The organism is Stenotrophomonas cyclobalanopsidis (genome assembly GCF_008710035.1).
GTDB classification, from domain to species: Bacteria; Pseudomonadota; Gammaproteobacteria; order Xanthomonadales; family Xanthomonadaceae; genus Stenotrophomonas; species Stenotrophomonas cyclobalanopsidis.
On record NZ_VYKI01000007.1, the window covers coordinates 1 to 54,840 of the forward strand.

55 protein-coding genes, 3 tRNA genes, 1 other RNA gene and 1 pseudogene are annotated in these 54,840 nt (G+C 68.2%); 43 read left to right on the plus strand and 17 right to left on the minus strand.

The annotated features are described in order from the left end of the window. Positions 1–155 (plus strand): annotated as a pseudogene (locus FJU31_RS07300) (IS4 family transposase); the annotation flags it as partial. 148 nt (positions 156–303) lie between these two features. On the opposite strand, the gene FJU31_RS07305 reads toward FJU31_RS07300, so the two are convergent. Together FJU31_RS07305 and gloB are read right to left on the minus strand one after the other, a co-directional pair. Further along, complete coding sequence (locus FJU31_RS07305) at positions 304–1,509, minus strand: lytic transglycosylase domain-containing protein (protein ID WP_150454165.1); 1,206 nt, start codon at positions 1,507–1,509, stop codon at positions 304–306. Continuing rightward, a complete protein-coding gene (gene gloB / locus FJU31_RS07310; protein ID WP_150454166.1) occupies positions 1,506–2,270 on the minus strand; it encodes a hydroxyacylglutathione hydrolase in 765 nt (254 codons plus the stop codon). Before gloB ends, FJU31_RS07305 begins: the two co-directional genes overlap by 4 nt. Positions 2,271–2,281: 11 nt before the next feature. On the opposite strand from gloB, the gene FJU31_RS07315 reads away from it, so the two are divergent. From FJU31_RS07315 to dnaQ, 3 genes are read left to right on the plus strand one after another with little or no spacing between them, the layout of a single operon-like run. Beyond that, on the plus strand, positions 2,282–2,926 hold the full coding sequence (locus FJU31_RS07315) for a class I SAM-dependent methyltransferase (protein ID WP_150454167.1): 645 nt from the start codon (positions 2,282–2,284) through the stop codon (positions 2,924–2,926). A gap of 12 nt (positions 2,927–2,938) precedes the next feature. Then, positions 2,939–3,391 carry a ribonuclease HI gene (gene rnhA / locus FJU31_RS07320; protein WP_108767964.1) on the plus strand — a complete coding sequence of 151 codons (453 nt, stop codon included), beginning with the start codon at positions 2,939–2,941 and terminating at the stop codon, positions 3,389–3,391. A gap of 4 nt (positions 3,392–3,395) precedes the next feature. Next, on the plus strand, positions 3,396–4,124 hold the full coding sequence (gene dnaQ / locus FJU31_RS07325; RefSeq protein ID WP_150454168.1) for a DNA polymerase III subunit epsilon: 729 nt from the start codon (positions 3,396–3,398) through the stop codon (positions 4,122–4,124). A 71-nt stretch (positions 4,125–4,195) separates the two neighbouring features. Here the strand turns inward: dnaQ and FJU31_RS07330 are convergent, their stop codons facing one another. Next, positions 4,196–4,900 carry a PP2C family protein-serine/threonine phosphatase gene (locus FJU31_RS07330; protein ID WP_150454169.1) on the minus strand — a complete coding sequence of 235 codons (705 nt, stop codon included), beginning with the start codon at positions 4,898–4,900 and terminating at the stop codon, positions 4,196–4,198. A 166-nt stretch (positions 4,901–5,066) separates the two neighbouring features. On the opposite strand from FJU31_RS07330, the gene FJU31_RS07335 reads away from it, so the two are divergent. Both FJU31_RS07335 and FJU31_RS07340 read left to right on the plus strand, forming a co-directional pair. Continuing rightward, positions 5,067–5,157: transfer RNA gene (locus FJU31_RS07335), tRNA-Ser, on the plus strand. Between the two features lie 257 nt (positions 5,158–5,414). Continuing rightward, entirely contained in the window at positions 5,415–5,801 is a 387-nt protein-coding gene (locus FJU31_RS07340) for a DUF6165 family protein (RefSeq protein WP_108767967.1), read from the plus strand. Between the two features lie 51 nt (positions 5,802–5,852). On the opposite strand, the gene FJU31_RS07345 is transcribed toward FJU31_RS07340, so the two are convergent. After that, positions 5,853–6,899, minus strand: coding sequence for a glycosyltransferase family 9 protein (locus FJU31_RS07345; protein WP_150454170.1), 1,047 nt, complete (start codon positions 6,897–6,899; stop codon positions 5,853–5,855). 20 nt (positions 6,900–6,919) lie between these two features. On the opposite strand from FJU31_RS07345, the gene FJU31_RS07350 reads away from it, so the two are divergent. From FJU31_RS07350 to FJU31_RS07360, 3 genes are read left to right on the plus strand one after another with little or no spacing between them, the layout of a single operon-like run. Beyond that, a complete protein-coding gene (locus FJU31_RS07350) occupies positions 6,920–7,669 on the plus strand; it encodes a 3-deoxy-D-manno-octulosonic acid kinase (RefSeq protein WP_150454171.1) in 750 nt (249 codons plus the stop codon). Continuing rightward, a complete protein-coding gene (locus FJU31_RS07355) occupies positions 7,669–8,436 on the plus strand; it encodes an MBL fold metallo-hydrolase (protein WP_150454172.1) in 768 nt (255 codons plus the stop codon). The genes FJU31_RS07350 and FJU31_RS07355 overlap by 1 nt, the downstream gene beginning before the upstream one ends. Further along, entirely contained in the window at positions 8,433–8,822 is a 390-nt protein-coding gene (locus FJU31_RS07360; RefSeq protein ID WP_150454173.1) for a nuclear transport factor 2 family protein, read from the plus strand. The genes FJU31_RS07355 and FJU31_RS07360 overlap by 4 nt, the downstream gene beginning before the upstream one ends. A gap of 77 nt (positions 8,823–8,899) precedes the next feature. Here the strand turns inward: FJU31_RS07360 and ffs are convergent. Next, an RNA gene (gene ffs / locus FJU31_RS07365) (signal recognition particle sRNA small type) lies at positions 8,900–8,996 on the minus strand. Between the two features lie 300 nt (positions 8,997–9,296). Here ffs and FJU31_RS07370 point away from each other — a divergent pair. Beyond that, positions 9,297–9,614 (plus strand): DMT family transporter, encoded by a 318-nt coding sequence (locus tag FJU31_RS07370; RefSeq protein WP_150454174.1) that lies wholly within the window; start codon positions 9,297–9,299, stop codon positions 9,612–9,614. Between the two features lie 50 nt (positions 9,615–9,664). On the opposite strand, the gene FJU31_RS07375 is transcribed toward FJU31_RS07370, so the two are convergent. After that, complete coding sequence (locus FJU31_RS07375; RefSeq protein WP_150454175.1) at positions 9,665–10,111, minus strand: GNAT family N-acetyltransferase; 447 nt, start codon at positions 10,109–10,111, stop codon at positions 9,665–9,667. Positions 10,112–10,773: 662 nt separating this feature from the next. Further along, positions 10,774–10,866, minus strand: a tRNA-Ser gene (locus FJU31_RS07380). Positions 10,867–11,010: 144 nt separating this feature from the next. On the opposite strand from FJU31_RS07380, the gene dnaX reads away from it, so the two are divergent. The 4 genes from dnaX to FJU31_RS07400 all read left to right on the plus strand — a co-directional run bounded on the left by dnaX (position 11,011) and on the right by FJU31_RS07400 (position 14,586). Continuing rightward, positions 11,011–13,098 carry a DNA polymerase III subunit gamma/tau gene (gene dnaX, locus FJU31_RS07385; protein WP_150454307.1) on the plus strand — a complete coding sequence of 696 codons (2,088 nt, stop codon included), beginning with the start codon at positions 11,011–11,013 and terminating at the stop codon, positions 13,096–13,098. A gap of 6 nt (positions 13,099–13,104) precedes the next feature. Next, a complete protein-coding gene (locus tag FJU31_RS07390) occupies positions 13,105–13,425 on the plus strand; it encodes a YbaB/EbfC family nucleoid-associated protein (protein ID WP_004154630.1) in 321 nt (106 codons plus the stop codon). Between the two features lie 141 nt (positions 13,426–13,566). Next, positions 13,567–14,166: a recombination mediator RecR gene (recR, locus tag FJU31_RS07395; protein ID WP_108760009.1), complete on the plus strand. Its 600-nt coding sequence runs from the start codon at positions 13,567–13,569 to the stop codon at positions 14,164–14,166. A gap of 60 nt (positions 14,167–14,226) precedes the next feature. Beyond that, positions 14,227–14,586, plus strand: a complete 360-nt coding sequence (locus FJU31_RS07400; protein WP_150454176.1) for a histidine triad nucleotide-binding protein — start codon at positions 14,227–14,229, stop codon at positions 14,584–14,586. A gap of 171 nt (positions 14,587–14,757) precedes the next feature. Here FJU31_RS07400 and FJU31_RS07405 read toward each other — a convergent pair whose 3' ends face one another. From FJU31_RS07405 to FJU31_RS07420, 4 genes are read right to left on the minus strand one after another with little or no spacing between them, the layout of a single operon-like run. Continuing rightward, positions 14,758–15,285, minus strand: coding sequence for a Slp family lipoprotein (locus tag FJU31_RS07405; protein WP_150454177.1), 528 nt, complete (start codon positions 15,283–15,285; stop codon positions 14,758–14,760). Continuing rightward, on the minus strand, positions 15,282–17,231 hold the full coding sequence (locus FJU31_RS07410; protein WP_150454178.1) for a transglutaminase TgpA family protein: 1,950 nt from the start codon (positions 17,229–17,231) through the stop codon (positions 15,282–15,284). The genes FJU31_RS07405 and FJU31_RS07410 overlap by 4 nt, the downstream gene beginning before the upstream one ends. Next, positions 17,224–18,174, minus strand: a complete 951-nt coding sequence (locus FJU31_RS07415; RefSeq protein WP_425473649.1) for a DUF58 domain-containing protein — start codon at positions 18,172–18,174, stop codon at positions 17,224–17,226. The genes FJU31_RS07410 and FJU31_RS07415 overlap by 8 nt, the downstream gene beginning before the upstream one ends. Continuing rightward, complete coding sequence (locus tag FJU31_RS07420) at positions 18,171–19,124, minus strand: AAA family ATPase (protein ID WP_150454180.1); 954 nt, start codon at positions 19,122–19,124, stop codon at positions 18,171–18,173. Before FJU31_RS07420 ends, FJU31_RS07415 begins: the two co-directional genes overlap by 4 nt. A 44-nt stretch (positions 19,125–19,168) precedes the next feature. Here FJU31_RS07420 and FJU31_RS07425 point away from each other — a divergent pair, with 44 nt between their 5' ends. Beyond that, the gene (locus tag FJU31_RS07425; RefSeq protein ID WP_150454181.1) at positions 19,169–21,007 is read left to right on the plus strand and encodes a glycosyltransferase family 39 protein; all 1,839 of its coding nucleotides are present in this window, start codon (positions 19,169–19,171) and stop codon (positions 21,005–21,007) included. Positions 21,008–21,121: 114 nt separating this feature from the next. On the opposite strand, the gene FJU31_RS07430 is transcribed toward FJU31_RS07425, so the two are convergent. Then, positions 21,122–21,694, minus strand: coding sequence for a Maf family protein (locus tag FJU31_RS07430; protein WP_150454182.1), 573 nt, complete (start codon positions 21,692–21,694; stop codon positions 21,122–21,124). A 114-nt stretch (positions 21,695–21,808) separates the two neighbouring features. On the opposite strand from FJU31_RS07430, the gene FJU31_RS07435 reads away from it, so the two are divergent. The 14 genes from FJU31_RS07435 (at position 21,809) to FJU31_RS07500 (ending at position 33,426) form a co-directional block, all read left to right on the plus strand. Beyond that, a complete protein-coding gene (locus FJU31_RS07435) occupies positions 21,809–22,318 on the plus strand; it encodes a YceD family protein (RefSeq protein ID WP_108770625.1) in 510 nt (169 codons plus the stop codon). A gap of 116 nt (positions 22,319–22,434) precedes the next feature. Further along, entirely contained in the window at positions 22,435–22,629 is a 195-nt protein-coding gene (gene rpmF, locus FJU31_RS07440) for a 50S ribosomal protein L32 (RefSeq protein ID WP_004154640.1), read from the plus strand. 90 nt (positions 22,630–22,719) lie between these two features. After that, entirely contained in the window at positions 22,720–23,700 is a 981-nt protein-coding gene (locus FJU31_RS07445; protein WP_108767982.1) for a beta-ketoacyl-ACP synthase III, read from the plus strand. Between the two features lie 73 nt (positions 23,701–23,773). Then, the gene (locus FJU31_RS07450) at positions 23,774–24,556 is read left to right on the plus strand and encodes a BUD32 family EKC/KEOPS complex subunit (protein WP_150454183.1); all 783 of its coding nucleotides are present in this window, start codon (positions 23,774–23,776) and stop codon (positions 24,554–24,556) included. 388 nt (positions 24,557–24,944) lie between these two features. After that, positions 24,945–25,889, plus strand: a complete 945-nt coding sequence (fabD, locus tag FJU31_RS07455; RefSeq protein WP_150454184.1) for an ACP S-malonyltransferase — start codon at positions 24,945–24,947, stop codon at positions 25,887–25,889. A gap of 81 nt (positions 25,890–25,970) precedes the next feature. Continuing rightward, the gene (gene fabG, locus FJU31_RS07460) at positions 25,971–26,714 is read left to right on the plus strand and encodes a 3-oxoacyl-ACP reductase FabG (protein WP_150454185.1); all 744 of its coding nucleotides are present in this window, start codon (positions 25,971–25,973) and stop codon (positions 26,712–26,714) included. Between the two features lie 153 nt (positions 26,715–26,867). Continuing rightward, positions 26,868–27,107 carry an acyl carrier protein gene (gene acpP, locus FJU31_RS07465; protein ID WP_005415509.1) on the plus strand — a complete coding sequence of 80 codons (240 nt, stop codon included), beginning with the start codon at positions 26,868–26,870 and terminating at the stop codon, positions 27,105–27,107. 141 nt (positions 27,108–27,248) lie between these two features. Further along, positions 27,249–28,511, plus strand: coding sequence for a beta-ketoacyl-ACP synthase II (fabF, locus tag FJU31_RS07470; RefSeq protein ID WP_150454186.1), 1,263 nt, complete (start codon positions 27,249–27,251; stop codon positions 28,509–28,511). A gap of 154 nt (positions 28,512–28,665) precedes the next feature. Continuing rightward, positions 28,666–30,030, plus strand: a complete 1,365-nt coding sequence (locus tag FJU31_RS07475; protein ID WP_150454187.1) for an aminodeoxychorismate synthase component I — start codon at positions 28,666–28,668, stop codon at positions 30,028–30,030. Between the two features lie 185 nt (positions 30,031–30,215). Further along, positions 30,216–31,277: an endolytic transglycosylase MltG gene (gene mltG / locus FJU31_RS07480; RefSeq protein ID WP_150454188.1), complete on the plus strand. Its 1,062-nt coding sequence runs from the start codon at positions 30,216–30,218 to the stop codon at positions 31,275–31,277. After that, on the plus strand, positions 31,274–31,939 hold the full coding sequence (tmk, locus tag FJU31_RS07485; RefSeq protein WP_150454189.1) for a dTMP kinase: 666 nt from the start codon (positions 31,274–31,276) through the stop codon (positions 31,937–31,939). Before mltG ends, tmk begins: the two co-directional genes overlap by 4 nt. Continuing rightward, positions 31,936–32,889 (plus strand): DNA polymerase III subunit delta', encoded by a 954-nt coding sequence (locus FJU31_RS07490; protein ID WP_150454190.1) that lies wholly within the window; start codon positions 31,936–31,938, stop codon positions 32,887–32,889. The genes tmk and FJU31_RS07490 overlap by 4 nt, the downstream gene beginning before the upstream one ends. Continuing rightward, entirely contained in the window at positions 32,886–33,239 is a 354-nt protein-coding gene (locus FJU31_RS07495; RefSeq protein WP_150454191.1) for a PilZ domain-containing protein, read from the plus strand. The genes FJU31_RS07490 and FJU31_RS07495 overlap by 4 nt, the downstream gene beginning before the upstream one ends. Before the next feature lie 112 nt (positions 33,240–33,351). Next, positions 33,352–33,426, plus strand: a tRNA-Val gene (locus FJU31_RS07500). An 82-nt stretch (positions 33,427–33,508) separates the two neighbouring features. Here the strand turns inward: FJU31_RS07500 and FJU31_RS07505 are convergent. Next, complete coding sequence (locus tag FJU31_RS07505) at positions 33,509–33,913, minus strand: hypothetical protein (RefSeq protein WP_150454192.1); 405 nt, start codon at positions 33,911–33,913, stop codon at positions 33,509–33,511. 519 nt (positions 33,914–34,432) lie between these two features. Between FJU31_RS07505 and FJU31_RS07510 the strand changes: the two genes are divergently transcribed. From FJU31_RS07510 to smqnr, 10 genes are all read left to right on the plus strand, one after another. Further along, positions 34,433–34,813, plus strand: a complete 381-nt coding sequence (locus FJU31_RS07510; RefSeq protein WP_150454193.1) for a tautomerase family protein — start codon at positions 34,433–34,435, stop codon at positions 34,811–34,813. A 128-nt stretch (positions 34,814–34,941) separates the two neighbouring features. Then, positions 34,942–35,370 (plus strand): DUF2946 family protein, encoded by a 429-nt coding sequence (locus FJU31_RS07515; RefSeq protein ID WP_150454194.1) that lies wholly within the window; start codon positions 34,942–34,944, stop codon positions 35,368–35,370. A gap of 177 nt (positions 35,371–35,547) precedes the next feature. Further along, entirely contained in the window at positions 35,548–37,683 is a 2,136-nt protein-coding gene (locus tag FJU31_RS07520; RefSeq protein WP_150454195.1) for a TonB-dependent receptor, read from the plus strand. Positions 37,684–37,694: 11 nt separating this feature from the next. Further along, positions 37,695–39,209: a PepSY domain-containing protein gene (locus FJU31_RS07525; protein WP_150454196.1), complete on the plus strand. Its 1,515-nt coding sequence runs from the start codon at positions 37,695–37,697 to the stop codon at positions 39,207–39,209. A 104-nt stretch (positions 39,210–39,313) separates the two neighbouring features. Next, on the plus strand, positions 39,314–40,651 hold the full coding sequence (locus FJU31_RS07530) for an SWIM zinc finger family protein (protein ID WP_150454197.1): 1,338 nt from the start codon (positions 39,314–39,316) through the stop codon (positions 40,649–40,651). Continuing rightward, the gene (locus FJU31_RS07535; RefSeq protein ID WP_150454198.1) at positions 40,648–42,174 is read left to right on the plus strand and encodes a DUF5691 domain-containing protein; all 1,527 of its coding nucleotides are present in this window, start codon (positions 40,648–40,650) and stop codon (positions 42,172–42,174) included. Before FJU31_RS07530 ends, FJU31_RS07535 begins: the two co-directional genes overlap by 4 nt. Before the next feature lie 26 nt (positions 42,175–42,200). Continuing rightward, positions 42,201–43,283 (plus strand): ATP-binding protein, encoded by a 1,083-nt coding sequence (locus FJU31_RS07540; protein WP_150454199.1) that lies wholly within the window; start codon positions 42,201–42,203, stop codon positions 43,281–43,283. A 14-nt stretch (positions 43,284–43,297) separates the two neighbouring features. Then, positions 43,298–45,601, plus strand: a complete 2,304-nt coding sequence (locus FJU31_RS07545; protein ID WP_150454200.1) for a DUF5682 family protein — start codon at positions 43,298–43,300, stop codon at positions 45,599–45,601. Further along, positions 45,598–46,800 carry a vWA domain-containing protein gene (locus tag FJU31_RS07550; RefSeq protein WP_150454201.1) on the plus strand — a complete coding sequence of 401 codons (1,203 nt, stop codon included), beginning with the start codon at positions 45,598–45,600 and terminating at the stop codon, positions 46,798–46,800. The genes FJU31_RS07545 and FJU31_RS07550 overlap by 4 nt, the downstream gene beginning before the upstream one ends. Positions 46,801–46,837: 37 nt before the next feature. Beyond that, positions 46,838–47,485 (plus strand): SmQnr family pentapeptide repeat protein, encoded by a 648-nt coding sequence (smqnr, locus tag FJU31_RS07555; protein WP_150454202.1) that lies wholly within the window; start codon positions 46,838–46,840, stop codon positions 47,483–47,485. 749 nt (positions 47,486–48,234) lie between these two features. On the opposite strand, the gene FJU31_RS07560 is transcribed toward smqnr, so the two are convergent. Continuing rightward, a complete protein-coding gene (locus tag FJU31_RS07560) occupies positions 48,235–48,423 on the minus strand; it encodes a hypothetical protein (RefSeq protein ID WP_150454203.1) in 189 nt (62 codons plus the stop codon). An 87-nt stretch (positions 48,424–48,510) separates the two neighbouring features. Here FJU31_RS07560 and FJU31_RS19290 point away from each other — a divergent pair, with 87 nt between their 5' ends. Further along, entirely contained in the window at positions 48,511–48,684 is a 174-nt protein-coding gene (locus tag FJU31_RS19290) for a hypothetical protein (protein WP_164073627.1), read from the plus strand. On the opposite strand, the gene FJU31_RS07565 is transcribed toward FJU31_RS19290, so the two are convergent. Then, positions 48,681–49,085 carry a GFA family protein gene (locus FJU31_RS07565; RefSeq protein WP_150454204.1) on the minus strand — a complete coding sequence of 135 codons (405 nt, stop codon included), beginning with the start codon at positions 49,083–49,085 and terminating at the stop codon, positions 48,681–48,683. The genes FJU31_RS19290 and FJU31_RS07565 overlap by 4 nt on opposite strands. Positions 49,086–49,258: 173 nt before the next feature. Here FJU31_RS07565 and FJU31_RS07570 point away from each other — a divergent pair, with 173 nt between their 5' ends. Both FJU31_RS07570 and FJU31_RS07575 read left to right on the plus strand, forming a co-directional pair. Beyond that, on the plus strand, positions 49,259–50,236 hold the full coding sequence (locus FJU31_RS07570; RefSeq protein WP_150454308.1) for an Lnb N-terminal periplasmic domain-containing protein: 978 nt from the start codon (positions 49,259–49,261) through the stop codon (positions 50,234–50,236). Further along, a complete protein-coding gene (locus FJU31_RS07575) occupies positions 50,233–52,251 on the plus strand; it encodes an esterase/lipase family protein (RefSeq protein WP_150454205.1) in 2,019 nt (672 codons plus the stop codon). The genes FJU31_RS07570 and FJU31_RS07575 overlap by 4 nt, the downstream gene beginning before the upstream one ends. A 54-nt stretch (positions 52,252–52,305) precedes the next feature. On the opposite strand, the gene FJU31_RS07580 is transcribed toward FJU31_RS07575, so the two are convergent. Further along, complete coding sequence (locus FJU31_RS07580; RefSeq protein WP_150454206.1) at positions 52,306–53,727, minus strand: MFS transporter; 1,422 nt, start codon at positions 53,725–53,727, stop codon at positions 52,306–52,308. Positions 53,728–53,756: 29 nt separating this feature from the next. On the opposite strand from FJU31_RS07580, the gene soxR reads away from it, so the two are divergent. Further along, positions 53,757–54,191, plus strand: a complete 435-nt coding sequence (gene soxR, locus FJU31_RS07585; protein ID WP_150454207.1) for a redox-sensitive transcriptional activator SoxR — start codon at positions 53,757–53,759, stop codon at positions 54,189–54,191. A 46-nt stretch (positions 54,192–54,237) separates the two neighbouring features. Here the strand turns inward: soxR and FJU31_RS07590 are convergent, their stop codons facing one another. After that, positions 54,238–54,840 (minus strand): short chain dehydrogenase, encoded by a 603-nt coding sequence (locus FJU31_RS07590; RefSeq protein ID WP_150454208.1) that lies wholly within the window; start codon positions 54,838–54,840, stop codon positions 54,238–54,240.

The window sequence follows — 54,840 nt, forward strand, 5'->3', positions numbered from 1 at the left end:
AACCAGCATCGGCTACCGGAAGACGCCTGTCTCAACTGCGATCCGGGGTTGCCAGCCTTTTCCTGGAACACCGCCCCCGGCCGACAACGCCGAGGACGGTGAAGATTTCCAAGACCCGCTATCCGGTGGACCGTAAGGCTGCACCACTTAAGTGAACAGCATTACGGCGATGCCGGGCCTTTTTTGTTGGTGTGACCGCTGTATGTAGAGTCGAGCAAGCTCGACTCTACGAAGGCAGAAGCAGTCGAGCAAGCTCGACTCTACAAAGGGCGGAAGATCGGACGCAGCCGCCGGCTGCGGCTGTCAGTCTTCGATGCGCAGCACGGCGCCGGGCTTCAGCACGCTGCTGCCGCTCAGGCCGTTCAATGACAGCAGGGCCTTCACCGGCATGCCGTAGCGGCGGGCGATGGTCCAGGCCGATTCACCGTTGCGCACGGTGTGGCGGCGGTTGCGCGGGCGGTCGGCCGCGCTGGCCACGGTCCTGGCGACCTGCGGGGCCGGCTGCAGGCTTGCGCTGGGGGCCACGGCGGTCGCTGCGGTCGCAACCGTGGCGACATCGTCAACCGGCGCAGAGGCGGCGGTCACCGGGGCCAGCACGCGGGTGGTGCCTGTCGGGCGGCTGCTGCCGGCCAAGGCCGGGTTCAGGCGGGCAATGCGGTTCGGGTCCAGCGCACGCTGCGCCGCCCACTGCTGCACGCTGGTGCCCGCCGGCAGGGTGTGGCCCTTCAGTACCGGTACGGTGCGGTCCAGCGAGGCCATCACGCCGGGCTCGTCTTCGGCATCCTCCAGCACGCAGGCCAGGGCATGCAGCTTCTCGACGTAGGCGTGGGTCACCGGCGACAGGCCGGGCAGGGCGGCCGGTTTGGCGTTCTGCGCGTTCATGCCCGCCTTGCGCATCGACTGCAGCACGCGGTACTCGCCGGCGTTGTAGGCCATGGTTGCCAGGCGCCAATCGCCGCCAAACATGCCGTGCAGGGTCTTCAGGTAGCGCACCGCGGCCTGGGTGGAATCGACCGCCGACAGGCGGCCGTCGTAGCCGTTGGCCATCGGTACGCGGTGGTTGCGCGCGGTGGTGGCGATGAACTGCCACAGCCCGGTCGGGCCGCTGCCGTTGCGGGCGTTGGGGCGGTAGCCGCTCTCCACGAACGGGATGAGCGCGAATTCGGTAGGCAGGCTGGCCTTGCGCAGCTCTTCGACCACGTAGCCGAACAGCACCAGCGCGTCGTCATCCTGATTGGCCAGGCGAGAGGGGGCGTGGGCGAACTGCTTCTGCCAGCGCGGGCTGGTGGCCTCGGCATCGCAGGTCGGTTCAGCCAGGCCCTCGCGGAAGCTGGCGAAGATCTCCTGGCCGTTGCGGACCGAGGCGGCCGGCAGCAGGGTCGGATCCATCGGCACGGCCGACGCGGCGGTCAGGTTCTGGCTGATGCCGGCGCCCAGCGACTGCGCGCCCGCGTTTCCGGCCAGCCCCAGGACAAGGCCCAGGGCCAGCGGCAGACTTCGGCGCATCATGCGCGGAAGCCGTCTTTCCAGTGCCGGAGACCGGCCATGACATCGACGTCGTCCACGACATCGCGCCCCAGGTGCGCTGACACCGCCGCGCGGATCGGCGCGGTGTGCACACGCAGGAACGGATTGCAGTCCAGCTCGTTGGCCAGGGTTACCGGCAGGGTGGAACGATCATCGCGGCGCATGGCCAAAGCCTCCTCTTGGCGCTGCCACAGGGCAGCGTTGGCGGGGTCGACATGCCGCGCGAAGACGGCATTTGACACGGTGTACTCATGGGCGCAACAAAGCAGCAGTTGCACGGGCAAGGTACCCAGCTTGCGCATCGACGCCAGCAGCTGGGACGGCGTACCTTCGAACAGGCGCCCACAGCCCAGGCTGAACAACGAATCTCCGCTGAAAAGATGTTCAGCCGTGTGAAACGCGATGTGGGTGCGGGTATGCCCGGGCACGGATAGTACGTGGAACATCCGGCCCAGTGCCTGAACGCGTTCACCTTCGCCCACCCGTTCGGTGGCGGTCGGGATGCGCTCGTCGACCGGTGCTATCACCCGCGCGCGGGGAAAACGCGCCTGCAGCGCGGGCACGCCGCCGATGTGGTCGTCGTGGTGGTGGGTCAGCAGGATGGTGTCCACGCGCAGGCCCTCGTCGGCCAGCGCCAGCACCGGCGCGGCATCGCCCGGGTCGATGACCACCGCGGCGCCATCGTCGGCGATCAGCATCCAGATGTAGTTGTCCGCAAATGCGGTCAGGGCAGTCAGTCGCATAGAATTGGACCATGCCCCTGCTGCAGAGCCACCGTCAAGCGAGCCTGGTGCCGTGGTTCGACAGCGAGCCGGCGGCAGCGCTGCGCCTGCTTGAGCGCCAGCTGCTGCTGCCACGGCTGGCCGGCCTGCCGTCCCAGCCCTGGCTGTGGATCGCACCCACGGCCTCCTGGCTGGAGGATGCGCAGCTGGGCGGCCGCGGCCTGCGCCTGTACCGCGAGGGCGCCGGCTATGCCGGTGACACCCGCTGCGCGCTGCCTCTGCCGCTGGCCAATGAAAGCGTCAACGCCATCGTGCTGCAGCATGTCACCGCTGCCGATGCCGATTACCTGCTGGATGAGTGCTCGCGCGTGCTGATGCCCGGCGGCCAGTTGTGGCTGAGCAGCCTCAACCCGTTCAGCCCCTTCCGCACCCGATGGCGACACCATGGTCTGGTGGTGCGCACGCCGCAGCGGCTGCGCCAGCTGCTGGCCCGGCATGGGCTGGAATGCGACGACACCCGCTATCTGGGGCCGCTGTGGCAAGGCGCCGGCAGCAGCCGTGGGGCGGGCTGGGCGCCACTGCGCGCGGCCTGCCTGTTCCATGCCGAAAAACGTACGCTGGCCCTGCCTGGGCCGACCCCGCTGCCGGTGCGCTGGTTGGGCACCGTTGCTACCTGATCTGGAGTTGTATTGAAAACCATTGAAATCCACACCGACGGTTCCTGCCTCGGCAATCCCGGCCCGGGTGGCTGGGCCGCACTGCTGCGCTACAAGGGCCACGAGCGCGAACTGAGTGGCGGCGAAGCCCACACCACCAACAACCGGATGGAGCTGATGGCGGCCATTTCCGCGTTGGAAAGCCTCACCGAAGCCTGCGAGATCGTGCTCTACACCGATTCGCAGTATGTGCGGCAGGGCCTGACCCAGTGGATGGCCGGGTGGATCCGCAAGAACTGGAAGACCGCCGGCGGCGACCCGGTGAAGAACCGCGAGCTGTGGGAGCGCCTGCATGCGGCCACGCTGCGGCACCAGATCGACTGGCGCTGGGTGAAGGGCCACTCCGGTGACCCCGACAACGAGCGGGTCGACACCCTGGCGCGCAATGCCGCGATCCAGATCCGCGACGGCAGCCCGGTAAACTGAGCCCATGCGTCAGATCATCCTCGATACCGAAACCACCGGCCTGGAATGGAAGAAGGGCAACCGCATCGTTGAAATCGGCTGCGTGGAGCTGTTCAAGCGCCGCCCGACCGGCAACAACTATCACCAGTACATCAAGCCCGATGTCGACTTCGAGCAGGGTGCGCAGGAAGTCACCGGCCTGAGCCTGGATTTCCTCGCCGACAAGCCGGAGTTCGCGCAGATCGCCGAGGAGTTCCTGGCGTTCATCGATGGCGCCGAGCTGATCATCCACAACGCGGCGTTCGATCTGGGCTTCCTTGATTACGAGCTGTCCCTGCTGGGGCCGCAGTACGGGAAGATCACCGACCGCTGCACGGTGATCGATACCCTGGCGATGGCGCGCGAGCGCTTCCCCGGCCAGCGCAACTCGCTGGATGCCCTGTGCCGGCGCCTGGGCGTGGACAACTCGCACCGTGCGCTGCACGGCGGCCTGCTCGATGCGCAGATCCTGGGCGATGTCTACATCGCGCTGACCTCGGGGCAGGAAGAGATCGGCTTCGGCCTCGAAGACGACAGCGGGGCCGATGGCGCCGCGCTGCTGGCCTTCGACACCAGCAAGCTTTTGCCGCGCCCCCGCGTGGTGGCCACGGCGTCGGAGCTGGAGGCGCACGCCGCGCGGCTGGAGCGCCTGCGCAAGAAGGCCGGCCACGCGTTGTGGGATGGCCCGAAGGTGGAAGAGGTCGCGAGCGCGTAAGTGGTCGGGGGGATGCCGGGCATGGACCGGCATCCACGACGCGTCATCCACGCATGGCGTGGATCTACCGGTTAATGGCAGCGCACCAGGATCACGGTGATGTTGTCGGACCCACCGCCGTCCAATGCCGAGGCGACCAGGCTGTCCACGCATTCCTGGGCGCTGGCGTCGTCGTAGGCGAGGGTGCGGGCGATGTCACGGTCGTCGACTTCCTCGGTCAGGCCGTCACTGCACAGCAGCAGCTGCATGCCCGGGCGCAGTTCGCCACTGGTGGTGGCCACGTTCAGATGGTTCGGGTCGGTCACGCCCAGTGCCTGGGTCACCACGTTGCGGTGCGGGTGGGCACGCGCCTGTTCGGCGGTCAGGTTGCCCTGCGCCACCAGTTCCTGCACCACGCTGTGGTCCTGGCTGAGCTGGGCCAGCTGGCCGTCGCGCCACAGGTAGGCGCGGCTGTCGCCGACCCAGGCCACTTCATAGCGGTTGCCCTGCACGCGTGCGGCGACAACGGTGGTGCCCATCGGCAGGGTGTCATTGCGCCGCCGCGAGGCACGGATGATCTCCTCGTCGGCGGTGCGGATGGCGTGGGCCAGCGGGGCGCCACGGCGGATCTCGCGGACGATGGTCTCGCGTGCCAGGGCACTGGCCACCTCGCCGCAGGCGTGCCCGCCCATGCCGTCGGCCACCAGCCACAGGGCCAGCTCGCTGTCACCGTAGTAGGTGTCCTCGTTGAGCTCGCGGCGCAGGCCAGGGTGGGTGAGGTGTCCGAATTCGATCATGGTGGTTGCTGGGCGGGGTAATGCCGGGGAGAACGGCATCATCACGGCCAAGCGGACATCCGGCAAGGCGTTCAGTCAGAAATTTTTCACATGATGGGCCGCAATGGCTTGTGGTCTGCCGCGCTTCCTCGTATGATGCGCGTCCCCGGTTCGCCGGGGAACACCTGGAGAGGTGGCAGAGCGGTTGAATGTACCTGACTCGAAATCAGGCAGGCGTTTATAGCGCCTCGGGGGTTCGAATCCCCCCCTCTCCGCCAGATAACTAAAAAGGCTGCCCAAAGGGCAGCCTTTTTAGTTATCTGGCGCGGGATGCGAAGTGCGCTGCGCGCGCTTCGCCCCAAACGTTGCGTCGCAACGTTTGGGCCCCTCCCTTTGCCTGCCTCTCCCCGCCCCTGTCGGGGCAGCCCCTCAACAGAGGGGCTTGTTCCACCCGACGCGCCATCGGGTTGCTGTCACGCGCGAACAGCGTCTTCGCTGCGGTTACCATGTGCGCATCAATTGCTGGAGCGCTGCCATGACCGCTGAAATCCTTGTGCCTGTTTCTTTTGGCGAGCTGCTGGACAAGATCTCGATCCTGCAGATCAAGTCCGAGCGCATCAGCGATGAAGGCAAGCTGGCCAACGTGCGCCGCGAGCTGTCCGCGCTGGAGACCACCTGGATGGGCCATCCGGCGGCGGTGAAGGACATCGCCAAGCTGCGTGCCGAACTGAAGGCGGTCAATGAGCAGCTGTGGGACATCGAGGACGAGGTCCGCCTGAAGGAGAAGGCGCAGGCCTTCGACCAGGCCTTCGTTGACCTGGCCCGCAGCGTCTACCTGCGCAACGACGAGCGCGCGCGCATCAAGAAGGCGATCAACCTGGCGCTGGGCTCGGCGTACGTGGAAGAGAAGTCCTACAAATAATCCCACGTCCTGCGTGGAGGGTGCGGGCCACGGGCGGCCCGCACCGGTCGCTCAGCCGAGGTGATCGGCGACGTAGCGCTCGAAGGCGGCGATGCCGTCCTCGACGGTGATCAGTTCCATCACATCGTCGAACTCGATCTTGGTGCCCCACTTGAGGTCGGCCGCCTGCTTGCCCAGGTACTTGCGCGCGGCATCGTCGTAGCGGTCCACGCAGTAGCGCCGGTCGGAGTACGGACCGCTGCGGTGCGGGTTGCTGGCCGCATGCAGGCCCAGCACCTTGGTGCCCATCGCATTGGCGATGTGCATCGGGCCCGAATCCGGGGTCATCACCAGGTTGGCGCGGGCCAGCAGGGCCGGCAGCTGCTTCAGCGTGTCCCGGCCCACCAGGTCCAGCGCCGGTGTTGCCAGCTGGGCCTGGACGGCATCGGCCATGCTGCGCTCCAGCTCGCTGCGGCCACCGCACAGCACCACCTGCCAGCCGCGCCTGCTGGCATGGTTGGCCACTGCCGCATAGCGGTCGGCGTACCAGTTGCGCATGACATGGCTGGAGCACGGCGAGATCATCAGCACCGGGCGGCCATCGTCGGGCCACTGCGCAGCGGCCCACTCGCAGGCCGACGGCGGCACCGCGAGGTCCCAGCTCACTTCGGTCTGGCGCAGGCCCAGTGGCTCGCAGAAGCTGCCGATGGCATCGAGCACGTGGATGCCCGGTCGATCGGGGATGCGTTCGTTGATGAACAACCCATGCAGATCCTTGGAGCGGCTGCGGTCGTAGCCGATGCGGCGCTCGGCCGGGATGAAGGCCGACAGCAGGTTCGCGCGGAACGCTACCTGCATCTGCAGCAGCGCATCGAAGCGCCCCGGCGGCAGCTGCCTGCGCAGTTCCTTGACCCCGGCCATGCCGGTCTTCTTGTCGTACGCATGGAAGACCACGCCGGGCAGGCCATCAAGCAGCTTCTGGCCGACCTTGTCGATGATCCAGTGGATCGGCGTGTCCGGGCGCGCAGCCTGCAGGGTGCGCACCAGGGGCACAACGTGGGTGACATCCCCCAGGGCAGACAGGCGCAGGAGGCACAAGGATGAGGACGCTGATGCCATGTGTTGTTAGACTCAATGGAATGGTCGTATTTGACGCCAATGAAGCGCTGACGCCATGCCGCGAGGGTCGCGGCATCGGGGCCATTCTGTTCGACCGCGAGCGGCTGCGGCAAGCCGAGGTCGGCCTGTTCTCGCCCCAGCACTGGGGCAGCAGGGCCCGGCCGGTGGCGGAAGGCGGGCGCGGCAGTGCCTGGTTCGTCGATGCGCCTTTCGGCTCCGGCGTGCTGCGGCACTATCTGCGCGGTGGCCTGGCGGCCAAGCTCAGCCGGGACCAGTACATCTGGCGCGGCGCGGATCGCACCCGCAGTTTCGCCGAATTCCGGCTGATGCGTGCCCTGCGCGCGCAGAAGCTGCCGGTGCCCCGGCCGATCGCCGCCTTCTACATGCGTGAAGGCATGCGCTACCGCGCGGCCATCCTGATGGAGCGCATCGAGGGCGTACGTTCGCTGGCCGACCGCGCGCTGGTGGCCGGCCGTGGCGCGCCGTGGGAAGAGGCGGGCCGACTGATCGCGCGCTTCCATCGCGCCGGCCTGGACCACGCCGACCTCAACGCCCACAACATCCTGTTCGATGGCAACGGCCATGGTTGGCTGATCGACTTCGACCGCGGTGTGATCCGCATCCCGGCCACCGCCTGGCGCGAGCGCAACCTCAAGCGCCTGCTGCGCTCGCTGGTCAAGCTGCGTGGCGAGCGCAGCGTGGAAGACGTACAGAAGGACTACGCGCGGCTGCGTCGCGCCTACGACATGGCCTGGAACCGGGGCACCTGATGGACTGGTCATTGCGTTTCCTCGGCGTCGGCAATGCGTCGGCGGTCGAGCTGGGCTCGCCCATGTCGGTGATCGAGCGTGATGGCCGGCCGTGGCTGACCATCGACTGCGGCGGCGAAGGCCTGACCGCGTTCAAGGCGCACTACGGGCACCTGCCCCAGGCGGTGTTCGTCACCCATGTGCACCTGGACCATGTGGCCGGCTTCGAGCGGCTGTTCGTGGATACCTTCTTCAACACGCACCGGCGCGGCACGGTGCGCCTGTACGTGCCGGCCACCGTGGTGCCGCTGCTGCACAAGCGCGTGGCCGATTACCCCAACGTACTGGCCGAGGGTGGCGCCAACTTCTGGGATGCGTTCCAGCTGATCGTGGTGGGCGATGCGTTCTGGCACGAGGGTGTGCGGCTGGAAGTATTCCCGGCGCGCCACCACTGGCCGGAGACGGCCTACGGCCTGCGGCTGCAGGGCGCGTTGACCTGGAGCGGCGATACGCGGCCGATCCCGGAGATGCTGGCGCGCTTCGCCAATGACAACGAGCTGATCGCCCACGACTGCGGCCTGCATGGCAACCCGTCGCACACCGGCGTGGATGACCTGGAGCGCGAATACAGCGCCGATCTGCAGTCGCGGATGATGCTCTATCACTACGCTAGCGCGGCCGATGGCGAGGCGCTGGCCGCACGTGGGCACCGCGTCGCGCAGCGGGGGCAGTGCGTGCCGCTGGCGACGCCGACGGCGCCGCACGTGCTGGCGCAGGATCCGCCGTGAAAACCTCCGGCCAGCCTGCCGACGCGGCGCTGGCGGCCGAGCTGGAACATCTGGAGCGCGCGCTGCACACCCCGCAGGTGCGCGGTGATCGTGTGCGGCTGTCGGAACTGCTGGATGAGGATTTCAGCGAGATCGGCAGCTCCGGCCAGTGCTACGGCCGTACGGCAGCGCTGGCGGAGATCCCGCTGGAGCGGGCTCAGGTGCAGATCGAATCTGAACAGTACGCAGTCTCGCTGCTGACTCACGACCTGGCCCAGGTGCGTTACCGCAGCCGCTACCACGTGGATGGCCAGCCGCAGCGCTGGGTGCTGCGCAGTTCGCTATGGCGCCGGCATGCGCAGGAATGGCGGATGGTGTTCCATCAGGGAACGCCCGAAGCACGGTAGCGCCGGGCCATGCCCGGCGAAGGGCGCCAACCAAGACAGGCAGCTACCAGGGCGGGGCATCGCCCAAAAAGGCGGTGGCCCCGCCGGCTGACCTCGGCGCCCGCGTCGATCGATACCGTTGCTGCCTTCCGGCCCTGGCGGGATTTTCGACCTAGCGTCGCGAGGGGCCGACGGGGCCACCATAGAGACGTTGGCCGCCCAAGGGCGGCCGGTTCACGGATCAGGGGAAGCAGCGCGTCGCGCGCCGGAGACCACAGCCGGACCGCACATCGGCTGGCCGATGGCAGGCGCGCATTCTAGCGCAGGCGTGGGCTTGGACGCCAGCTTCATGCAATGAATCGGCTGTAACCCGTGCACAGGCGGCACGACCGGCGCGAGCCCCCGTTGCTAGAATGCGGCCGCAGGAGGAACGACCTCCCCCGCATCGGGAATGAATGACCAGGACGGCCTGGCCCTACCAAGAGGAGGGCCGCCATGGCCTGGATCTATCTGTTGTTCGCCGGCCTGCTGGAAATTGTCTGGGCCGTGTCCATGAAGCAGTCCGAAGGCTTCAGCAGGCTCACCCCCACCGTGGTCACCCTCCTCGGCATGATCGCCAGTTTCTGGCTGCTGGCCGTGGCCATGCGCACGCTGCCGCTGGGTACCGCCTACACGATCTGGACCGGCATCGGCGCCGTGGGTGCCTTCGTGGTCGGCATCGTGTTCCTCGGCGAGCAGGCCAGTGCGATGCGCATCGGCGCGGCCGTGCTGATCGTCTGTGGCCTGGTGCTGATGAAGCTCTCCAGCAGCTGAGGTTATGGCGATCAGGCGGAGATACCTGCCGTGCCAGGCGCGGCGGGCATTTACCGCAGGCGCGCTTCCATGTGCACCGCATGGATTCCCGGGCCGTGGCCGTCCGTCACCCGCTGGGTGACGTGGAAGCCCAGCGCGGCGTAGAAGCCCTCGGTGTGCTGGCTTGTGCTCAACGCAACGCGCTCCACGCGGGGATCGGTGGCGGCCTGCTGCAGTCGTACCTGTGCAAGATGGCGGCCAAGTCCTTGTCCGTGCCGGGATTTCTCGACCATCCCCCAGCAGAACCCGGCGGTGCCATTCGCGGGGGGCGACAAGCCTCCACAGGCGACGACGCTGCCGTCGAGTTCGATGACCTGGTAGGTGTGTTCTTCCGCCAGCTCACGCAGGAACGACGCGAAGTCCGGGCGTTCCTCCGGGGCGAAATAGATCGGCAGATTGCTGTCGAAGATCGCCAGGCAGGCGGCCAGATCGTTGCGGTGGTAGGGCCGGGTCCTCATGGGGTGACCATAGCGCATGGGGCCGGCTGGGGAGCGGGATCGGGCGGCACGTCATTCACGCGTGGCGTGGATCTACTGATCTGTCTGGAGTAACAAGCCCCTCTGTTGAGGGGCTGCCCCGACAGGGGCGGGGAGAGGCAGGCAAAGGGAGGGGCCCATTCGTTGCGCAGCAACGCATGGGGCGAAGCGCGCGCAGCGCACTTCGCGTCCCGCGCCAGATAAATAGAAAAGGCCACCCGAAGGGCGGCACGTCATTCACGCGTGGCGTGGATCTACTGATCTGTCTGGAGTAACAAGCCCCTCTGTTGAGGGGCTGCCCCGACAGGGGCGGGGAGAGGCAGGCAAAGGGAGGGGCCCATTCGTTGCGCAGCAACGCATGGGGCGAAGCGCGCGCAGCGCACTTCGCGTCCCGCGCCAGATAAATAGAAAAGGCCACCCGAAGGGCGGCACGTCATTCACGCGTGGCGTGGATCTACTGATCTGTCTGGAGTAACAAGCCCCTCTGTTGAGGGGCTGCCCCGACAGGGGCGGGGAGAGGCAGGCAAAGGGAGGGGCCCATTCGTTGCGCAGCAACGCATGGGGCGAAGCGCGCGCAGCGCACTTCGCGTCCCGCGCCAGATAAATAGAAAAGGCCACCCGAAGGGCGGCCTTTTCTATTTATCTGGCGGAGAGAGGGGGATTCGAACCCCCGAAGCGCGGTTTAGACGCTTACACACTTTCCAGGCGTGCTCCTTCAACCACTCGGACACCTCTCCGGATCCCTGCCGTCGGCAAACGCCTCAGCAGGGGCGCAGATTCTAGCGGGCGGCGCGGCCATACACAAGCACCCCAGTCAGGAACCTTCGAAGGGGCTGTCGGAGGCGAGGGGGCTGGACAGGCATGGCACAATGGAACATCCGATGGAAGACGGTGGCCTGATGTCCTATCTCGTGCTTGCCCGCAAGTGGCGTCCGAAGCGTTTTGCCGAGCTGGTGGGCCAGGAACACGTGGTCCGTGCGCTCAGCAATGCGCTGGACAGCGGCCGGGTCCACCACGCGTTCCTGTTCACCGGTACCCGCGGCGTGGGCAAGACCACCATCGCGCGCATCTTCGCCAAATCGCTGAACTGCGAGCAGGGCACCAGCGCCGACCCGTGCGGCCAGTGTGCGGCCTGCCTGGACATCGACGCCGGCCGCTACATCGACCTGCTGGAAATCGATGCCGCGTCCAACACCGGCGTGGACGACGTGCGCGAGGTGATCGAGAACGCGCAGTACATGCCCTCGCGCGGCAAGTACAAGGTCTACCTGATCGACGAAGTGCACATGCTCTCCAAGGCGGCGTTCAATGCGCTGCTGAAGACGCTGGAAGAGCCGCCGGAGCACGTGAAGTTCCTGCTGGCCACCACCGACCCGCAGAAGCTGCCGGTTACCGTGCTCAGCCGCTGCCTGCAGTTCAACCTCAAGCGCCTGGACGAGGACCAGATCCAGGGGCAGATGACCCGCATCCTCGCCGCCGAGGAGATCGAGGCCGACGGCAGCGCCATCGTGCAGCTGGCCAAGGCCGCCGATGGCAGCCTGCGCGACGGCCTGTCGCTGCTGGACCAGGCGATCGCGTATGCCGGCGGCGCGCTGCGCGAGGACGTGGTGCGCACCATGCTGGGGACGGTCGACCGTACCCAGGTGGCGGCCATGCTCGACGCACTGGCCGAGGGCGATGGTCCGCGCCTGCTGCAGGTCGTGGCCGCGCTGGCCGAGTTCTCGCCGGACTGGAGTGGCGTGCTGGAAGCGCTGGCCGAAGGCCTGCACCGCATCCAGGTGCAGCAGCTGGTGCCCGGCGCTGCCGCCCCGGTCGAGGGCCTGGACGCGGCCGCGTTCGCCGAACGCCTGCGCGCGGAAGTGGTGCAGCTCTGGTACCAGATGGCCCTGAACGGCCGTCGCGACCTGCCGCTGGCGCCGAGCCCGCGTGCCGGCTTCGAAATGGCGGTGCTGCGCATGCTGGCGTTCCGCCCGGCCGCCGCGGTGCCGCCGGTGCCGAAGTCGGTCGAAGGCGCGGTGGGTGGTGGTGCTGCCGGCGGCAACGCCGGTGGCGGCCATGCCGCCGGTGCCGGCAGCAACGACGCCGCACCTGTAGCTGCAGCCGCTGCGGCCAGCCCTGCAGCGGTGGCTGACGTGGCTGCCCCGATGCAGGCTGCGCCGCGCGAGCCCGAACCCGAACCCGAACCCGAACCTGAGCCGGCCCCGCAACCGGAGCCGGAGCCGACTCCGGAGCCTGAACCGGTTCCGGTGGAAGAACCCGTGTCGCCGCCGCCGGTGAAGGCCGAAGCGGCGCCGCAGGTGGCCGAGGCGGATGATCTGCCGCCGTGGGCCACCGACGAAGCCGACGCGCGCGATCAGGCGCTGGCGGCGGAAATGGACGTGCCGGTCGCGATGGCGACACCGGAGGCGGCCATGGTCGCCCCGTGGCAGGAACCGCCGGCCCCGGCCCCGGCCCCGGCTTCGGTGGCGGCCGAGCCGGAACGCCCGTTCCATGCCGACGGCATCGAGATCGCCCCGGCCGCGCCGGTGGCAACACCGGCGCCGGCAGCGCATCAGGGCAGCATCTACGACCTGGCCAGTGCTGAAGACTGGCTGGACCTGGTGGCCAACAGCGGCCTCAGCGGTCCATCGCGGCAGCTGGCGGCCAATGCGGCCTTCATCAGCTGCCAGGGCGGCACCTTGAAACTGGGCCTTTCGCCCGGATTTGAGTACCTGCGTTCCGAACGCGCGCTGTCCGCCCTGGGCGAGATGCTGGAAAAGGCCCTGGGCCAGGCGCCGAGGATCGTGGTCGAGACTGTGGAAACCGAGCAGGTCCCGGCCGAGACCCTGCACCAGCGTGCCGACCGCCAGCGTGGCGAGCGGCAACAGGCCGCCGAGGCCATTTTCATGGACGATCCGGAAGTGCAGCTGCTGATCCAGCAGCATGGCGCCCGGGTTGTTTCCGACTCCATCCGTTCTTTTGACGAGTAAGACACTATGCGCGGCAACATCGCCCAACTGATGCAGCAGGCCCAGAAGATGCAGGAAAACCTGCAGAAGGCCCAGGAAGAAATCGCCAAGATCGAAGTCACCGGCAGCGCCGGCGGCGGCATGGTCAGCGTGACCCTGACCGGCGCCAAGGAATGCCGCAAGGTGCGCATCGATCCGTCGCTGGCCAGCGACCCCGAAATGCTGGAAGACCTGATCGCCGCGGCCTTCAACGACGCCTCGAACAAGATCGATGCCGAGTCGAAGTCGAAGATGGGTTCGGCCACCGCCGGCATGCAGCTGCCGCCGGGAATGAAGCTGCCGTTCTGATGTTCAGCGTGGCACCCGTGCAAGCGGGTGCCACAGACCCCGTAGAGTCGAGCTTGCTCGACTGTTCAAGCCTTCAGTCGAGCATGGCTCGACTCTACAAATAATCGTCGAGCGTGCTCGACGCAACGAAAGCCTGCTGCCGTGTCCGCACCCCTGCTTGAACAATTGATCGATGCACTGCGGGTGCTGCCTGGCGTCGGCCAGAAAACCGCGCAGCGCATGGCCTACCACCTGCTTGAACGCGAGCGCGAAGGTGGGCAGCGGTTGGCCGAGGCGCTGGCGCTGGCGGTCGAACGCATCGGCCATTGCGCGCAGTGCCGCGATTTCAGCGAAACCGAGCTGTGCCCGACCTGTGCCAACAACAGTCGCGAGCGCAGCCAGCTGTGCGTGGTCGAATCACCGGCCGACCGTCTGGCCATCGAAAATGCTACCGGCTTCCGCGGCGTCTACTTCGTGCTGCAGGGCCGTCTGTCGCCCCTCGATGGCGTCGGCCCGCGCGAACTGGGCCTGGAGCAGCTGGAACAGCGGCTGGCGCAGGGCGAAGTGCAGGAACTGATCATCGCCACCAGCGCTACGGTTGAAGGCGAAGCGACTGCGCACTATCTGGCCCAGCTGGCGCGTGCGCGCCAGGTCCAGCCGAGCCGCCTGGCGCAGGGCCTGCCGCTGGGCGGTGAACTGGAATACGTCGATCGCGGCACGCTGTCGCATGCCTTCGGGACGCGCAGCGAATTCCGCGACTGACCGCGGCCGCGCGCGGCGTGGCCGGCCTACAATGCGGACGACATCCCGCCGAGGCCGACCATGACCACCGAAACCCTCTTCAGCAAGATCATCCGTCGCGAGATCCCGGCCACCATCGTCTACGAGGATGACGAGGTGCTGGGCTTCAAGGACATCGCACCGCAGGCGCCGGTGCACGTGCTGTTCATTCCGAAGAACGAGATCATCCCGACCCTGGACGACCTGCAGCCGTCGCAGGCGCACCTGATCGGCAAGCTGGCCCTGGCAGCAGCCGCGTATGCGCGCAGCGAAGGCTTCGCCGAGGACGGCTACCGCATCGTGATGAACTGCCGCGAAGATGCCGGGCAGACCGTGTTCCACATCCACATGCATCTGTTGGCCGGTGCGCCGTTGGGCCATTTCGGTACGCCGGGGCATTGAGGCAACGGCATCCACGCATGGCGTGGCTCTACTGCCGGCGTGCGTCGGTATCGCGGTAGATCCACGCCATGCGTGGATGGCAGTCGCCAGTAGATCCACGCCATGCGTGGATGGCACCAACAAGAAGGCCGCCCGAGGGCGGCCTTTTGCGTCACGCGGGACGTGGCAGGTTTACCACCAGCCCCAGCTGCGGTAACCGCCCCAGTACGGGCCCCACGGACCCGGACCCCACGGGCTGTACGGGTAGGGCACGACATCGACCTGGCGCTGTTCCGGCCACAGGTAGATGACGTCGGCCGCCAGCTTGGGCAGGCGGTAGTCGTACTCGCCGATGCGGGTGTTGGCGTAGCCGTCGATCTTGCCGATGAAGGTCACGTCGCGACCGGCTTCGAACACCGCCGGATCATAGAAGCCGGCGCGGCAGGCGATGAAGCGGCCGTCGCTGGCGTCGGACGAGCTCTGGTTCGGGCGGCCACTGCCATTGAGCGGGCGCGAGATGATCTGGAAGCAGGTCTCGCCCTGGCCGGGCTGGGTTTCGATGATGCGGCCACCCCAGCGAACAGGGGTGCCCACCTGCTGGGTGGCAACCGAGTCGCGCGGGGACACCACGCTGAACTGACCCTGCAGCGGCTTGGGGGCCGTGGCGCAGGCCGACAGGGCCAGGGCGGCCACGGCGGTGAGAAGGAACTTGGTGTTCATGAAGTAGCTCCGGAAGTCGGGCGCTGCCTGCGCAGGTCCCGCAATAATGGGGCGAGCTCGGTACGAGTGCCAGCGTAGCGCGCTTCGACGAAACGCTGGCTGAGTGCAATGAGGGCAGGGTCGGGGCGCTGGGCATGGACCCGCTGGGCCCAGGCCAGGGCGGGTTCGTGCGGCTCGCGGGCCAGCCCCAGCCGTGCGTAGCGGCGGCCCAGCCGGTGCCAGGCGCGCAGCAGCGGGTCGCGCTCGCGTTCGCCACGGGCCAGCAGCCAGGCCATCCAGCCCATCGCCAGCAGGGCGGCGGCCACGAAACCGGCCAGCAGCTGGCCGGGCTTCAGCTCATCCAGGCCCAGCGGCTGCAGCAGCTGCTGCTGGCGGCGCGCGTCGAAGGACAGCACCAGGTCGTTCCAGCCACGGCGCAGCCAATCGCCGATCTGCCCGGCCTGCAGCCAGCGCTGCTGCAGGTCGAGGTCGGCGCCGGCCGGCAGCCGGTCTTCCAGCGTGTCGAGGATGCGCTCGGGCGCCACTGCCGCGGTCGGGTCCACCCGCACCCAGCCACGCTGGGGCAGCCAGACCTCGGTCCAGGCGTGGGCGTCCATGCGCCGCACCACCCAGTAGTCGCCCAGCCGGTTGCGGGTGCCGCCGGCAAAGCCGGTCACCACGCGGGCTGGGATGCCGGCATTGCGCATTAGAACAACGAAGGCCGAACTGAAGTGCTGGCAGAAGCCGGCCTTGTAGTCGAACAGGAACGCGTCCACCGGGTCGCGCCCGGCCGCTGGGGTGTCCAGCGTGTAGGAGAAATCCGCGGTGATCCAGTCCAGGGCGCGGCGGACAACGGCGGCATCGTCGTCGCCGGCTTCCTGCCGCCATTGCCGGGCCAGCGCTGCCGTGCGCGGGTTGAAGTTGGCCGGCAGCTGCAGCGCCGCACGCTGCTGGTAGGGCGACAGCTCGGCATCGAAGCGCGTCGCCGGTGCCGAGTGCAGGCGCCAGCGGGTCAGTGCGGCGAGCGGGCGCTGGCTGGCCAGGCTCATCTCAGCGTTGAGCGCGGTGCCTTCCGGGGCAGCGGTGGGCAGGTCCAGCGCCACCAGCAGGCGGCGGTCGGTGGGCTCGTAGTCGATCTGGTAGTCCCAGCCCGGGCCTTCGTGGGTCACCTGCGCCGGCCGGCGGTAGTCGATGTTGCGGTCACGCGTCCAGACGTGGCCATCGAAGCGGGTCAGCACCGGCCCGCGCCAGTAGCGCTGCTCCGGCTGCGGCACGGGGCCGAAGAACTGCACGCGCAGTGCCGGGGTGTCATCGGCCATCAGGTCCAGCCACTTGTCCGGCTCCATCGAGTCGGACAGGCCGGGGGTGCCGACCGCGCGTTCGGGCACGCCCCACAGCGGCGAGGACAACCGCGGGAACAGCCAGAAGCAGGCCAGGGCCAGGGGCAGGCCGATCAGCAGCAGGCGGCCGACGCCGCGCAGCTGGCCGGGCAGCGGCAGCGCCGCGCTGCGACCTTCGTTGTGGGCCAGCCGCTGCAGGGCGAGCAGGCTGCTGATGCCGGCCAGCGCGGCCAGCAGCGTGGTCAGGGGCCCCTGGTCGAGCAGGAAGGCGGCAAACGGCGCGAACAGGGCGAAGCCGAGCAGGCTGCGTGCATCACGCACGCTGCGCAGTTCGCTGGATTTGATCGCCAGCATCGCTGCCAGCAATGCACAGCCGGTGTCGCGCCCCGGCCGCACCGCGCCCATCTGCCAGACGATGGCACCCAGCATGGCCAGGACCAGCAGCAGGCGCACCGGCATCGGCAGTACGCCTCGCAGCGACAGCGCAGCGGTGGCCACGCCCGCCACCGCGATCAGTGCCGCAAGCGGCCCGGGCAGCAGCAGCAGCAGCGGCAGCAGTGCCAGCGCAGCGCTGGCCAAGGTCCAGTTGCGCGCGTTGCGGTCCAGCAGGAGAGCGGGCTCAGTCATGGGGCATCAGCGCCAGTGCGCGCAGGCACGCATGATGGTGGCTCGCGCCCTGGCCGGGGCCGAGCGCGGGCTGCGAGGGCAGCAGCAGCGTGTAGCGCCGGCCTTCGCGTTCGGCGCTGTCGACCCAGCGCGCCAGGCGCGAGATGCGCGCTTCCGTCGGCAGGGTGGAGAGCGCGCGCCAATCCAGCACCACTTCGATGCCGACCGGTTTTTCATACTCGCGCACCAGCAGCGTGTCGCGTCGTGCCGAATGCTTCCAGGCGATGCTGCGCGGCGGGTCGCCTGCGCGGTAAGGGCGCAGCTGGTGCAGCTCCTCGCCGCTGGCGTGGGCGCGGGTGTGCAGCAGGTCGCTGCCCTGTTCGGGCAATGACGGTGCCAGGGCCTCGGCCACCGGGTGCACCAGCAGCGGTTGTTCCGGCCACACCCAGGACCACGCACGCACCAGGCCCAGCGGCTGGGTGCTGGACAGGCGGATGCGCGGCAGGTCGAGCCAGCCGCGCCGCTCGGTCGGCACGTCCAGTTCCACTTCACCACGGCCCTGTGCTGGCAGGTCGGTCCAGGCCTGGCTGTCGCCAACCTGCAGTTCCAGGCCGTGGCGCGGCCGCGGGTCGCGCAGCGACAGGTCGATGCGCAGGCGCAGCGGCTGGCCCGCCGGCACCGGTTCGGCCGAGATGGCGTCGATCTGCACGCCCGACAGCTGCAGGTGGGCGGCGATGGCGCTGGCGATGGCGGCCGCCGCCAGCAGCAGGGCCAGCAGCAGGGCCGGGTTGTTGTTGTAGTTCAGCGCGCCCAGCAGCATCGCCGACAGCAGCAGGGCCACGAACAGGCCGAAGCGCGTGGGCAGCACGTAGATGCGCCGGCGGTCGAGCCGCTGCGGCAACGCTTCGGGCATGCGCGGACGCGCCAGGCGAAGCAGGCGTGAGCCGCGTGCGGGCATCCTCAATCCACCGCGACGGTCTGCAGGATGGCGCGCGCCAGCGCCGGCCCCGTGCTCGATTCGGACTCGCCCACCAGGCGGTGGCCGGCCACGGCGACGAACAGGGTCTGAACGTCTTCGGGGACCACATGGCCGCGGCCGAGCAGCAGCGCGTGGGCCTTGGCCGCACGCAGCAGGGCCAGGCCGGCACGCGGCGACAGGCCCACGCGCACGCCGGCATGCTGGCGGCTGCGGGTCAGCAGGGCCTGCACGTAATCCACCAGCGCGTCGCTGACGTGGATCTGGCCGACCGCTTCACGCAGCCGGCGCACCTGGTTGTCATCCAGCTGCGGCACCGCGCGCGCGATCAGGTCGCGGCGGTCGGTGCCGCGCAGCAGCTCGCGTTCGGCCTGCGGGCTGGGGTAGCCCATCGCCAGCCGCAGCAGGAAGCGGTCCAGCTGCGAATCGGGCAGCGGGAACGTACCGGACAGGTCGACCGGATTCTGCGTGGCGATCACGAAGAACGGATCGGGCAGCGGATGGGTCTGCCCGTCGAGCGTCACCTGCTGTTCGGCCATCGCTTCCAGCAGCGCGCTCTGCGTGCGTGGCGGTGCGCGGTTGATCTCATCGGCCAACAGCACGTGCGAGAACACCGGGCCGGTATGGAACTGGAACTGGCGCGTGCCGGCGTCATACACCGATACGCCGAGCACATCGGCCGGCAGCAGGTCGGAGGTGAACTGCACGCGCTGGAAGCTCAGCCCCAGGCTGCTGGCCAGTGCGTGGGCCAGTGTGGTCTTGCCCAGGCCGGGCAGATCTTCGATGAGCAGATGGCCACCGGACAGCAGGGCGACGAAAGCCAGCCTGACTTCCGGCACCTTGCCGAGCACCAGGGCATTGACCTGATCCTGTGCCTCCCGCAGGGCCTGGCGCAGTTGATCGGTTAGCATGCTGGGCATGGGGGACGGAGCTGGCATGTTCGTCTCACGTTCGGGAACCATTCGATTCTATCCATAGAGCAATGCAGGGCGAACAGCGCGCACGTACGATTTTTCTCTGGTTATGGACGCTGGTCACAGCGGCCAAGCTGCTTGTGGCCGCGCGTCTGCCCCTGTTCGTGGACGAAGCGTTCTATTGGCAGGAAGGCCAGCACCTGGCGGCGGCGTACTCCGACCTGCCGGGATTGACCGCGTGGCTGGCGCGCCTGGGCGTGGAAATCGGCGGCCAGCACGTGCTGGCGCTGCGTCTTCCGTTCCTGGCCATCGGCGCGCTGCTGCCGTTGCTGGTCGCGCGCGTCGCCACGCGCTGGTTCGGCAACGTGGCCGGCTGGCAGGCAGGCAGCCTGACCCTGCTGATGCCGTTGTCGGCCACGCTGGGCCTGCTGGCCGTGCCGGATGTGCCGATGGCACTGGCCGCGGTGCTGTGCCTGGATGCTGGTGCACGCCTGCTGCGCAGCGTCGATGCGTCGTCCGCGATCAAGCTGGGCCTGGGCCTGCTGATCGGTGCACTCAGCCACTACCGCTTCATTGGTGTGATCGGCGTCGGCTTCATCGCGTTGCTGGTATTGCCGCAGGGGCGGCGCATGCTGGCCGATCCGCGGGTGTGGGTGGCGCTGGCGGTGGGCGTGCTGGCCTGGTTGCCGCTGCTGGCATGGAATGCCGACAACCATGATGCCGGCCTGAAATTCCAGGTGGTCGAGCGCCATCCCTGGGCGTTTGAATGGCGCGGGATGTGGTTCCTGGTCATCCAGCCGATGCTGGTCACGCCCATCCTGTGCATCGCGATGTGGAAGGTGGCGCTGGCCGGTACGCGCAGCGGCGGCGGCGCGCGCACGCAGTGGCGCTACTTCGGCCTGGTCGGTGGCGTCTCAACGCTGAGCATCTTCCTGCTGGGCTTCTTCACCGATGTCGAGCGCATCAGCTTCCACTGGCCGCTGCCGGGCTACCTGGCGCTGCTGGTGGCGGTGCCGGTGGTGCTCAACGGCTGGCCGCGCTGGCTGCGCCGCACCGGCTGGTGGCTGGCCGGCATCGGCATGACACTGGCTTTTGGCTATTACCTGATGGCGTCGACGCCGTCGCTGCGCGAACAGCTGGCCGGTGACAAGTACTACCCGCGCAACTTCGCCGGCTGGGAGCCGCTGGCGGCCGCCGTGCGCGACGAACTGCAGCAGATGCCGGAAGGCACGCGCGTGCTGGCCGGCAACTTCAAGGTGGGTGCCGAGCTCGGCTTCCAGCTCGGCGACGGCAACATCACGGTGCTGCCGCATCCGCTCAACGACAAGCACGGGCGCACCGCGCAGCTGGCACAGTGGGGACAGGTGCACGAGGGCGAGCGCAGCGGACCGATGCTGCTGGTGCTGTCGCCCAGCGACCAGCGTTTCCGCGACCTGGTGCCGCGCTACCACGCGGTGTGCGCGCAGGTGGGGCCACTGCCGCCGCCGAAGGTGGTCAGCAACGATCATGGTTTCCAGCGCTTCCTGTTGTTCCGCCTGCCTGCGCAGCGCGTTGAAGGCGAGTGCGTGACGCCGGCCGTCGCCTATCTTGATTCGCCAGGCAATGGCGAAGCGGTGTCGGGCACGCTGGCGGTGAAGGGCTGGGCGTTCAAGGACGGCATCGGCCTGGCACGCGTGGAAGTGCTGGTGGACGGCAAGCCGGTGGGCGACGCGCAGTACGGTCGCGAGCTCGACATCCGCCCGTTGTGGCCGATGTCCAATGATCCGCAGCACCCGGATGCCGGCTTTGATGCCAGCGTGGATACGCAGGCGCTGTCACCCGGCCGGCATTGGCTGGGCCTGCGGCTGCATGGCCGCGATGGCAGTGTGGAAGACTGGCAGGAGCAGCCGTTCGAAGTGGAGCGGTAAGCCCTTGTAAAGCCGAGCCTATGCTCGGCTGGCTGTGAGAGGCAGCCGAGCATGGGCTCGGCTCTACACAGCAGAAGCAGTCGAGCATGGCTCGACTCTACAAAAGCCGGTGGCCTACGGCACTGCGAACCCGGCCCGGCGCAGCAGCGCACACAGGGCGATCAGCGGCAGGCCGATCAGGGCAGTGGGGTCGCGGTTGTCGATGGCCTCGAACAGGCTGATGCCCAGGCCCTCGCACTTGAAGCTGCCGGCGCAGTCCAGCGGCTGCTCGGCGGCCACGTAGCGCGCAATCTCCTGCGCCTGCAGCGGACGGAAGCGCACTTCGGTCAGATCCATGGCCGCGAACGATTCTCCATCGCGCGTGAGACTGATCGCGGTATGGAAACGCACCGTCTGCCCGGCCATCGCCGCCAGCTGGGCGCAGGCGGCCTCGACCGTGCCCGGCTTGCCCAGCGGCTGGCCGTTCAGGTCCGCCATCTGGTCCGAGCCGATCACCCAGGCGCCGGGGTGGCGCGCGGCGACCTTGGCGGCCTTCGCAGCCGCCAGTCTCCCGGCCAGGGCCAGCGGGGCTTCGCCGGCCTGCGGGGTCTCGTCCACGGCCGGGCTTGCGCAGTCGAAGGACAGGCCGAGTCGCTGCAGCAGCTCGCGCCGGTAGCGGGAGGTGGAGGCCAGAAGCAGGGCAGGCATGCGACAATTCCGGGGCAGGGCGCGGCAGTCTGGCCCGGCATCGGCGCTGCCAGCAAGCCCCTGTATGGCGGGCATTTGACAGCAGCGGTCCCGATCCTTAGTATTCAGCGGCTTATGTCCGCGAACGTGCCCGAAACGCTGGATGCTTGGCGGATGGTCGTAGCGCGAAGGCGCTTCGACGGCCAGGTCTCCTTGGCTGATTTGACTCGCCTGCAAGGGCTGGTCGCCGATACCGACGGTGAGTGCAATTACTCGCTTGAATTCGGTCGCGACGACGTCTTGCGGGTATCCTATGTGGAATTGACCATCGATACCGCGTTGCCGCTGACCTGTCAGCGCAGCATGCAGCGATTCCTGTTGCCGGTGAAGATGACCCAGAGGCTTGGCCTGATCCGCGACGAGGACGAGGAATCGTCCCTGCCCGAGGAATACGAGGCGTTGCTGGTGCCGGAAGATGGGCAGCTGCGGCCGCTGGACCTGGTCGAAGATGAATTGGTGCTGGCGGTACCCGTGGTACCGCTGTCGCCGGACGGTGAGGCAGTCAACAGGGACTGGGCGCCGACCGAAGAAGAAACGAAGCAGGCCAATCCGTTTGCGGCGTTGGCGGCACTGAAGAAAGAGTAAAAGCATTAGCAGCCGGATTGTCGTCGGCGGCTGCGGCGAAAGCGAAAGTGTGCTGGGCGCTGGCGTCCTGCGCGACGATACGACGAAGCAAATCGAACCGAGTTTGGAGCAATCCCATGGCTGTCCAGAAATCCCGTGTCACCCCGTCCCGCCGCGGTATGCGCCGTGCGCATGACGCCCTGAGCGCCAAGCAGCTGTCGACCGACCCGACCACCGGCGAAGTGCACCTGCGTCACCACATCACTGCTGACGGTTTCTACCGCGGCAAGAAGGTCATCCAGACCAAGACCTCGGCCGTCGAAGAAGATTGATGTGCCGGAAGGCCGCTGCCCCAGGGCAGCGGCCTTTGCCTTCTTCCCCGGGCATGCCGGTGATCGGCAGCCTGCGCAACAGGAAACGTGATGAGCAAGCGGATCTACTCGAGGATCGCGGGCACCGGTAGCTATTTGCCGGAAAAAGTCCTGACCAACGCCGACCTGGAAAAAATGGTCGAAACCTCGGACGAGTGGATCCAGTCGCGTACCGGTATTCGTGAACGGCACATCGCGGCCGAAGGCGAAACCACCAGCGACCTCGGCTACCACGCCGCGGTGCGTGCGCTTGAAGCGGCCGGCATCGACGCTTCCCAGCTCGACATGATCGTGGTCGGTACGACCACCCCTGACCTTATTTTCCCGTCCACCGCGTGCCTGATCCAGGCCAAGCTCGGTGCGTCGGGCTGCCCCGCCTTCGACGTCAACGCGGCCTGCTCGGGCTTCGTGTTCGCGCTCAGCGTGGCCGACAAGTTCATCCGTTCCGGTGATGCCCGCTACGTGCTGGTCATCGGCGCTGAAACGCTGACCCGCATCGTCGACTGGGAAGACCGCACGACCTGCGTGCTGTTCGGCGACGGTGCCGGCGCGGTCGTGCTCAAGGCCGACGAAGAAACCGGCATCCTCAGCACCCACCTGCATTCCGATGGCAGCAAGAAAGAGCTGCTGTGGAACCCGGTCGGCGTGTCGGTTGGTTTCAAGGATGGCAGCGGCAACGGCGGCGGCACCATCAACATGAAGGGCAACGACGTGTTCAAGTACGCCGTCAAGGCGCTGGACTCGGTCGTGGACGAAACCCTGGAGGCCAACGGCTTGGGCAAGTCCGACCTGGATTGGCTGATTCCGCACCAGGCCAACCTGCGCATCATCGAAGCCACCGCCAAGCGGCTGGACATGTCGATGGACCAGGTGGTGGTCACCGTCGACCGCCACGGCAACACCTCCTCCGGCTCGGTGCCGCTGGCGCTGGACGCCGCGGTGCGTTCGGGCAAGGTCGAGCGTGGCCAGCTGCTGCTGCTGGAAGCCTTCGGTGGCGGCTTCACGTGGGGTTCGGCCCTGCTGCGCTATTGATAGCGCAGTTACGACAACGTGAAGTCTGTCGTTGCGGCCCCTCTGGGGCCGTAACGCGTTCAGGAGATCTGTCATGGTTGAGCCCATCGTCATCGAAGGGCAGCGCGCCTGGCTGAAGCAGTACGGCAAGGGAAGCCGCGCATTCGCCTTGGGCCTGCTCAATTTCATTGCCCGCCGCTTCCACCTCGATGCCCTGCGTCCGCCGCCGCACCGCGGAGGAGATGCCGCGTGCAGGACCGAGGCGCGCCGCCTCGGCGAGCTGCATGCGCAGGGCGTGAACGTGCCCGAGGTGATCGGCAGCGGCCACGCCGCGCTGGTGATCGGCGACAATGGTGGATCCTTCAATACCTGCCTGCGCGAAGCCGATGACGCCGGTCGTGACCGGCTGGTGGCCGCCGCGATGAAGGCCCTCGCCGAAGCCCATGGCCGTGGCGCCTATTTCGGCCAGCCGGTGCCACGCAACCTCACCTGGGACGGCCAGAACGTGGGCTTCATCGATTTCGAGGAAGACCCGCTGGAAGTGATGGACCTGGCCGAGGCGCAGGCGCGCGACTGGCTGATGTTCGGCTATGGCGTGGCCAAGTATTACGCCGACCGCCCGCAGCACCTGCAGGCGATGATGGCCGAGGCCATGGATGGTGTGCAGGCGCCGGTACGCGCGCACGTTCATTCGGTCAGTGGGCGGCTGCAGGGCCTGGCCCGCGTCTGCATGAAGCTGGGCCGCTCGGCGCGCGCGCTGGCGCAATCGATCTTCATCACCCATGGCGCCACCACGCTGGGCCTGATCATGGTGGTGGGGCTGTGCGTGGACTGGTTCGCCGATGGCGAGCTCGACATCCTGCAGCTGTTCTGCTGATCGCATCCGCCGGGCATGGCCCGGCGCTACCCGAACCGTCCGCCGGGCATGGCCCGGCGCTACCCGAACCGTCCGCCGGGCATGGCCCGGCGCTACCCGAACCGTTCGCCGGGCATGGCCCGGCGCTACCCGAACCGTTCGCCGGGCGTGGTCCGGCGCTACCCGAACCGTTCGCCGGGCGTGGTCCGGCGCTACCCGAACCGTTCGCCGGGCATGGCCCGGCGCTACCCGGACCGTTCGCCGGGCATGGCCCGGCGCTACCCGAACCGTCCGCCGGGCATGGCCCGGCGGGTCGGGGTCCATACGCCCTGCATACGCGCACGTACAGACGACACGAGGGATTCGCCCTTATCATGGCCCGCTTCGATTGCAACAAGCGGATGACCGCGTGACCGTATCCACCCTCGCATTTGTCTTCCCCGGTCAGGGCTCGCAGTCCGTGGGCATGCTGGCCGAGCTGGCCGAGCTGCACCCGCAGGTGCGTGAAGCCTTCACCGAAGCATCCGATGGTGCCGGCGTCGACCTGTGGGCGCTGTCTCAGGGTGGCCCGGAGGAAATGCTCAACCGTACCGAATACACCCAGCCGGCCCTGCTGGCGGCGAGCATCGGCGCGTGGCGCGCCTGGAACGCCGTCGGCGGTCCGCGCCCGTCCGTGCTGGCCGGCCACAGCCTGGGCGAATACACTGCCCTGGTCGCTGCCGGCGCGCTGAGCCTGCATGACGGCGCGCACCTGGTGCGCCTGCGCGGTCAGCTGATGCAGGAAGCTGCGCCGGCCGGCGTCGGTGCCATGGCCGCCGTGCTCGGTGCCGAAGACCAGCTGGTGCTGGACGTCTGCGCCGAAGCCGCTGGCAGCCAGGTCGTGGTCCCGGCCAACTTCAACTCGCCGGGCCAGATCGTCATCGGTGGCGACGCCGCCGCGGTCGACCGTGCGCTGGCGCTGCTGGCCGAAAAGGGCGTGCGCAAGGCCGTGAAGCTGGCCGTCAGCGTGCCCTCGCACACCCCGCTGATGCGCGAAGCTGCCAACCGCCTGGCCGAAGTGATGGCCGGCCTGTCCTGGCAGGCACCGCAGCTGCCGGTGGTGCAGAACGTCGATGCCAAGGTGCATGACGGCGTCGATGCCATCCGTACCGCGCTGGTGCAGCAGCTGTACCAGCCGGTGCAGTGGACCGGTTGCGTGCAGGCCCTGGCCGCCCGTGGCATCACCCAGATCGCCGAGTGCGGCCCGGGCAAGGTGCTTACCGGCCTTATCAAGCGCATCGACAAGTCCATCGACGGCCGTTCCCTGGCCACCCCGGGCGACTTCGAAGGCGCCCGCGAGGCGTGGTCGGCCTGATCCCCCTGTTCCTGCCGACCGTGCCGGTGGCCGCTGCAAGCGGCACGGGCGCGGTCGCTGCCCACGTCTGAGGACAACATCATGAGCAAGCCCCTGCAGGGTGAAATCGCACTGGTCACTGGCGCCAGCCGTGGCATTGGTGCCGCCATCGCCGATCTGCTGGCCGCCCAGGGCGCCACCGTCATCGGCACCGCCACCACCGACTCCGGCGCCGCCGCGATCGGCGAACGCCTGGCGGCCCACGGCGGCCACGGCCGCGCGCTGAACGTCACCGACGCCGCCGCGCTGGACAGCGTGATGGACGGCATCGCCAAGGAATTCGGCGCAATCTCGATCCTGGTCAACAACGCCGGCATCACCCGCGACAACCTGCTGATGCGCATGAAGGAAGACGATTGGGCGTCGATCATCGACACCAACCTGACCAGCGTGTTCCGCACCAGCAAGGCCGTCATGCGCGGCATGATGAAGGCACGCAAGGGCCGCATCATCAACATCGCATCGGTGGTGGGCGTGACCGGCAATGCCGGCCAGGCCAACTACGCCGCTGCCAAGGCCGGCATCATCGGTTTCAGCAAGTCGCTGGCCAAGGAAATCGGCTCGCGCGGCGTCACCGTCAATGTCGTCGCCCCTGGCTTCATTGATACCGACATGACCAAGGCGCTGCCGGAAGAAGCCCGCACCGCCCTGATCAACGATATCGCCCTCGAACGCCTCGGTTCGCCGGAAGACATCGCCCATGCGGTGGCCTTCCTGGCCAGCCCGGCGGCCGGCTACATCACCGGCGAAACCCTCCATGTGAACGGCGGCATGTACATGCCGTAAGCAAGGGGCGCATGGATTGCGCCGCAAGTGGTTGATCTGCTAGGTTTTTTGCATGCATGCAAGGCCCCGCCGGTTTCCACTACACTATCCCACGGCCATCGCCATCCGATGGCGATCACTTTTGAACCACTACTCCATCTGGAGCGATACCCCATGAGCACCATCGAAGAACGCGTCAAGAAAATCGTCGTCGAACAGCTTGGCGTCAAGGAAGAAGAAGTCACCAACAGCGCATCGTTCGTCGATGACCTGGGCGCTGACTCGCTGGACACCGTCGAGCTGGTGATGGCCCTGGAAGAAGAGTTCGAGTGCGAGATCCCGGACGAAGAAGCCGAGAAGATCAGCACCGTGCAGGCCGCCATCGACTACATCAAGGCCCACGTCAAGGCCTGATGTCAGACGGCAGTGCGCGCGCGGGTTCCGCTCGCCGCGCACCGCACCCCATGGGGCCGCAGTTGCGGCCCCGTGTGTTTGAGCATCACATCGAAGCAAACCGAGTTGCCCGTTGACATCATCGGGTCAGGAGAATCAGCAATGAAGCGTCGCGTCGTCGTAACCGGCCTGGGTATCGTCTCGCCGTTGGGCAATGATCTGGCCAGCAGCTGGGAAGGCATCACCCATGGTCGTTCGGGCATCGGTCCGCTGACCAACGTTTCTGATGCCTACCTGGATCGGTTCACCACCAAGATTGCAGGTGAGGTCAAAGGCTTTGACATCACCGCCGACAACGAACTGTTCGGCAAGTACCGGGTCAGCGGCAAGGATGCCAAGAAGATGGACCCGTTCATCCATTACGGCCTCGGTGCCTCGTTCATGGCCCTGCATGATGCAGGCCTGGAGATCACCGAAGCCAATGCCGAGCGCATCGGCGCGATCGTCGGCGCCGGCATCGGCGGCCTGCTCGGCATCGAAGAGCAGACCATCGATTTCCACGAGGGCAAGAAGATCTCGCCCTTCTACGTGCCCAAGACCATCATCAACATGCTGCCGGGCCAGCTGAGCATCATCACCGGCCTGAAGGGTCCGTCGTTCTCGGCGGTCTCGGCGTGCGCGACCTCGAACCATTCGATCGGTACCGCGATGCGCATGATCCAGTACGGCGATGCCGACGTGATGGTGGCCGGTGGCGCCGAGCGCGGTTCCTCGCCGACCGCCCTGGGCGGCTTCTGCGCGATGAAGGCCATGAGCACCCGCAACGATGCCCCGGAACAGGCCTCGCGCCCGTGGGACAAGGACCGCGACGGCTTCGTGCTGGGTGACGGCGCTGGCATCCTGGTGCTGGAAGAGTACGAACACGCCAAGGCACGCGGCGCCAAGATCTACTGCGAACTGGCCGGCTTCGGCGCCAGCTCCGACGCGTACCACATGACCGCCCCGAGCGAGAACGGCGAAGGCGCTGCCCGCTGCATGGCGATGGCCATGCGCGATGCCGGCGTGACCCCGGACCAGGTCGGTTACCTCAACGCACACGGCACCTCCACGCCGCTGGGCGACCTGGGCGAAACCATGGCCATGAAGGCCGCCTTCGGCGACCACGCCTACAAGATGATGGTCAGCTCCACCAAGTCGATGACCGGCCACCTGCTGGGTGCCGCCGGCGGCGTGGAAGCGATCTTCTCGGTGATGGCGCTGCAGGACAACATCATCCCGCCGACCATCAACCTGGAGCAGCCGGGCGAAGGCTGCGACCTGGACTACGTGCCCAACGAAGCACGCCAGGCCAAGGTCGACGTGGTGATGTCCAATGGCTTCGGCTTCGGCGGCACCAACGGCACGCTGATCTTCAAGCGCGTCTGACCGAGGTGCGGCGCCGGGCCATTGCCCGGCACCTCTTTGGTAGAGTCGAGCTTGCTCGACTGGACGTGTGCCGCAGTCGAGCAAGCTCGACTCTACGCAGCAGGAAGCCGCCGCAAGGCGGCTTCCGTGCATCTGAACCCCCGAACTGGCCCCCATGACCCACGCCCCGCTGATCCACCCGCTGCCGCACCCGATCGACCTGCTGGCCCTGCAGCAGCACGACCCGGCGCGCTTCCCGCTGCTGATGGAATCCACCGCCTCGGGCACCGCCCAGGGCCGCTGGAGCCTGCTGCTGGCCGCGCAGGGCGATTGCCTGCGGCTGGACGCCGACGGCCAGGTGCGCGACCAGCACGATGCCGTGCAACCGGGCAGCTTCCTGCAGGTGCTGGACCGCGCCTGGCAGGCCGCGCGCCTGCCGCATGACGGCAGCCACAGCCTGCCGTTCCGCGGTGGCTGGGCGCTGATGCTCGACTACGAAGTGGCCAGCCAGATCGAAACCGTGCTGCCGGCGCGTGCGCGCGATGACGGCCGCCCGACCGCGCTGGCCCTGCGCTGCCCGGCGGCGCTGCTGCACGACCACGAGAACGACGCCAGCTTCGTCATCGCCGAGGCCGGCGAGCAGGCCCTGCTCGACGCGCTGGTGGCACAGGCCTCGGCCGCGCTGCCCGAAGCAGGGCAGGGCTGGCAGCCGCCGCAGTCGGTGAGCGAGGACGCACCGCAGCGCTTCACCGACGGCGTGCGCCGGGTGATCGACTACCTGCGAGCCGGCGACGTATTCCAGGTGAACCTGTCGCGACGCTGGAGCGCGCAGTTCGCCGCGCCGGTCAGCCCACAGGCGCTGTACGCGCAGCTGCGCCGCGCCAACCCGGCACCGTTCGCCGGCCTGTTCACCGCGCACGGCCGCCACGTGGTCAGCTCCTCGCCGGAACGGCTGGTGTCGGTGCATGCCGGCCACGCCCAGACCCGGCCGATTGCCGGCACCCGCCCGCGCTTCGAAGGCGACGACGATGCCGCGCGCATCCAGGAACTGGTCGGCCACCCCAAGGAGCGTGCCGAGCACGTGATGCTGATCGACCTGGAGCGCAACGACCTGGGCCGCATCTGCCTGCCCGGCACCGTGGTCGTCGATGAGCTGATGACCGTGGAAAGCTATGCCCACGTGCACCACATCGTCAGCAACGTCAGCGGCCACCTGCGCCCCGAGGTCACCCCGGGCGAGGTGATCGCCGCGACCTTCCCGGGCGGCACCATCACCGGCTGCCCCAAGGTGCGCTGCATGCAGATCATCAGCGAGCTGGAACAGGTGCCGCGTGGTGCCTACACCGGCGCTTTCGGCTGGCTGAACCGCGATGGCGACCTGGACCTGAACATCCTCATCCGCACCGCCGAAGTGGACGGGCACGAAGTCAGCTTCCGCACCGGTGCCGGCATCGTGGTCGACTCGGACCCGGACAAGGAACTGGACGAGACCCGCGCCAAGGCCCGCGGCCTGCTGCGGGCGCTGGGCCAGCAGGGGTAATCGATCGCCCCCCGCCGGGCATGGCCCGGCGCTACCGACGGTTCATCCACGCCATGGGATCGCCCGGAGCCGGTAGCGCCGGGCCATGCCCGGCGAGCGAAGCGGGGTCGGACGCCACCCCGGTCATGACCCCACGCCACCCGGCACGGTATCCTGCACGGCGGAATCGCATTCAGAGGTAGTCCATGGCGGGAGCCAAGCGCGGGTGTCTGTTCGTGGTCATGCTGGTGGTGGTGCTGGGCGCCGTCCTCGCCGGCGTGGGCGCGTGGTTCTTCTACCAGCAGGGCCAGTTCGCCGACCGCCACATCACCCCGTCCGCCGAGAGCGTGGTCATCGCCAGCGGCGATGGCATGAACAGCGTGCTGCGCAAGCTGCGCGAGGCCGGCGTGGACGAAGGCCAGGACACCCAGTGGCAGCTGCTGGCGCGCCAGCTCGATGCCGCCGGCAAGCTGAAGGTAGGCGAGTACGCGCTGGACAACAGCCTGACCCCGCGCGAACTGCTGCTGCGCATGCGCGCCGGCAAGGTACTGCAGCACCGCGTCACCATTGTCGAAGGCTGGAACATCCGCCAGGTGCGTGCCGCGCTGAAGCGCGCCGAGCCGCTGCTGCATACCACCGACACCCTGGATGACGCCGCGCTGATGCAGCGCCTCGGCTTCGGCGGCCAGCATCCGGAAGGCCGCTTCCTGCCGGAGACCTACGTCTACCAGCGCGGCGACAGTGACATGGACGTGCTCAAGCGCGCCCATGCCGCGATGGAAAAGGCGCTGGACGAGGCCTGGGAAAGCCGCGCCGCCGACCTGCCGATCAACAGCCCGTATGAACTGCTGACGATGGCCTCGATCATCGAAAAGGAAACCGCGCTGGCCAGCGAGCGCCCGCAGATTGCCGGGGTGTTCATGCGCCGCCTGAAGATCGGCATGCGCCTGCAGACCGATCCCACCGTCATCTACGGCATCGGCACGGCCTACGACGGCAACATCCGCCGCCGCGACCTGACCACCGATACGCCGTACAACACCTACACCCGTGCGGGCCTGACCCCGACCCCGATCGCCATGCCCAGCCGCGATGCGCTGATGGCCGCCGCACAGCCGGCCGCCGGCGATGCGCTGTACTTCGTCGCCGTGGGCGATGGCAGTGGCGCGCACGTGTTCTCGCCCAGCCTGGACCAGCACAACGCCGCCGTAGCACGCTACCTGCAGCAGCTGCGCCAGCAACGTACCAAGGAGACCCCGGCGCAATGAGTTCCGCGCTGCTTCGCCACCCGCGTTTCGTCAGCCTGGAAGGCGGTGAGGGCGCGGGCAAGACCACCGCCATCAACGCCATCCGCGATTGCCTGCGCAGCCACGGACACGAGGTCGTGCTGACCCGCGAGCCGGGCGGTACGCCGCTGGCCGAGCGCATCCGCGGCCTGGTACTGAAGCCCGATGCCGAGATCGCCGCCGAACCGCTCAGTGCCGAAGCCGAGCTGCTGCTGGTGTTCGCCGCACGCGCCCAGCACGTGCGCCAGGTCATCCAGCCGGCACTGCAGCGCGGCGCCTATGTGCTGAGCGATCGCTTCACCGATTCCAGCTACGCCTACCAGGGCGGTGGCCGTGGCCTCGACCCGCAGTGGATTGCCGACCTGGAGCGCCGCGCGGTCGGCCTGCTGCCGGGCCTGACCCTGCTGCTGGATGTGGACGTGGCCGTGGGCCGCGCGCGCGCCAACGGCCGCGACCTGTGGCCGGACCGCATCGAAAGCGAGCAGGACGATTTCTTCCAGCGCGTGCGCGAAGTGTTCCGCCGCCGCGCCCAGCAGGATCCGCAGCGTTTTGCCCTGATCGATGCCGGCCAGGTGCAGGAGCGCGTGGCCGCCGATGTGGTGGCCAGCGTAGAGCGCTGGTTGCAGGCCGGGGAGGGCGCATGAGCTTCTCGCCTTGGCAGCAGCGCGCCTTCGACCAGACCGTCGCTGCACTGGATGCCGACCGGCTGGGCCATGGCCTGCTGATCTGCGGCCCGGCAGGTCTGGGCAAGCGTGAGGTCGCGCTGGCCCTGGCCGACCACGTGCTGGCCCGCGGCGATGCCGCGCATGCCATGCGCACGCGCCAGCTGATCGCCGCCGGTACGCACCCGGATCTGCAGCTGGTCAGCTTCATTCCGAACAAGAGCGGCGACAAGCTGCGCACCGAGATCGTCATCGAACAGGTGCGCGAGATCACCAACAAGCTGGCGCTGACCCCGCAGTACGGCGTGGCCCAGGTGGTGATCGTCGACCCGGCCGATGCCATCAACCGCTCGGCCGCCAACGCACTGCTGAAGACCCTGGAAGAGCCGCAGCCCGGCCGCTACCTGTGGCTGATCAGCAGCGACCCGGCGCGTCTGCCGCAGACGGTGCGCAGCCGTTGCCAGCGCCTGGAATTCAAGCTGCCGCCACGTGACGAAGCGATGGCCTGGCTGCAGCAGCAGGGCCACAGCGAAGCTTTCGCGCGCGAAGCGCTGGACGCGGCGCGCGGCCATCCGGGCCAGGCCGACAACTGGCTGCGCGAAGACGGCCTGAGCCTGCGCCGCGACGTGGGCCGGGAACTGGAACAACTGGCCGCCGGCAAGACCGGTGCGGTGGAGCTGGCGCAGAAGTGGTGTGGCGATGAAAACGCGGCGCTGCGCCTGCGCTTTGCCGCCGATCTGGCGCTGGCCCAGGCCAGCAACGACGCCTTGACCGCGCCGGACCGATTGCACAAGCTTGCAGCCTGGTTCGATGCTGCCAACCGTACCCGCGACCTGCTGCGCACCACCGTGCGTGCAGACCTTGCGGTTGTCGAGTTGCTGCTGGCCTGGAACAAGGTGAACGAGCGGCCTGCCGCAAGGGGAAATCGATGAGTGCCAGCAACGCCCGCCAGGGCATCCTGTCCCTGGCTGTAAAGGACAAAGCCGCGCTGTACAGCGCGTACATGCCGTTCGTGAAGAATGGTGGCGTCTTCGTGCCCACGCCCAAGCGCTACTTCCTGGGTGACGAGGTGTTCCTGCTGCTGACCCTGCCCGATTCCAGCGAGCGCCTGCCGGTGGCCGGCAAGGTGATCTGGGTGACCCCGGCCGGCGCACAGGGCAACCGCGTGGCCGGCATCGGCGTGCAGCTGGCCGACGGCCAGGAAGGCGAGACCGTGCGCCACAAGATCGAGACCCTGCTGGCCGGCCTGACCAGCTCGGACAAGCCGACGCACACGATGTGAGGTAGCGCCGGGCCATGCCCGGCGGCGCCTTCGAAACACCCGTGAACACGAATGTGAAAAACTGTTGACGGCCTCTGAAAAGCCCCTATAATGAGCGGCTCAGCAACACACCGGGCGGTTAGCTCAGCGGTAGAGCATTGCCTTCACACGGCAAGGGTCACAGGTTCGATCCCTGTACCGCCCACCATGTTGCAGAACGAAAGAAGCCTCCAGCAATGGGGGCTTTTTTGTTGCCCGCGATTCCGTACAGATGCAGTGTTGGCGCATCGTCACGCGGGACCTGTCAGACAGTGGTTTGCCTCACGCACCAAATGTCGCGCCGCCACGATCAAACCATCGGTGTGGAAGCTGCCCAGCTGTTCCTCCGGCCCACCTTCAACGCGCGCGCGGTCTGCGGCCTGCAGCAGATCCAGCAGCGCGGTGAGCCCAGCCAGCGAGCGACTGAGTGATGCGTGATTGCCGGCGCCGAGTCTGTGGCCGTGGCATGGCTGACCATCTGCACCATCACCTTGGCGGATGGCATCGAGACAGGCGAAGAACGTGGGTGCCTGCACAGGCAGATTCTGCTCGTTCAATGCGCACTCGATCTCACGCGCGAGGTCTTCGGGCACGTCTTTGGCGATATCGCCGATGAGTGCGTGCAGGCGTGGGTGGGATGCGGTTCGATTGCTCATGGCGAAACCCTCACTGGCGTAGAGCCACCTTCTGTAATGAAGGCGGCGGACGGTGCGGGTTGGCGTACCAAGGCAGAAAAGCTCACTGGGAGAAAAGGCCTGGCGGATCTCGAGATCCCCACGCACCGCCCGCCATTGAGGGCAGCCGGTGCATTCTCTTTGCTGCGATCAAGATCGCAACATCCAGTAGCTTGTTCGTTTATTCGAGACGCCAATCCCGACCAAGGCAACCTGCCTCGGCGAGGCAATCATCGATTCGTGCAAACACGGAAGTCAGTGAGGAAAGTTGCAATAACGCCAACCATGTCGGTGTACCAGCACCCATGGCGTAGCCAGCCGCGCTACCTGAACCAAGGCGTGCCGTTACACGGCCCCGGCAGGTGGCAATCACGTCACCCGGCACAGTCCCGGGCGAACGTGCCATGGATGAAAGCAGACGTTCCATCCATGCGCTGTGTCGCCGCCCCCGGCAGGCGTAGTCTCGGCCCACGTTGTCCCCTCTGGCTCTGGAGTCCCACCATGCCGCTTGCCCGTATCGATCTTCGCAAAGGTAAATCCGCCGATTATCTGCAGCGTGTGGGGGAGGCCGTCTACCAGGCCCTGCGTGCGGTGGGCGTACCGGAAAACGATCGCTTCCAGGTCTTCCAGGAGCACGAGGCCGGCACCCTCGTCTTCGACCCCGGCTATCTGGGCGTGCCGCGCACCGATGACTTCATCTGCGTGCAGATCACCTGGAGCGAGGGGCGTACGCAGGAGCAGAAGAAGGCGCTCTACCTCGGCATTGCCAATGGCCTGCATGAGGCGGTGGGCATCCGCCGCGAGGACGTGTTCATCAATCTGGTGGAAGTGAAGCCGGAGAATTGGTCGTTCGGGAATGGCGTGGCGCAGTACGTGAGTTGATGGCCTGCGTCACCGTGTCGCAGGGGCAAAACCCTGAACGTGGTCCAGGGTTGGCCGTCGCGCCGTAGAATGGGCGGGTGCGTCGCCCCCGATTCCACCGCCGGTTCCAGACCCTGGCATGGCTTGCCATGCTGCTGGTGCTGCTTGCCCCGTTGGTGAGCCGCTGGATGGCCCATGCGCCGGTCCCAGCTGCCGCGCCGGTGATGGCGGGCATGGACCATGGTGCGATGGATCACGGCGCCATGGGCCACGGCGCGCATGCCGAGCACGCGCAGCACGCGATGGAGGGTCACCACGACCACCACGCGATGGCGATGGCGCACGAAGAGACGGCCCGCAAGCCGGCCGTCGATCCACATGCCGAGCATGAAATGGGTGTGGACTGCGAGTACTGCTTGATCGCGGCACGGCTGATCACCTTGCTGGTGGCGGCGTTCCTGCTGCTGGTGCCTTTGGCGCCGGTGTGCCGTGCACTGGCGGGATCTGTCCGAGCGCTGCCCTCGCGGCTCCGCGGAACCTTGGGCGCGCGTGGGCCGCCGCTGGCGTTTGCTGGCTGAGCCGCGCACGCGAAAGCCGCCGGGCATGGCCCGGCGCTACCGATTTTCTTGAAGCTGCTGGGCATCGCCCGGCGTTGTCGAGCTGATTGAAGCCGCCGGGTCATGGCCCGGTGCACCCGCGTGCGACTTTCTTTCTGCTGCCCTCGTTGATGGGGCGGCATTGCATGCCGTGGAAACATGAAAACGAACCCGAATGTCGTTGCCCTGCGCTGGGCGACGCTGCCGGCGCTGTGCGCCTGCGCCCTGTACACCGCACCGGCCCGCGCCGATGCGACAGACCCCACCACCCTGGACACCGTGCGCGTGGTCGATACCCGCCATGGCGAACTGTCGGCCGTGCCCAGCGCGGGCTCCGCGCTTGGCCTGAGCGTGCTGCAGACGCCGGCCGCGCTCACCGTCATCGACCGCGACCAGCTGGAACAGCGTGGCGACAGCAACCTCAACGATGCGATCAGCCGCGCGGGTGCGATCAGCGCAATGCCGCATCCAGGCAATGGCCTCAGCGCGCTGTCCAGCCGCGGCTTCACCGATGGCGCGTCGGTGATGCGCCTGTACGACGGCCTGCGCCAGTACGGCGGGGTAGGCGTCACTTTCCCGTTTGATACCTGGTCCATCGAGCGCATCGAAGTGCTGCGCGGCCCGGCGTCGGTCATCCATGGCGACGGTGCCATTGGCGGGGTCATCAACATCGTGCCGAAGAAGCCGTCGCGCGGTGCCATCGAAAACGAGATCAGCGTGACCGTGGGCAGCGAGGACACCGCGCGCCTGGGCTTCGGCAGCGGTGGCGCGCTGACGCCTGAGCTGGCCTACCGGGTGGATGTGAGCGGCAACTACAGCGGTGGTTGGGTCGACCGCGGCCGCAACAACGATGCGACGTTCTCCGGCGCGCTGTTGTGGCAGCCGCGCACGGACCTGCAGCTGACCCTGACCCATGCGCAGGGCTACCAGCAGCCGATGCGCTACTTTGGCACGCCGCTGGTGGATGGCCGCCAGCTGGATGCGCTGCGCCACCGCAACTACAACGTGGCCGACAGCGAGATCCGCTTCCGCGACCGCTGGACCCAGCTGGATGCGCTGTGGAGGCCGACCGCGAACGTCGAATGGCGCACGCGTGTCTATCAGATCGACAGCCAGCGCGACTGGCGCAATGCCGAGGCCTATGTCTACAACGATGCGACGGGCCTGATCGATCGCTCGGACAACACGCAGATCACCCACAACCAGGACCAGACCGGGCTGACCTCGACGCTGCGCGTGCAGGGGCAGGTGGGCGGGCTGGCCAACAGCTTCGCAGTGGGCCTGGATGCCAACCGCGCGCACTTCAAGCACACCAACAACACCTACGCAGGAAGCTCCGGGCCGGTCGATCCGTTCCATCCGGTGCCGGGCGAGTTCGCCAGCGATGCACCCAACCTGCCGCGCTACCGCAACAGTGCCGAGCAGTACGCGCTGTTTGCCGAAGACCACCTGACGCTGAGTGAACGCTGGTCGGTGTTGGGTGGGCTGCGCCATGACCGCGCGACCATCGACCGCACCGATCTGATCAGCGGTACGGCGGCGTTTTCGAAGACCTACAGCAGCACCGGCTGGCGCGCGGGCACGGTGTTCGCGCTGCGGCCGACCTTGAGCCTGTACGCGCAGTACTCGCAGGCGGCGGACCCGGTCAGTGGCCTGCTGATGATCAGCCCGGCCAACGGTGCGTTCGATCTGGCCAAGGGACGGCAGTTCGAAGTGGGCATGAAGCAGGCCTTCGACGGCGGCGAGTGGACGCTGGCCGCGTACCGCATCCGCAAGACCGGCCTGCTCAGCCGTGATCCGCTGCAGCCCGATCGCCGCGTGCAGGTGGGCGCGCAGACCTCGCGCGGCATCGAGGCCTCGTTGAACTGGGCGTTCGCACCGCAGTGGTCGCTGCATGCGAATGCCACGGTGCTGAAGGCCGAATTCGAGGACTTCCTGGAAACCACTGGCTCGCCGGCGGTGGTGGTCTCGCGCGATGGCAACGTGCCGCCGAACGTGTCCGAGCGGATGGCGAACGTGTGGCTGAGCTGGCAGTTCCTCCCGGACTGGACCGTGGCCGGCGGCGCGCGCTATGTGGGCAAGCGTTACGCGGATAACGCCAACACGCTGGAACTGCCCGGCTACAGCACCACCGATCTGGCGCTGACCTGGCAGGCCGCGCCGCGCACGCGGGTGACTGCACGCCTGTTCAACGTGTTCGACAAGGCGTACTACGCAACGGCGTACTACACCAGCACGCAGTGGCTGCTGGGCGCGGACCGCCGCGTCGAGTTCACCCTCGACCATCGCTTCTGAGGGCGCTGGCCATGTCGCTGCGATCCACCGCCAAGCGTTGGACTTATCTGCTGCATCGCTGGCTGGGTATTGGTGGCTGCCTGCTGATGCTGCTCTGGTTCGTCAGCGGCATGGTGATGCTGTTCATCGGTTACCCGAAGCTGACCCCGGGTGAGCGATTGGCCGCGTTGCCGGTGCTTGATGGCACGCGCGCGCTGCAGGGGCTGTCGATCCTGCCCGACGCCGTGCAGGCCGAACCGGAACGCGTGGCGCTGACCACGCTGCGCGGGGAGCCTACCTATGTGGTGCGCAGCTCTGCGAACGTGGGTGCGTGGTCGGCAGGCAGCGGCCACGCGCTGCTGCCGGTGTCGGCACAGCGTGCCGAACTTGCGGCGACGGCGTTTGCCGGTGGCCCGGCCTTCCTGGGCGCCGTGCGCGTGGACGAGGATCGCTGGACGCATTCGCGCGGATTGGATGCGCACCGACCGCTGTACAAGGTGGAGGTAGGCGGGCGACAGCCGGGCAGCGTGTACGTTTCCTCGCATACCGGTGAAGTGGTGCTGGATGCGCCGTACCACCAGCAGCGCTGGAATTACGTGGGCGCGTGGCTGCACTGGTTGTACTTCCTGCGCGTGCAGTCGGTGGACCCGGTGTGGACGTGGGTGGTGATCGTGTTGTCCGGGCTGTGCACGGTGGCGGCCATCAGCGGCATCGGGGTGGGCGTGTGGCGTTGGCGTTTCCGTGGCCGGTATCGCTCCGGTGCGAAAACGCCCTACGTAGAGCCGTGGATGCGCTGGCACCACCTGGTCGGCCTGGTGGCCTCGGCCTTCGTGTTCACCTGGATCTTCAGCGGGCTGATGTCGATGAACCCGCTGCAGGTATTCAGCAGCCCGGCGGATGCGACGAATGCCGAGCGTTATCGAGGCGCGGCGGTGGCGCTGGATGATGCGTTGGCCCAGCCACAGGCGTTGCTGGCCGCAGAAGCGCAGGCGGGGTTTGCGCCGGTGGAGATCCAGTGGCGGCGTATCGATGGCCAGCTGTTTGCGGTGCTGCTGGACGGGCGGGGCGGTACCCGCATCGTCTCGCGCGTGGATGGGCAGCTGCAGCTTGCAGAGCAGTTGCCGGTGCCATGGCTGCAGCAGCGCGCACAGGCGTTGGGCACGGCACCGCTGCGCGCATTCACGCTCCTGCACACGCCGGATGCCTGGTTCTATCCCCGCGCGCCCGAGGCGATGAACGGTGCAGCGGTGCGGCGCTTCCCGGTGGCGGTGGCCGATTTCGGTGATGCGCACGCTACGCGGGTGTACATCGATCTGGCCACCGGCGATCCGCTGCTGACCCTGGGCCATCGCGAACGCGTCGGCCGCTGGCTGTTCTGCTTCCTGCACAGCTGGGACCTGCCGGGCATGCTGCGGCAGGAGAACACACGGCTGGGCGTGCTGTTGCTGCTGAGCGTGGCAGGTACCGGCCTGTGTGCGACCGCTGTCGTGATCGGCACGCGGCGGCTGCGGATGAAATTCGGCCGGCCGCGCCAGCGAAGGGGATGACGGCGGCCGGTCTCGCGTGGTGATACGCCCGTGCGTGATGATCGTTGCCACAGTCATTGTCATCCGCCTTCGCTATGATGGGTCGATCTGAAGTGGGTACGCATATGGAAGTACGACTCACGCGCGAGCAGGTACTCGCGCTTGCGCCGGATGCGGCGTCGGCCAAGGCCGGCGGCGGCCTGGCCATCGATGGCAAATGGGGCCTGCTGGGTGCCGATGACGAGGCGCTGTGGGGCGAATGCCAGGGCAGTGGTTCCAAGCCCTACCAGACCCAGGTCGACCTGGCCGCGCTGGTCAGCCGGTGTTCCTGCCCCAGCCGCAAATTTCCCTGCAAGCACGGGCTGGCCCTGCTGCTGTTGTATGCCGCCGGCAACCCGCGCTGCGTGCCACAGGCGCGACCGGCGTGGGTGGATGAATGGCTGAACGGGCGCCGCGACCGCGCCGCGCGCAAGGAGGCTGCCGTGGAGGCGGCCGCCGTTGCGCCGGCCCCGGATCCGCAGGCGCAGGTCGCGGCTACCGCCAAGCGCGAGCTGGTGCGCTGGGGCCGCATCGAAGCCGGTGCAGCCGAGCTGCAGCGCTGGATTGCCGATCAGTTCCGCCAGGGCCTGGCCAACCTGTCCGCCGATTTCCACGCGCAGGGCCAGACCATGGTCGCGCGCATGATTGATGCGCAGGCGCCGGGGCTGGCCAGCCAGCTGGAGGCTGCGCTGGGCGAGGGCACACCGGGCCTGGCCGGCCTGGGCGAACTGGGCGCGCGGCTGGGGCTGCTGCAGCTGCTGACCCAGGCCGTGGCCCACCGTGCGCAGTACGAACCGGCGCGACTGGCCGACCTGCGCGCCGCGCTGGGCTGGCCGGTAGACCGCGAGGCGGTGCAGCGCGATGGTGAGGCGGTGCACGACCGCTGGCACGTGCAGGGGCAGTGGCTGGTGGAACAGCCGGGCAACCTGGTCGAGCGCCGCGTCTGGCTGCATGGGCTGGACAGCGGGCGCAGTGCGCTGGTGCAGGATTTCAGCCACGGCGGTCGCGGCTGGCAGGAACAATGGCGCACCGGCAGCGTGCATGCGGCGCGGCTGCATTTCCATGCCGGCAGTGTGCCGCTGCGCGCGGTGGTGACCGAATTCGAAGCGCCCCGCGCTGAAACCACCACGCCCCTCACCGATACCTTCGACGCGGCCTCGCAGGCCTACGCGCGCAACCCCTGGTTGCTGCAGGTGCCGATGCGCCTGCAGGACGTCCACATCGCCCATGACGGTACGCAGTGCTGGCTGCAGCATGCCGAAGGCGCGCTGCCGCTGCAGCTGCCGGGCCTGCAGGCGTGGGCGTTGATGGCGTTTGCCGGTGGCCATCCGGTATGCGTGATGGGTGAGTGGGACGGCCAGGTGCTGTTGCCGCTGTCGGCATGGAATGCGCGCGATGAGCGCTGGGAAAGGAGTGCCGCATGAACCAGGCCTGGTTGAAGCCGGCGTTGCTGGGCATTGATCGCCCGCAGGTGATTGCCGTGGGTGGCGCGCTGGATGCGCTGCTGCAGGCGGTGGCCGATGCGGACGAACCGGCATTGGCCTACAGCCGCCAGGTGGGCGTGCTGGCCGCCTGCGAGCGCGCCGCCGTGCGCACGGCCGCAGCGGTGAGCGTGCCGCCGCCAGTGGCGGATGACCCGCTGCAGCTGGCGGCCGACCACCCGTGGGTTGCGTTGCTGGCCACGGTGTTCCAGCCCGGCCAGTTCTCGCCCTGGGGCAAGCGGCTGCGGCTGCAGGCCTGCGCGCAGCTGGCCGCACACGGCCGGCACCTGCCGGTGGCGGTGCTGCCGCAGGCGCTGGAGACAGGCGCGCGCCTGGCCGTGCTGCGCGATGCGCTGCGTGCGGTGCTGGGGGTGCGCGGTTACTGGCTGGCGGCCTGCAATCCGGAGTGGCGCTATGCGTCTGCACCGCTGGAGGCACAGGCCAGCGCGGAGGAGGTCGAGCAGGTCTGGAATGAGGGCAGCAGCGAGGCACGCCTGGCCGTGTTCCAGCAGCAGCGCCTGGAAGATGCAGCGGCGGCGCGTACGCGGTTGCAGGACAGCCTGAAGGAACTGCCCGCACGCGAGCGTGCCGCGTTCGTGGCCGCGCTGCAGCCGGGCCTGGGCGCGGACGATGCGCCGCTGTTGCAGGCCTTGTTGAAGGACCGCAGCCGCGAGGTGCGCGCGCTGGCCGGGCCGATGCTGGCGCGCCTGCCGGACTCGGCGCACGCGGCTTACCTGCAGGCACAGATGGCGGCGCTGCTGCAGCAATCGCGCAGCGGCCTGCTGCGTCGCCTGGCATGGACGCTGGAGGCGCCGGCCACGCTCGACCCGGGTTGGGCAGACGCGGCGATCGATGGCAAGCGACCCAACGGCGAAGTGCTGGGCGAGCGGGCCTGGTGGCTGTACCAGCTGGCGCGCCAGCTGCCGTTGGCCTGGTGGTGCCGCACGCTGGAAAAGCCGGCCGCCGAGGTGGTGGCCTGGGCGCGCGAGAGCGACTGGTACCAGGCATTGCTGCGCGCGTGGCTGGAGCGCGTGGATGCCAGCGAACCGGAGTGGGTGGAAGCGCTGGTCGCGCTGAAGGAAACCCATGCGCGCAAGAGCGAGCTGCTGGCGTTGCTGCCTGCAGCGCAGCGCGAGCGGTACTGGCCGGCCAAGCTGCAGGACCTGATCGCACAGGGCCTGCTCGATGATGTGCTGGACAGCACCGGCGCGGCGCAGTCGTTGAGCGCGGCCTATTCGCAGGCGCTGGCCCCCAGCGTGGGCGCACTGTTCGGCGATGAACGCCTGCGCTACGACTACCTGCTGCGCGACCGCCTGCTGGAACTGCTGGCGGTGCTGCATCCCTCCACGCTGGCCGGCGTGCAGATTGCCGAGCCGCCGGCCACGGCCACCGACGCGATGCTGCACTGCGCGCAACAGGCGCGTGCGCTGCTGGCCTTGCGCCAGGCCCTGTATTCCCCCTTCTGATCGAACCCCTTACACACGGAGCCACCATGACCACTGCCGTCCTGCGCCAGCACGCCGAACACCAATACGCCGAAGAACTGGAGGAGCTGCGCCGCCAGGACAACCGCCAGCGCCCGGCCAACTGGACGATGTCGCCGTGGGCGGTCGTCACCTACCTGGTGGGTGGCACGCTGGACAACGGCTTCGTGGTCAGCCCCAAGTACATCGGTGACCGCCGCCTGATGGAAATCGCCGTGGCCACCATCGCCACCGACCGCGCGCTGCTGCTGTTCGGCGTGCCGGGCACGGCCAAATCCTGGGTGTCCGAGCACATGACCGCGGCCATCAGCGGTGATTCGACCCTGCTGGTGCAGGGTACCGCCGGCACCAGCGAAGAGCAGATCCGCTACGGCTGGAACTATGCGCAGCTGCTGGCCAACGGCCCCAGCGAAAAGGCCCTGGTGCCCAGCCCGATGATGAACGCGATGCGCCTGGGCAAGATCGCCCGCATCGAAGAACTCACCCGCATTCCTGCCGACGTGCAGGATGCGCTGATCACCGTGCTTTCGGAAAAAACCCTGCCGGTGCCCGAGCTGGGCAGCGAAGTGCAGGCCGTGCGCGGTTTCAACGTGATCGCCACGGCCAACAACCGCGACAAGGGCGTCAACGAGCTGTCGAGCGCACTCAAGCGCCGCTTCAACACGGTCATCCTGCCGGTGCCGTCCAGCGAGGAAGACGAAGTGGCCATCGTGCTCAAGCGCGTGGGCGAACTGGGTACGGCGCTGGACCTGCCGGCCGAGCCACCGGCGCTGCAGGAAGTGGCGCGCGTGGTGCGCATCTTCCGCGAGCTGCGCAACGGCGTCACCGAGGATGGCAAGTCGAAGCTGAAGAGCCCGACCGCTACGCTGTCCACCGCAGAGGCCATCTCGGTCATCAACAACGGCATGGCGCTGGCCGGCCACTTCGGCGATGGCGTGCTGCGCCCGGCGGACATGGCCGCCGGCATGATCGGCGCCATCGTCAAGGACCCGGTGCAGGACGCGCTGGTGTGGAAGGAATACCTGGAGACGGTGGTGAAGGAACGCAGTGAGTGGAAGGATCTGTACCGCGCCTTCCGCGAACACGCCTGAGCAGGCCCGCGCCGATGAGTGAAGGGATTTCCCTGTTCGGCATCCGCCACCACGGCCCGGGCTGCGCGCGCAGCCTGCTGGCCGCGCTGGATGCGTTGCAGCCGGACTGCGTGCTGATCGAGGGCCCGGCCGGTACCGAGGACCTGTTGCCGCACGTGCTGGATGCGGCCATGCAGCCCCCCGTAGCCCTGCTGTCCTACAGCGTGGACGACCCGCAACTGGCGGTGTTCCATCCGTACGCGCTGTACTCGCCGGAATGGCAGGCCCTGCAATGGGCCGCGCGCAATGCGGTCGAGGTGCGCTTCATGGACGTGCCGCCGGCGTTGTCGCTGGAGTGGCTGGAGCAGGCGCGGCAGGCGCCGCCGCAGGACGAGGAGGCCGAGGGTGCCGAGGATGCCGAGGCAGACGATGCTGCTGAGGCCGCCGCCGAGGAGGCCGCCGAGGAGCGACCGGCCGATCCGCTGGACTGGCTGGCACGGGTCGCCGGCCACGCCGATGGCGAAGCGTGGTGGAACCACATGGTGGAGGAACGCGGCGACGGCCAGGGGTTGTTCGAGGCGATTGCCGAAGCGATGACCGCGCTGCGCGAACACACCCCGGATTATCCCGGCCGCCGCGGCGAGCAGGAAGCGATGCGCGAGGCGCACATGCGCGCGGCACTGCGCGCGGCAAGTAAGAACTTCAGCCGCGTGGCCGTGGTCTGCGGCGCGTGGCACGTGCCGGCGCTGCAGCCGGCGGCGCTGCGTGCCAACAGTGCGGCCGCCGACAACCGCCTGCTGAAGGGCCAGAGCCGGCGCAAAACGCAGAGCACGTGGGTGCCGTGGACCTACCGCCACCTGAGCGCAGGCAGCGGCTACGGCGCTGGTGTCGATGCACCGGGCTGGTACGACCACCTGTGGCGCAATGCCGGGGTGCATGGCCAGCGTGCGGTGGGCTGGTATGCCCGGGTAGGCCGCCTGCTGCGCGAACACGGGCTGGACTGCTCGTCCGCGCACCTGATCGAAGCGACACGCCTGGCCGATACCCTGGCCGCCCTGCGCGGGCGCCCGGCGCCTGGCCTTGAGGAGATCGGCGAGGCCAGCCGCAGCATCATCTGCGATGGCGACGATGCGCCGATGCAGTTGATCCGCGAGCAGCTGCTGATCGGCAATGCGCTGGGCCAGGTGCCTGACGGCGTGCCGGTGGTGCCGCTGCAGCGTGACCTGGAAGCGCAGCAGAAGCGCCTGCGGCTGAAACCCGAGGCACTGGAAAAGACCCTCGACCTGGACCTGCGCAAGGACAACGATCTGGCCCGCAGCCACCTGCTGCACCGCCTGCGCCTGCTGGGCATCGAATGGGGCCGGTTGGCGCGCTCCGGCCACGCTGCACGCGGCACCTTCCACGAACTCTGGCAGCTGGCCTGGCAGCCGCATTTCCTGGTGGCGCTGGTGGAAGCCAGCCGCCATGGACAGACGCTGGTGGATGCGGCGTCGAACCTGGCGGTCAGCCAGGCGCGCGCGGCGGCTGACCTGCCGGCGTTGTCCGAACTGGTCGACCAGGTACTGCTGGCCGATCTGCCGCAGGCCGTGCAGGCCATTGCGGCCGAACTGGAAGCGCGCGCGGCCACCGATGCCGATCCGCTGGCCCTGCTTGGCGCGCTGCCGCCGCTGGCCAACATCCATCGCTATGGCAACGTGCGGCAGACCGAGGGCGTGCAGGTCGCGCACTTGTTTGACAGCATGCTGGAACGCGCGGTGATCGGCCTGTCGCTGGCGCTGACCGGCCTGGACGAAGCACGCGCGGAAGCGGCGCGCGAGGTCGTGCTGGCTGCCGAGCGGGCGATCAGCCTGCGCGACGATGCCGACGGCCGCGATGCGTGGCGGCAGGCGCTGCGCCGGGTCGCGCTGTCGCAGGCCAGCACGGCACTGCTGCGTGGTGTCAGCCTGCGCCTGCTGTTCGATACCGGCGCGCTTGACGCCGGCACCGTGCATACCCAGTTGCAGCAGCAGCTCTCGCCGGGTGCCGAACCGCTGCAGGCCGCGCAGTGGCTGGATGGCTTCCTCAACCGCAACGCCACCGTGCTGCTGCATGACGATGCGGTGTGGCGGATGATCGATGACTGGGTGGTGAGCCTGGATGAAACACAGCTGGTGCGCGTGCTGCCGCTGGTGCGGCGCACCTTTGCCGCGTTCGAGGCGGCTGACCGCCGCGACCTGGGCACCCGGGTCGCGCGGGCCACTGTGACGAAGGCGGTGGCCAGCGAGGCCCCGGACTGGAACCTGGCACGCGCCGAGCGCGCGCTGCCGATGCTGCGCGAACTGTTGGGGATTGCCGGATGAGCACGCCAGACGACCTGTCCAATGACACAGCGGGCCAGCTGCCCACTACGCGCGAACAGCGCTGGCGGCTGATCCTGGGCCAGCAGGCCGATGGCAGCTGCGGCGCACTGCCCAAGCCCTTGCAGGGGATCGACCAGGCGCTGTCCGCGCTGTACGAACCGGAGGGACAGGGCGGCCTCAACCGGCGTGGCGGGCGCGGTGGATCGGCGCCGAACGTGGCGCGCTGGCTGGGCGACATCCGCCGCTACTTCCCCTCCTCGGTGGTGCAGGTGATGCAGCGCGATGCCCTGCAGCGGCTCAACCTGACCCAGATGCTGCTGGAGAAGGAAATGCTCGAGCAGGTGCAGCCGGACGTGCACCTGGTGGCCAACCTGATCGGCCTGAGCCAGGTCATCCCGGCGGAGACCAAGGACACCGCGCGCATGGTCGTGCGCGCCGTGGTGGACGACCTGCTGCGGCGGCTGGAAGAGCCGATGCGTTCGGCGGTGACCGGTGCACTGGACCGTGCCCGCCGCAACCGCCGGCCGCGCCTGGCCGAGATCGATTGGCACCGCACCATCCGCAGCAACCTGCGGCACTGGCAGCCGGAACTGCGCACGGTGGTGCCACAGGAACTGGTGGGTTATGGGCGCAAGGCGCGCAAGCCGCAGCGCGAGGTGCTGCTGTGCATCGACCAGAGCGGCTCGATGGCGGCGTCGGTGGTGTATTCAAGCATCTTCGGTGCGGTGATGGCCTCACTGCCGGCAGTGTCCACCCGGCTGGTGGTGTTCGACACCGAAGTGGTGGACATGAGCGAGCAGCTGGACGACCCGGTCGATCTGCTGTTTGGCGTGCAGCTCGGCGGCGGCACCGACATCCATCGCGCGGTGAGCTATTGCCAGGGGCTTATCCGCGAACCACATGGCGCGATCCTCGTGCTGATTTCCGATCTTTACGAAGGTGGGGTGGAGGACAAGCTACTGGCGCGCGCGCACGAGCTGGTGGAGTCGGGCGTGCAGTTCATCGTGCTGCTGGCGCTGAGCGATGAAGGTACGCCGTCCTACGACCAGCAGCTGGCAGGCAAGCTGGCCGCGTTGGGCGTACCCTCGTTCGCCTGCACGCCCGATGCGTTCCCCGGCCTGATGGCCGCGGCCATCCGGCGCGATGACATCAACCAGTGGGCCGGTGCCAACGGCCTGCTGGCGACCCGTGGCCGCTGACGCGGCGCAATGACCGAACCCGATTGGATTCCACCGCATGACCCCCGCTGTCCATCACCGCCTGCGCATCGCCGGCGGCCAGTACACCGGCCAGAAAGTGGTCGACCAGCAGTTCCACGAATGTGATTTTTCCGGTGCGGACCTCACGGCCACCGAATTCGTAAACTGCAGCTTCTACGATGCCGAAAGCCGCACCGGTTGCCGTTTCAATGGCGCCACGCTGAAGGAAGCCAGCTTCCGCAGCTGCGACATCAGCATGTGCCACTTCAACTTCATCAAGGCCCTGGGCCTGGAAATCAGCGAGTGCCGTGCGCAGGGCGCGGATTTCAGCAACGCCAGCTTCATGAACCAGATCACCACGCGCACCTGGTTCTGCAGCGCCTTCATCAAGAAGTCGAACCTGCGCTACGCCAACTTCTCGCGGGTGACGCTGGAGAAGTGCGAGCTGTGGGAGAACCGCTGGGATGGCGCCAACCTCAGCGGCGCCAGTTTCGCCGGCTCGGATCTGTCGGCCGGGCAGTTCGAGGGCATCGACTGGAGCAGTGCCAACTTCACCGACTGCGACCTGACCGGTTCGGAACTGGGCGACCTGGACCTGCGCGTGGTCAACCTGCGCGGGGCGCGGCTGGATGTGCAGCAGGTGGCACTGCTGATGCAGCGCATCGGCATCACCGTGGTGCCGTAATGCCGTGGCGCGAGTACTGGCGCGCCCCACGGTAGTGCGATACGTTGAAGCGTGCACAGTCGGCCACGTGCTTGATGCCAAGGCGCTGCACCGGCTGGCGGGAGCAGCTGCAGGTCAGCGCGATCTGCATCACGTGGCGCGGCCAAGCGCCAGCCGAGTGCGCCACCCGGCGTAGCGATGCTGGTGGGCGAACCGCTCGGGTCCTGGTCTGCGCAGCCGGTGCTGCAGCACTTCCTGGCGATGGCCGCCCAGCAGCATCTGTCGTGATCGCCACTGCGGCGTGTCTTTGCCGCACCGGTGGTGCCTGAAATGCCGGTCGCAACGCGTGGCGGCGCCGATGCGCGGGCACTGCAGGACAAGGGCTCCAGCGCGTCGGGTTGGCGATCCGCACATTCCTGAGGGGTGGCTGCGGGTAAGTCCTACAGCCAGCGTCGGCACACGCCGTCAGCATCCCTTCGCCGGCCGTAATGGCTGGCTGGGATTGGCGTCCCACAAAGAGCTCTGGCGCGTGTCCGGAAGCTGTCCAGGGAGGACGGCTTCCGGACGGCGCGGCCCGCTGGTCCGTGGCGGGTGATGCGTGGGGATCATCCCGATCCGCCGGTCCGCTCCAGAGTCTTCCGGTACGCCAACCCGCATCGCCCGCCGCCCATCCACGCCGCAGCGTGGGTGTGAGCGCTGCAGCTCTGTGCAGGCAGAGCGCGCCTCATCTGGGGAGTGGCGGCGGGCGGTGCATTCTTCGCAGGCCTGGACTACGGCAGCAGCTCACGCGCCATGCGGAAGATATCGGTGACCGCATACAGGCCGCTGTGCCGGGCAAGGTGCGCGTTGTCCGGCCCCTGCGCGATGCCGCTGGCCAGCAGGCGGAACTGGTGAGCGGGGTCGGGCTGGTGCTGCAGCCCATACAGCGCATGCCGGTCCACGCGTGAGTCGCCCGGCATGTCATCGTCGTGTCGTCAGGGACTCACGCGGTCCATGCCGCCGCAGGCCTAGAGTCGGTCATCCCCGTCCCCCCACGGAGATCCGCCATGTGGCTGCTTGATCATCTCTGGCCCAGCCGCCGTCCGTTGCCGCCGCCGATGGCCCTCGAACCGCCGTTGCCACCGCGCAGGCCGTGGCTGAAGCGCCCCGCACGGGCCGGGCGCAGCGGCATGGCACCGTGGCAGAAGGTCGCCCCGGCCACGCGCCGCACGCGCCACTAGGCCGTGCGGTCGGCGGGATGGTTGACCCCGTCATTGACCGGGATGATGCCCAGCGCGAAGGGATCGATGCCTTCCAGGCAGGCCACGTTGTAGCCGTACTGGTCCGGGTTGGAGCGGCGCCGGTGATGGGTGTAGATGCCGCAGACACCGCAGAAGTAATGCTCGGCCACGTGGGTGTTGAACTGGTAGAGGCGCAGGTGGTCCTGGCCGCGCACCACCTGCAGCCCCTGGCGGGTAACGCTGGCGGCGATGGCGCCACGGCGCCGGCACATCGAGCAGTCGCAGCGGCGCGGGTCGACGATGCCGTCGGGCAGGTCCAGCAGCAGCTCCACCGCGCCGCAATGGCAGGTGGCGCGGTGCCGGGGCTGCACGGCCACGCCGGCTACGGAGGTGATTCCCATCGCTGTTCCCCGCTGTGGTGACCCGGCCAGTATGCGCTGACAGGGCGGCCCGCGCCCATTGCTGAATGGGTCGGTGATGCCAGTGTCAGCCGGCTTGTGGCTAACTATGCCGCCCCCCCATACGCGACAGGATGCCCGTGAGAGCCGCAGGACGTTGGATGACAGGATCTGCCATGGCGCTGCTGGCGCTATGGGTGGCCGGTTTGTTCGCCTATCAGCTGCCTGGGCCGGGCTGGCTGTCGGCGGGCGTGGCCGTGCTGTGGCTGCTGGCGGCGCTGTGGACGGCGTTGACGGTGGCGCGCGGGAGACGCACGAAGCGCTGGACCGGCTTCTACGTGGCGTCGGTAGCGCTGGCGGGTCTGTGGTGGCTGCTGCTGACCCCGCGTCAGGACCGGGACTGGGCCGACGACGTGGCCCAGCGCCTGCACGTTGAATCCTTCGATGGCCGCCACGTGGTGCTGGGCAACGTGCGTGACTTCACCTGGCGCACGGAAACCGACTACGACGCGCGTTGGGTGCGCCGCGAATACGACCTGGACCAGCTGCGTTCGGCCGATCTGGTGCTGTCGTACTGGATGGGCCCGGCCATTGCCCACACTCTGGTGTCGTTTGGCTTCGACGATGGCCGCCACCTGGTGTTCTCGCTGGAAATCCGCAAGGAACGGGGCGAATCGTTTTCGGCGCTGGGGGGCTTCTTCCGCCGCTTCGAGATGACCCTGGTTGCCTCGGAAGAGACCGACATCCTGCGCACGCGCACCAATGCCCGTGGCGAGGACGTCTACCTGTACCGCCTGCATGGGCTGGACCGCGGCCAGCTCAAAGCACTGTTTGCCGCTTATCTCGATGAGGCGAAGCAGCTGGACGCTGCGCCGGCGTTCTACAACACGGCCACCAGCAACTGCACCACGATCGTCTTCGACCTGGCCCGGCATATCGCCCCCGGCCTGCCGCTGGACTATCGCCTGCTGCTGTCCGGCTACCTGGCCGAGTACGCACAGGAGGTGGGGGCGCTGGTGCCCGGGGTGCCGTATGCCGAGCTGCACGCCAAGGGCCGCATCACCGAGCGCGCGCTGCACATGGCAGCGGGCGAGAACTATTCCACCGTGATCCGCCGCGGCATTCCCGGCACCGAGCAGGACCCGCAGCAATGACCCTCGATTTCCCGATCCGCTGGCAGCGCGTGCTGCCGGCGCTGCTGGCTGCGTTCGTCCTGCTGGGTGGCAGCGGCTGCGCCATGGTTACCGTCAAGCAGGTGGCGTCCAGCGATTCGCTGGTGAACAAGCGCGCCGACGTGCTCAACACCGGCAAGCTCAGCCCGGCTTCGCGCGAGACGCTCAGTGCCGCGGGCCTGGACGAATCGCAGTGCGAGAACGACTTCCTGCTCTGCCGCAGCACGCTGCTGATGACCGATGACCTGAATGTTGAGCAGCGGCTGTCGACCCTGTCCGAACTGTGGGTGAAGGCTGCGCTTGCACTGACCCCGAAGAAGCACGCCGCCGGCGAGCCGCCGATGAGCGATGCCGCACTCGATGCCTGGCTGGAAGCCGCGCGCTACGGCTATGCCTACCTGTTCTTCAGCGGTCGCTCGCCCTCGGACCGTGCGTTCGAGGACCGGCGGACGCAGGTGCGCGATTACTACAACTACGCGGCGGAAAAGGCCGCCGTGGTGCTGTTCGCGCGTGCGCGGGCGGCGGCGCTGGCCGGCGAGGATTACACCCGGCCGATGTCCGCCGGCAGCTGGACGCTGGCCGCCAACTACGAGCAGCTGGCGCTGAAGAGCATTCCTTCGCAGCTTGTGCCGGCCGGTTCGGTCAGCTTCGTCGGCCTGCGCAGCACCTACCGTCGCGATGGTTTCGGTGCCGAGCTGGTGATGGTGATGGACCCGCCGAAACTGGTGGTGCCGGTGGTGGCCGCCGACGGCCCCAAGGCCGAGACCACGCAGGGCGATGACGGCGCGCGCGGCCGCCGCCATCGGCATGACGACAGCGTGCCCGAGTTCAGCGAGATGTCCTCGGTCAATGTCACCGCGCTGCTGCGCTTCGAGGGCGACAGCCTGGAGGATGTGATGCGCACGCGGCGGGTCGAGCTGGATGCGTATTCGCCGGAAGCCACCGAGCGCATCACCCTGCATGGCGAACAGGTGCCGCTGGCCGGCAACTTCACCGCGGCCTACGGACTGTGGCTGGCACAGAGCGGCTTCGCTACGCAGTCGCTGCGCACGCTGTTTGGGCTGAGCGAGGGCATCGGCGAGCCGCACATCTACCTGATGCAGCCGTGGGATCCTAACCGCCGCATCATCTTCATGTTGCACGGCCTGGCCAGCAGCCCGGAGGCCTGGGTGAACCTGGCCAACGAGATCATGGGCGACCCTGAGCTGCGCCGGCAGTTCCAGGTCTGGCAGGTCTATTACCCGACCAACGCGCCCATCGCCTTGAACCGCTACGAGATCGCCAACGCCTTCAACGACACGTTGCAGCACTTCGACCCCAGCGGGAACGCGCGCGCGTCGAAGGACATGGTCTACATCGGCCACAGCATGGGCGGCGTGCTGGCGCGGCTGCTGGTCAGCGATTCCGGTGATGTGCTGTGGAACGACCTGCTGGCCAACTACGACCTGAAGGGCGAACGCCTGAAGCGCGTGCAGGGCAAGCTGGGGCCGCTGCTGCACTTCAAGGCGCAGCCGAACGTGGAGCGCGCGATCTTCATCGCCGCCCCGCACCAAGGCACCGACATCGCCGGCAACAAGGTCGGCCGCCTGATCGGCCGGCTGGTGCGCCTGCCGCTGACCATCCTGGGCAAGTTCGAGGATGTGTTCCTGGCTCTGGCGCAGGCCGAGCAGCAGGTCGATGGCACCGCCAAGCCGAAGATCCCCAACAGCATCGACAACCTCAAGGCCAGCGATCCGTTCGTGAAGGCCGCCGCGCAGCTGCCGATCGAGCCGGGCCTGAAGTACCACTCGATCATCGCGCAGCGCAGACCGGAGCTGCCGCTGGAGAAATCCGACGATGGGCTGGTGCCGTACTGGAGCGCGCACCTGCCGGGCGCGCAGTCGGAGAAAGTGATCATCTCCGGGCACAGCGTGCAGGAAAGCCCCCAGGCGGTGCTGGAAGTGAGGCGCATCCTGCACCGAGACATCGACGAGATGGGGACCGGTCCCCGGCCGTGACACGCTGGGGTCGGAGCCGTTTTCTGCGAAAACGGATCTGGCCCCAGACGACCATTACACCCGCCGCGCCACCACCGCGCCCAGCACGGCCAGGCCCACCGTGATCGCCAGGCACAGCACGTAACCGGTGTGCGGCGCCTGCTCGACGAACAGCGCGAACAACGCACCCGACAACGCCAGTGCGGTAGCCACGCACAGCGCCTCGCTCAACTGCAGTGCTGAACTGTTGCGGCCCTGTTCCCGCGGCGCGGACAGCGACAGCGTGAGCACCGACAGGCTGGCGTAGATCATGCCCATGCCGAAACCGGTGATGGTCCAGCCGAGCAGCGCCACGGGCAGCGGCACCGCGTTGAACAGCACCGCCAGGGTGGCGGTGATGCCGATGGTCATCAGCACCGTGCCCACGCGCAGCAGCTGCTGCCGCGACCAGCCGCGCTGCTGGTGGCCCTGCAGCCACGAGCCACTGAACCAACCCAGTGCGCCCAGGCTGAGCACGGCGCCGGCCCAGCTCGGCGACAGCCCGCGCTCGCGCTGCAGCAGCAGTGGCAGGTAGGCCTCGCAGGCGAAGAACGCCGCGGCGGCCACACCACGCAACGCGATCACGCTGGGCAGGCCGCGGCGCAGGCGCAGCGTGCCCTGCGGCAGCAGGTGGTGCCCGCACAGCACCAGGCCGACCACCGCCATGCCCATGCAGGCCAGCGCCAGCACGCCCTGCTGCTGGCCGCCGATATACAACAGCAGCGCGGCCAGCGACGCACCGATGGCCCAGCGCACGACATCGCCGCTGTTGGCCTCATCGCCGGCTTCAACCGGCGCCTGCCGCGCCAGCGCCGGGCGCAGCATCAACGCCGCCGGGATCGCCAGCAACGGCACGATCAGGAATACCCAGCGCCAGCCCAGGTGCTGCACGATCAGGCCGCTCAGCGCCGGCCCCACCATCGACGGCACCACCCATCCGGCCGAGAACGCAGCGAAGACCTTCGGCCGCAGGGCCTCGGGGTAGTTGCGGCCGACCATCACGTACAGCGCCACCGAGATCGCGCCGCTGCCCAGACCCTGCAGCAGGCGCCCTGCGACCAAGGTGCCCATGCGCGTGGCCAGGCCGGCCAGCAGCAGACCCAGCACGAAGCACGCAAGGCCCCACCACAGCGGTCGCGCAGGGCCGCTGCGGTCGGTCCAGCGCCCGGCCACGGTCATGCCGACCACGCTGGTGGCCAAGGTGCCGCCGAAAGCCAGCGCGTACAGGCGCAGGCCATCCAGTGCCTCGGCCACGGTGGGCATCGCCGCGGCCACGGCCAGCGCTTCGAAGGCGAGCAGGGCGACCAGTACGACCATGCCGATGGTGGTGCTGCGGTGGGCCGGCGAGAGGATGGAATCGAGAGCCGACGTCGCCGTCGATGGTGCTGCGGTGGGGGTGTTCATGCGGGGGAAGATGCTCGGGCCGCGCTTGTCATCCGGCGGCGAAGAACGCAGCATGACACCTGAACCATGGTTGAGGTCAAGCGATGCAGGAACAGGAACTGAGCGTGGGCGACGTGGCCCGTCGCAGCGGCGTCGCGGTATCGGCGCTGCACTTCTACGAGCGCAAGGGCCTGATCAGCAGCCTGCGCACGGCGGGCAACCAGCGGCGCTATGCGCGCGACGTGCTGCGCCGCCTCGCGGTGATCCGCGTTGCACAGCGCGTGGGCATGCCACTGGAAGCGGTGGCCCGCGCATTCGAGACCCTGCCGCAGGGCCGCGCACCGACCAAGGCTGACTGGGCGCGGCTGTCCGCGCGCTGGCAGCAGGAACTGGAAGAGCGCATCCACATGCTGCAGCGGCTGCGCGATGAACTGACCGGCTGCATCGGCTGCGGCTGCCTGTCGCTGAAGCGCTGCCGCCTGGCCAACCCTGACGACGTGCTCGGCGAGCGCGGGGACGGCCCCATGCGCTGGGGCTGAGTCGCTCCCGGTAGCGCCGGGCCATGCCCGGCGTCGGTTGCAGCAGTTACCAGACGGTGAGGGTCTCGCCGCTCTGGATGCCTTCCACGGCACGCTGGAAGGCCAGTGCCGCGCGCTGCGCGGGTACGGCTTCGAAGCCGGGGAAGTAGGGACCGTAGGACGCCAGTGATTCGGCCAGTACGTTCGGGCTGACCGCGTTGATGCGCAGACCGCGCGGCAGCAGTTCCAGTGCGGCGGCGCGCACGAAGCCTTCCAGCGCCTGGTTCACCGCGGTGGCGTTGACACCGTCGCGGATCGGCTGCGCGCTGATGATGCCGGTGGTGAGGGTGATCGAGCCGCCTGGGGTCAGGTGATGCTGCGCTGCCAGCGCCAACCGCACCTGGCCGAGCAGCTTGTCCTGCAGGCCGCTGTTGAACTGCGCCGCGGTCATCGTCTGCAGCGGGCCGAAATGCACGTTGCCGGTGGTCGAGATCACCGCGTCGACCGGGCCGGTCTGCGCGAACAGGGCCGAGACGCTGGCATCGTCGGCCAGGTCCACGCGCAGCGCACCGCTGCGGCGGCCAGCGGCAAGAATCTCGTGATGCTGGCCAAGGTGGCGGGCGACCGCTTGGCCAAGGGTGCCGCTGGCACCGACAAGCAGGATCTTCAT

Bases quoted from the DNA above. Each gene is read 5' to 3' on its own strand.
- FJU31_RS19290 (WP_164073627.1), top strand. From the start codon at position 48,511: ATGTGGCTGCTTGATCATCTCTGGCCCAGCCGCCGTCCGTTGCCGCCG.
- fabG (WP_150454185.1), top strand. From the start codon at position 25,971: ATGAGCAAGCCCCTGCAGGGTGAAATCGCACTGGTCACTGGCGCCAGC.
- FJU31_RS07575 (WP_150454205.1), top strand. From the start codon at position 50,233: ATGACCCTCGATTTCCCGATCCGCTGGCAGCGCGTGCTGCCGGCGCTG.
- FJU31_RS07540 (WP_150454199.1), top strand. From the start codon at position 42,201: ATGACCACTGCCGTCCTGCGCCAGCACGCCGAACACCAATACGCCGAA.
- FJU31_RS07390 (WP_004154630.1), top strand. From the start codon at position 13,105: ATGCGCGGCAACATCGCCCAACTGATGCAGCAGGCCCAGAAGATGCAG.
- tmk (WP_150454189.1), top strand. From the start codon at position 31,274: ATGAGTTCCGCGCTGCTTCGCCACCCGCGTTTCGTCAGCCTGGAAGGC.
- FJU31_RS07400 (WP_150454176.1), top strand. From the start codon at position 14,227: ATGACCACCGAAACCCTCTTCAGCAAGATCATCCGTCGCGAGATCCCG.
- FJU31_RS07340 (WP_108767967.1), top strand. From the start codon at position 5,415: ATGACCGCTGAAATCCTTGTGCCTGTTTCTTTTGGCGAGCTGCTGGAC.
- FJU31_RS07580 (WP_150454206.1), bottom strand. From the start codon at position 53,727: ATGCTGCGTTCTTCGCCGCCGGATGACAAGCGCGGCCCGAGCATCTTC.
- FJU31_RS07515 (WP_150454194.1), top strand. From the start codon at position 34,942: ATGCTGCTGGTGCTGCTTGCCCCGTTGGTGAGCCGCTGGATGGCCCAT.
- FJU31_RS07475 (WP_150454187.1), top strand. From the start codon at position 28,666: ATGACCCACGCCCCGCTGATCCACCCGCTGCCGCACCCGATCGACCTG.
- FJU31_RS07435 (WP_108770625.1), top strand. From the start codon at position 21,809: ATGTCCGCGAACGTGCCCGAAACGCTGGATGCTTGGCGGATGGTCGTA.
- mltG (WP_150454188.1), top strand. From the start codon at position 30,216: ATGGCGGGAGCCAAGCGCGGGTGTCTGTTCGTGGTCATGCTGGTGGTG.
- FJU31_RS07420 (WP_150454180.1), bottom strand. From the start codon at position 19,124: ATGCCAGCTCCGTCCCCCATGCCCAGCATGCTAACCGATCAACTGCGC.
- FJU31_RS07530 (WP_150454197.1), top strand. From the start codon at position 39,314: ATGGAAGTACGACTCACGCGCGAGCAGGTACTCGCGCTTGCGCCGGAT.
- FJU31_RS07590 (WP_150454208.1), bottom strand. From the start codon at position 54,840: ATGAAGATCCTGCTTGTCGGTGCCAGCGGCACCCTTGGCCAAGCGGTC.
- FJU31_RS07425 (WP_150454181.1), top strand. From the start codon at position 19,169: ATGCAGGGCGAACAGCGCGCACGTACGATTTTTCTCTGGTTATGGACG.
- FJU31_RS07510 (WP_150454193.1), top strand. From the start codon at position 34,433: ATGCCGCTTGCCCGTATCGATCTTCGCAAAGGTAAATCCGCCGATTAT.
- smqnr (WP_150454202.1), top strand. From the start codon at position 46,838: ATGACCCCCGCTGTCCATCACCGCCTGCGCATCGCCGGCGGCCAGTAC.
- FJU31_RS07495 (WP_150454191.1), top strand. From the start codon at position 32,886: ATGAGTGCCAGCAACGCCCGCCAGGGCATCCTGTCCCTGGCTGTAAAG.
- FJU31_RS07565 (WP_150454204.1), bottom strand. From the start codon at position 49,085: ATGGGAATCACCTCCGTAGCCGGCGTGGCCGTGCAGCCCCGGCACCGC.
- FJU31_RS07370 (WP_150454174.1), top strand. From the start codon at position 9,297: ATGGCCTGGATCTATCTGTTGTTCGCCGGCCTGCTGGAAATTGTCTGG.
- FJU31_RS07535 (WP_150454198.1), top strand. From the start codon at position 40,648: ATGAACCAGGCCTGGTTGAAGCCGGCGTTGCTGGGCATTGATCGCCCG.
- FJU31_RS07345 (WP_150454170.1), bottom strand. From the start codon at position 6,899: ATGGCATCAGCGTCCTCATCCTTGTGCCTCCTGCGCCTGTCTGCCCTG.
- FJU31_RS07445 (WP_108767982.1), top strand. From the start codon at position 22,720: ATGAGCAAGCGGATCTACTCGAGGATCGCGGGCACCGGTAGCTATTTG.
- FJU31_RS07520 (WP_150454195.1), top strand. From the start codon at position 35,548: ATGAAAACGAACCCGAATGTCGTTGCCCTGCGCTGGGCGACGCTGCCG.
- FJU31_RS07545 (WP_150454200.1), top strand. From the start codon at position 43,298: ATGAGTGAAGGGATTTCCCTGTTCGGCATCCGCCACCACGGCCCGGGC.
- FJU31_RS07315 (WP_150454167.1), top strand. From the start codon at position 2,282: ATGCCCCTGCTGCAGAGCCACCGTCAAGCGAGCCTGGTGCCGTGGTTC.
- FJU31_RS07560 (WP_150454203.1), bottom strand. From the start codon at position 48,423: ATGCCGGGCGACTCACGCGTGGACCGGCATGCGCTGTATGGGCTGCAG.
- FJU31_RS07550 (WP_150454201.1), top strand. From the start codon at position 45,598: ATGAGCACGCCAGACGACCTGTCCAATGACACAGCGGGCCAGCTGCCC.
- FJU31_RS07355 (WP_150454172.1), top strand. From the start codon at position 7,669: ATGGACTGGTCATTGCGTTTCCTCGGCGTCGGCAATGCGTCGGCGGTC.
- fabF (WP_150454186.1), top strand. From the start codon at position 27,249: ATGAAGCGTCGCGTCGTCGTAACCGGCCTGGGTATCGTCTCGCCGTTG.
- FJU31_RS07490 (WP_150454190.1), top strand. From the start codon at position 31,936: ATGAGCTTCTCGCCTTGGCAGCAGCGCGCCTTCGACCAGACCGTCGCT.
- soxR (WP_150454207.1), top strand. From the start codon at position 53,757: ATGCAGGAACAGGAACTGAGCGTGGGCGACGTGGCCCGTCGCAGCGGC.
- FJU31_RS07525 (WP_150454196.1), top strand. From the start codon at position 37,695: ATGTCGCTGCGATCCACCGCCAAGCGTTGGACTTATCTGCTGCATCGC.
- FJU31_RS07330 (WP_150454169.1), bottom strand. From the start codon at position 4,900: ATGATCGAATTCGGACACCTCACCCACCCTGGCCTGCGCCGCGAGCTC.
- FJU31_RS07450 (WP_150454183.1), top strand. From the start codon at position 23,774: ATGGTTGAGCCCATCGTCATCGAAGGGCAGCGCGCCTGGCTGAAGCAG.
- rpmF (WP_004154640.1), top strand. From the start codon at position 22,435: ATGGCTGTCCAGAAATCCCGTGTCACCCCGTCCCGCCGCGGTATGCGC.
- FJU31_RS07405 (WP_150454177.1), bottom strand. From the start codon at position 15,285: ATGAACACCAAGTTCCTTCTCACCGCCGTGGCCGCCCTGGCCCTGTCG.
- FJU31_RS07350 (WP_150454171.1), top strand. From the start codon at position 6,920: ATGGTCGTATTTGACGCCAATGAAGCGCTGACGCCATGCCGCGAGGGT.
- FJU31_RS07430 (WP_150454182.1), bottom strand. From the start codon at position 21,694: ATGCCTGCCCTGCTTCTGGCCTCCACCTCCCGCTACCGGCGCGAGCTG.
- FJU31_RS07505 (WP_150454192.1), bottom strand. From the start codon at position 33,913: ATGAGCAATCGAACCGCATCCCACCCACGCCTGCACGCACTCATCGGC.
- gloB (WP_150454166.1), bottom strand. From the start codon at position 2,270: ATGCGACTGACTGCCCTGACCGCATTTGCGGACAACTACATCTGGATG.
- FJU31_RS07570 (WP_150454308.1), top strand. From the start codon at position 49,259: ATGGCGCTGCTGGCGCTATGGGTGGCCGGTTTGTTCGCCTATCAGCTG.
- FJU31_RS07410 (WP_150454178.1), bottom strand. From the start codon at position 17,231: ATGACTGAGCCCGCTCTCCTGCTGGACCGCAACGCGCGCAACTGGACC.
- acpP (WP_005415509.1), top strand. From the start codon at position 26,868: ATGAGCACCATCGAAGAACGCGTCAAGAAAATCGTCGTCGAACAGCTT.
- FJU31_RS07305 (WP_150454165.1), bottom strand. From the start codon at position 1,509: ATGATGCGCCGAAGTCTGCCGCTGGCCCTGGGCCTTGTCCTGGGGCTG.
- dnaQ (WP_150454168.1), top strand. From the start codon at position 3,396: ATGCGTCAGATCATCCTCGATACCGAAACCACCGGCCTGGAATGGAAG.
- dnaX (WP_150454307.1), top strand. From the start codon at position 11,011: ATGGAAGACGGTGGCCTGATGTCCTATCTCGTGCTTGCCCGCAAGTGG.
- FJU31_RS07375 (WP_150454175.1), bottom strand. From the start codon at position 10,111: ATGAGGACCCGGCCCTACCACCGCAACGATCTGGCCGCCTGCCTGGCG.